At 71.7% G+C, this 57,671-nt stretch carries 47 protein-coding genes and 1 pseudogene (1 of these 48 running past the window's edge); 16 read left to right on the top strand and 32 right to left on the bottom strand.

Annotated elements, in window-relative coordinates; genetic code table 11:
* On the bottom strand, positions 1-188 hold the 5' portion of the coding sequence (locus tag ABZ854_RS21190; RefSeq protein WP_361213008.1) for a cytochrome C oxidase subunit I. The gene continues 157 nt to the left of window position 1, outside the view; the window shows 188 of its 345 coding nt (coding positions 1-188); its start codon is at positions 186-188; the stop codon falls past the left edge of the window.
* A gap of 25 nt (positions 189-213) precedes the next feature.
* Entirely contained in the window at positions 214-1,908 is a 1,695-nt protein-coding gene (gene ctaD / locus ABZ854_RS21185) for a cytochrome c oxidase subunit I (protein ID WP_361213005.1), read from the bottom strand.
* An 88-nt stretch (positions 1,909-1,996) separates the two neighbouring features.
* On the opposite strand from ctaD, the gene ABZ854_RS21180 reads away from it, so the two are divergent.
* From ABZ854_RS21180 to ABZ854_RS21155, 6 genes and pseudogenes are all read left to right on the top strand, one after another.
* Positions 1,997-2,320, top strand: a complete 324-nt coding sequence (locus ABZ854_RS21180; protein ID WP_361213002.1) for a SpoIIE family protein phosphatase — start codon at positions 1,997-1,999, stop codon at positions 2,318-2,320.
* 318 nt (positions 2,321-2,638) lie between these two features.
* Positions 2,639-6,331, top strand: a complete 3,693-nt coding sequence (locus ABZ854_RS21175) for a nitrate reductase subunit alpha (protein ID WP_361213191.1) — start codon at positions 2,639-2,641, stop codon at positions 6,329-6,331.
* A complete protein-coding gene (narH, locus tag ABZ854_RS21170) occupies positions 6,331-7,962 on the top strand; it encodes a nitrate reductase subunit beta (RefSeq protein ID WP_361212999.1) in 1,632 nt (543 codons plus the stop codon). The genes ABZ854_RS21175 and narH overlap by 1 nt, the downstream gene beginning before the upstream one ends.
* Positions 7,959-8,681: a nitrate reductase molybdenum cofactor assembly chaperone gene (gene narJ / locus ABZ854_RS21165; protein WP_361212996.1), complete on the top strand. Its 723-nt coding sequence runs from the start codon at positions 7,959-7,961 to the stop codon at positions 8,679-8,681. The genes narH and narJ overlap by 4 nt, the downstream gene beginning before the upstream one ends.
* The gene (gene narI / locus ABZ854_RS21160) at positions 8,678-9,421 is read left to right on the top strand and encodes a respiratory nitrate reductase subunit gamma (RefSeq protein WP_361212993.1); all 744 of its coding nucleotides are present in this window, start codon (positions 8,678-8,680) and stop codon (positions 9,419-9,421) included. The genes narJ and narI overlap by 4 nt, the downstream gene beginning before the upstream one ends.
* Before the next feature lie 170 nt (positions 9,422-9,591).
* Positions 9,592-9,684: pseudogene (locus ABZ854_RS21155) on the top strand (regulator); the annotation flags it as partial.
* A gap of 25 nt (positions 9,685-9,709) precedes the next feature.
* Here ABZ854_RS21155 and ABZ854_RS21150 read toward each other — a convergent pair.
* Positions 9,710-10,246, bottom strand: coding sequence for a DUF2231 domain-containing protein (locus tag ABZ854_RS21150; protein ID WP_361212990.1), 537 nt, complete (start codon positions 10,244-10,246; stop codon positions 9,710-9,712).
* Between the two features lie 236 nt (positions 10,247-10,482).
* On the opposite strand from ABZ854_RS21150, the gene ABZ854_RS21145 reads away from it, so the two are divergent.
* Positions 10,483-10,788 (top strand): hypothetical protein, encoded by a 306-nt coding sequence (locus ABZ854_RS21145; RefSeq protein WP_129305337.1) that lies wholly within the window; start codon positions 10,483-10,485, stop codon positions 10,786-10,788.
* Between the two features lie 37 nt (positions 10,789-10,825).
* Here the strand turns inward: ABZ854_RS21145 and ABZ854_RS21140 are convergent, their stop codons facing one another.
* On the bottom strand, positions 10,826-11,977 hold the full coding sequence (locus ABZ854_RS21140) for a hypothetical protein (protein ID WP_361212987.1): 1,152 nt from the start codon (positions 11,975-11,977) through the stop codon (positions 10,826-10,828).
* Positions 11,974-13,413, bottom strand: a complete 1,440-nt coding sequence (locus tag ABZ854_RS21135; RefSeq protein ID WP_361212985.1) for a hypothetical protein — start codon at positions 13,411-13,413, stop codon at positions 11,974-11,976. Before ABZ854_RS21135 ends, ABZ854_RS21140 begins: the two co-directional genes overlap by 4 nt.
* A 348-nt stretch (positions 13,414-13,761) precedes the next feature.
* Between ABZ854_RS21135 and ABZ854_RS21130 the strand changes: the two genes are divergently transcribed.
* Complete coding sequence (locus ABZ854_RS21130; RefSeq protein ID WP_361212982.1) at positions 13,762-14,754, top strand: L,D-transpeptidase; 993 nt, start codon at positions 13,762-13,764, stop codon at positions 14,752-14,754.
* A 29-nt stretch (positions 14,755-14,783) separates the two neighbouring features.
* Here the strand turns inward: ABZ854_RS21130 and ABZ854_RS21125 are convergent, their stop codons facing one another.
* Both ABZ854_RS21125 and ABZ854_RS21120 read right to left on the bottom strand, forming a co-directional pair.
* The gene (locus ABZ854_RS21125) at positions 14,784-15,386 is read right to left on the bottom strand and encodes a dihydrofolate reductase family protein (protein ID WP_361212979.1); all 603 of its coding nucleotides are present in this window, start codon (positions 15,384-15,386) and stop codon (positions 14,784-14,786) included.
* Between the two features lie 130 nt (positions 15,387-15,516).
* Positions 15,517-16,770, bottom strand: a complete 1,254-nt coding sequence (locus ABZ854_RS21120; protein WP_361212976.1) for a SpoIIE family protein phosphatase — start codon at positions 16,768-16,770, stop codon at positions 15,517-15,519.
* A gap of 195 nt (positions 16,771-16,965) precedes the next feature.
* On the opposite strand from ABZ854_RS21120, the gene ABZ854_RS21115 reads away from it, so the two are divergent.
* Entirely contained in the window at positions 16,966-19,470 is a 2,505-nt protein-coding gene (locus tag ABZ854_RS21115) for a SpoIIE family protein phosphatase (RefSeq protein ID WP_361212973.1), read from the top strand.
* A gap of 5 nt (positions 19,471-19,475) precedes the next feature.
* Here ABZ854_RS21115 and ABZ854_RS21110 read toward each other — a convergent pair whose 3' ends face one another.
* A complete protein-coding gene (locus ABZ854_RS21110) occupies positions 19,476-20,375 on the bottom strand; it encodes an amidohydrolase family protein (RefSeq protein ID WP_361212970.1) in 900 nt (299 codons plus the stop codon).
* A gap of 230 nt (positions 20,376-20,605) precedes the next feature.
* Here ABZ854_RS21110 and ABZ854_RS21105 point away from each other — a divergent pair, with 230 nt between their 5' ends.
* The gene (locus ABZ854_RS21105) at positions 20,606-21,694 is read left to right on the top strand and encodes an SGNH/GDSL hydrolase family protein (protein ID WP_361213188.1); all 1,089 of its coding nucleotides are present in this window, start codon (positions 20,606-20,608) and stop codon (positions 21,692-21,694) included.
* The gene (locus ABZ854_RS21100) at positions 21,687-22,895 is read left to right on the top strand and encodes a cytochrome P450 (protein WP_361212967.1); all 1,209 of its coding nucleotides are present in this window, start codon (positions 21,687-21,689) and stop codon (positions 22,893-22,895) included. The genes ABZ854_RS21105 and ABZ854_RS21100 overlap by 8 nt, the downstream gene beginning before the upstream one ends.
* An 87-nt stretch (positions 22,896-22,982) precedes the next feature.
* Here ABZ854_RS21100 and infA read toward each other — a convergent pair whose 3' ends face one another.
* From infA to ABZ854_RS21070, 6 genes are all read right to left on the bottom strand, one after another.
* A complete protein-coding gene (gene infA / locus ABZ854_RS21095; protein ID WP_152167066.1) occupies positions 22,983-23,207 on the bottom strand; it encodes a translation initiation factor IF-1 in 225 nt (74 codons plus the stop codon).
* Positions 23,204-23,995, bottom strand: coding sequence for a GNAT family N-acetyltransferase (locus ABZ854_RS21090; RefSeq protein ID WP_361212964.1), 792 nt, complete (start codon positions 23,993-23,995; stop codon positions 23,204-23,206). The genes infA and ABZ854_RS21090 overlap by 4 nt, the downstream gene beginning before the upstream one ends.
* 251 nt (positions 23,996-24,246) lie before the next feature.
* Positions 24,247-25,905, bottom strand: coding sequence for a penicillin-binding transpeptidase domain-containing protein (locus ABZ854_RS21085; RefSeq protein WP_361212961.1), 1,659 nt, complete (start codon positions 25,903-25,905; stop codon positions 24,247-24,249).
* 92 nt (positions 25,906-25,997) lie between these two features.
* Positions 25,998-28,112 carry an MMPL family transporter gene (locus ABZ854_RS21080; protein WP_361212958.1) on the bottom strand — a complete coding sequence of 705 codons (2,115 nt, stop codon included), beginning with the start codon at positions 28,110-28,112 and terminating at the stop codon, positions 25,998-26,000.
* A 69-nt stretch (positions 28,113-28,181) separates the two neighbouring features.
* Complete coding sequence (locus tag ABZ854_RS21075; RefSeq protein WP_361212955.1) at positions 28,182-29,069, bottom strand: oxygenase MpaB family protein; 888 nt, start codon at positions 29,067-29,069, stop codon at positions 28,182-28,184.
* Positions 29,070-29,111: 42 nt separating this feature from the next.
* A complete protein-coding gene (locus ABZ854_RS21070) occupies positions 29,112-30,677 on the bottom strand; it encodes an SDR family oxidoreductase (protein ID WP_361212952.1) in 1,566 nt (521 codons plus the stop codon).
* A gap of 163 nt (positions 30,678-30,840) precedes the next feature.
* On the opposite strand from ABZ854_RS21070, the gene ABZ854_RS21065 reads away from it, so the two are divergent.
* On the top strand, positions 30,841-31,284 hold the full coding sequence (locus ABZ854_RS21065; RefSeq protein ID WP_361212949.1) for a hypothetical protein: 444 nt from the start codon (positions 30,841-30,843) through the stop codon (positions 31,282-31,284).
* 107 nt (positions 31,285-31,391) lie between these two features.
* Here the strand turns inward: ABZ854_RS21065 and ABZ854_RS21060 are convergent, their stop codons facing one another.
* The 13 genes from ABZ854_RS21060 to ABZ854_RS21000 form a co-directional block, all read right to left on the bottom strand.
* Entirely contained in the window at positions 31,392-31,946 is a 555-nt protein-coding gene (locus ABZ854_RS21060; protein WP_361212946.1) for an ATP-binding protein, read from the bottom strand.
* A gap of 154 nt (positions 31,947-32,100) precedes the next feature.
* Positions 32,101-33,210 (bottom strand): o-succinylbenzoate synthase, encoded by a 1,110-nt coding sequence (gene menC, locus ABZ854_RS21055; protein WP_361212943.1) that lies wholly within the window; start codon positions 33,208-33,210, stop codon positions 32,101-32,103.
* A 21-nt stretch (positions 33,211-33,231) separates the two neighbouring features.
* Positions 33,232-33,999, bottom strand: a complete 768-nt coding sequence (locus tag ABZ854_RS21050; protein ID WP_361212941.1) for a GNAT family N-acetyltransferase — start codon at positions 33,997-33,999, stop codon at positions 33,232-33,234.
* Positions 33,996-35,078, bottom strand: coding sequence for a M20 family metallopeptidase (locus tag ABZ854_RS21045; protein WP_361213186.1), 1,083 nt, complete (start codon positions 35,076-35,078; stop codon positions 33,996-33,998). The genes ABZ854_RS21050 and ABZ854_RS21045 overlap by 4 nt, the downstream gene beginning before the upstream one ends.
* Before the next feature lie 234 nt (positions 35,079-35,312).
* Positions 35,313-36,335 (bottom strand): membrane dipeptidase, encoded by a 1,023-nt coding sequence (locus ABZ854_RS21040; RefSeq protein WP_361212938.1) that lies wholly within the window; start codon positions 36,333-36,335, stop codon positions 35,313-35,315.
* A 74-nt stretch (positions 36,336-36,409) separates the two neighbouring features.
* Positions 36,410-37,102, bottom strand: coding sequence for an ATP-binding cassette domain-containing protein (locus tag ABZ854_RS21035; RefSeq protein WP_361212935.1), 693 nt, complete (start codon positions 37,100-37,102; stop codon positions 36,410-36,412).
* Positions 37,102-38,919: a dipeptide/oligopeptide/nickel ABC transporter permease/ATP-binding protein gene (locus ABZ854_RS21030; protein ID WP_361212932.1), complete on the bottom strand. Its 1,818-nt coding sequence runs from the start codon at positions 38,917-38,919 to the stop codon at positions 37,102-37,104. The genes ABZ854_RS21035 and ABZ854_RS21030 overlap by 1 nt, the downstream gene beginning before the upstream one ends.
* Positions 38,919-39,935 (bottom strand): ABC transporter permease, encoded by a 1,017-nt coding sequence (locus tag ABZ854_RS21025; RefSeq protein ID WP_361212929.1) that lies wholly within the window; start codon positions 39,933-39,935, stop codon positions 38,919-38,921. The genes ABZ854_RS21030 and ABZ854_RS21025 overlap by 1 nt, the downstream gene beginning before the upstream one ends.
* Positions 39,932-41,509 (bottom strand): ABC transporter substrate-binding protein, encoded by a 1,578-nt coding sequence (locus ABZ854_RS21020; RefSeq protein WP_361212926.1) that lies wholly within the window; start codon positions 41,507-41,509, stop codon positions 39,932-39,934. Before ABZ854_RS21020 ends, ABZ854_RS21025 begins: the two co-directional genes overlap by 4 nt.
* Before the next feature lie 227 nt (positions 41,510-41,736).
* A complete protein-coding gene (locus tag ABZ854_RS21015; RefSeq protein ID WP_361212923.1) occupies positions 41,737-42,645 on the bottom strand; it encodes a serine hydrolase in 909 nt (302 codons plus the stop codon).
* 9 nt (positions 42,646-42,654) lie between these two features.
* Positions 42,655-43,575, bottom strand: a complete 921-nt coding sequence (locus ABZ854_RS21010; protein ID WP_361212920.1) for a serine hydrolase — start codon at positions 43,573-43,575, stop codon at positions 42,655-42,657.
* A 20-nt stretch (positions 43,576-43,595) separates the two neighbouring features.
* Positions 43,596-43,817 (bottom strand): hypothetical protein, encoded by a 222-nt coding sequence (locus ABZ854_RS21005; protein WP_361212917.1) that lies wholly within the window; start codon positions 43,815-43,817, stop codon positions 43,596-43,598.
* On the bottom strand, positions 43,814-44,920 hold the full coding sequence (locus ABZ854_RS21000) for a serine hydrolase domain-containing protein (RefSeq protein WP_361212914.1): 1,107 nt from the start codon (positions 44,918-44,920) through the stop codon (positions 43,814-43,816). Before ABZ854_RS21000 ends, ABZ854_RS21005 begins: the two co-directional genes overlap by 4 nt.
* Positions 44,921-45,090: 170 nt before the next feature.
* Here ABZ854_RS21000 and ABZ854_RS20995 point away from each other — a divergent pair, with 170 nt between their 5' ends.
* Positions 45,091-45,678, top strand: a complete 588-nt coding sequence (locus tag ABZ854_RS20995; protein ID WP_361212911.1) for an isochorismatase family protein — start codon at positions 45,091-45,093, stop codon at positions 45,676-45,678.
* Positions 45,679-45,729: 51 nt separating this feature from the next.
* Here the strand turns inward: ABZ854_RS20995 and ABZ854_RS20990 are convergent, their stop codons facing one another.
* The 5 genes from ABZ854_RS20990 to ABZ854_RS20970 form a co-directional block, all read right to left on the bottom strand.
* Positions 45,730-47,397, bottom strand: a complete 1,668-nt coding sequence (locus ABZ854_RS20990; RefSeq protein ID WP_361213183.1) for a helix-turn-helix domain-containing protein — start codon at positions 47,395-47,397, stop codon at positions 45,730-45,732.
* Between the two features lie 98 nt (positions 47,398-47,495).
* Positions 47,496-48,221 (bottom strand): amino acid racemase, encoded by a 726-nt coding sequence (locus ABZ854_RS20985; RefSeq protein WP_361212908.1) that lies wholly within the window; start codon positions 48,219-48,221, stop codon positions 47,496-47,498.
* A 244-nt stretch (positions 48,222-48,465) separates the two neighbouring features.
* Positions 48,466-50,079, bottom strand: coding sequence for a carboxylesterase family protein (locus ABZ854_RS20980; protein WP_361212905.1), 1,614 nt, complete (start codon positions 50,077-50,079; stop codon positions 48,466-48,468).
* A 108-nt stretch (positions 50,080-50,187) separates the two neighbouring features.
* Positions 50,188-51,081, bottom strand: coding sequence for a 5'/3'-nucleotidase SurE (surE, locus tag ABZ854_RS20975; protein ID WP_361212902.1), 894 nt, complete (start codon positions 51,079-51,081; stop codon positions 50,188-50,190).
* Positions 51,082-51,228: 147 nt separating this feature from the next.
* The gene (locus ABZ854_RS20970) at positions 51,229-52,473 is read right to left on the bottom strand and encodes an MFS transporter (protein ID WP_361212899.1); all 1,245 of its coding nucleotides are present in this window, start codon (positions 52,471-52,473) and stop codon (positions 51,229-51,231) included.
* A 574-nt stretch (positions 52,474-53,047) separates the two neighbouring features.
* Between ABZ854_RS20970 and ABZ854_RS20965 the strand changes: the two genes are divergently transcribed.
* The 3 genes from ABZ854_RS20965 to ABZ854_RS20955 all read left to right on the top strand — a co-directional run bounded on the left by ABZ854_RS20965 (position 53,048) and on the right by ABZ854_RS20955 (position 57,564).
* Positions 53,048-53,767 (top strand): phosphatase PAP2 family protein, encoded by a 720-nt coding sequence (locus ABZ854_RS20965; protein WP_361212896.1) that lies wholly within the window; start codon positions 53,048-53,050, stop codon positions 53,765-53,767.
* Positions 53,768-53,944: 177 nt separating this feature from the next.
* Positions 53,945-55,495: a carboxylesterase family protein gene (locus tag ABZ854_RS20960; protein ID WP_361212893.1), complete on the top strand. Its 1,551-nt coding sequence runs from the start codon at positions 53,945-53,947 to the stop codon at positions 55,493-55,495.
* Between the two features lie 194 nt (positions 55,496-55,689).
* Entirely contained in the window at positions 55,690-57,564 is a 1,875-nt protein-coding gene (locus tag ABZ854_RS20955) for a glycoside hydrolase family 3 N-terminal domain-containing protein (protein ID WP_361212890.1), read from the top strand.
* The last annotated feature ends 107 nt before the right edge of the window (positions 57,565-57,671 follow it).

Below are 57,671 nucleotides of genomic sequence, written 5' to 3'. Positions count from 1 at the left end.
TGGGCACGCCGGAGGCTGTCGGCGACGTACGCCTGCTCGACCTCGGTGCGCTGTGCCGTCGTCAGCCAGTCCAGGGGCGTCACGAACTCCCGCGCCCGCTGCTCGGCCACCGCGACCGTGGCCTGCCACAGCAGGTAGCCCTCCACCTCGTTGCCGAGACGGACTCCCTCGGCTCGCTGCCTCGACACATCGCTCCTCACCGCTGTCGGACCCTCATGCGCGGGTGCCGTGGGCCTCCGCCTCGGCCAGCGCGATCTGCGGGTGGTGCAGGTCGAATGCGGGACCCTCGCTCCGGATCCGCGGCAGCGTCACGAAGTTGTGCCGCGGCGGCGGGCAGGAGGTCGCCCACTCCAGCGAACGGCCGTAGCCCCACGGGTCGTCCACGCCGACCGGCTTGCCGTACTTGGCGGTCTTCCAGATGTTGTAGAAGAACGGCAGCATCGACATGCCCAGCAGGAACGAGCTGATCGACGAGATCGTGTTGAGCGTGGTGAATCCGTCGCCGGCGAGATAGTCGGCGTACCGGCGTGGCATCCCCTCGACTCCCAGCCAGTGCTGGATGAGGAACGTGCCGTGGAAGCCGCAGAACAGCATCCAGAACGTCATCTTGCCGAGGCGCTCGTCGAGCATCTTGCCGGTGAACTTGGGCCACCAGAAGTGGAAGCCGGCGAACATCGCGAAGACGACGGTGCCGAAGACGACGTAGTGGAAGTGCGCCACCACGAAGTACGAGTCGGAGACGTGGAAGTCCAGCGGCGGTTCCGCCAGGATGATGCCGGTCAGCCCGCCGAAGAGGAAGGTGACGAGAAAGCCCGCCGCCCACAGCATCGGTGTCTCGAAGGACAGTGAGCCCTTCCACATCGTGCCGATCCAGTTGAAGAACTTCACCCCGGTCGGGACCGCGATGAGGAACGTCATGAAGGAGAAGAACGGCAGCAGCACACCGCCGGTGACGTACATGTGGTGCGCCCACACCGCCAGGGACAGACCGGCGATCGAGATCGTCGCCGCGACCAGGCCCATGTAGCCGAAGATCGGTTTACGGCTGAAGACCGGGATGACCTCGGTGATGATGCCGAAGAACGGCAGCGCGATGATGTACACCTCGGGATGGCCGAAGAACCAGAAGAGGTGCTGCCAGAGCAGCGCCCCGCCGTTGGAGGCGTCGAAGACGTGGGCGCCGAACTTGCGGTCCGCCTCCAGGGCGAACAGCGAAGCGGCCAGGACCGGGAAGGCGAACAGGACCAGTACGGCGGTCAGCAGCACGTTCCACACGAAGATCGGCATCCGGAACATGGTCATGCCCGGGGCGCGCATGCAGATGATCGTCGTGATGAAGTTGACCGAGCCGAGGATCGTGCCGAAGCCGGAGAAGGCCAGGCCCACGATCCACAGATCGGCGCCGAGTCCCGGGCTGTGCACGGCGTTCGTCAGCGGGGAGTAGGCGAACCAGCCGAAGTCGGCCGCGCCGTCCGGGGTGAGGAAGCCGCCGACCGCGATGAGCGAGCCGAACAGGTAGAGCCAGTAGGCGAACATGTTCAGCCGCGGGAACGCCACGTCCGGCGCGCCGATCTGAAGCGGCATGATCCAGTTGGTGAAGCCGGCGAACAGCGGGGTGGCGAACATCAGCAGCATCACGGTGCCGTGCATCGTGAACGCCTGGTTGAACTGCTCGCTCGACATGATCTGCAGACCCGGACGGGCCAGCTCGGCGCGCATCAGCAGCGCCATCACGCCACCGATGATGAAGAACGCGAACGACGTCGTCAGATACATCGTGCCGATCGTCTTGTGGTCGGTGGTCGTCATCCACTTGACCACGACGCTGCCGGGCTGCCTGCGCCGGACCGGCACCTCACTGTCGTAGGTGGGCTCGGCCGAGGGCTCAGGGCTGTTGAGAATAGTCACAGGTCGCGTTTCTCCGATGCTCGCGGTTCGCCCGCGCCATGGCGTCAGTCGTGCGCCATACTCGCGGCTCGCGGCCCGGAGGGAAGCCGTGAGCGGCCGACACACCGCCGAACGGGCGGTTCTCACACACGAGTGGAGCAATCGGCCCGGCCCGGCCGGCGGTGCGCGCGGCCAACGGCACATCGCCACCTACCTCCAGCGCTCCCGGCTGCCGGACGCGCTGTCCGACGGTCTGATGGAGCGGCGCGGTGAGGATCTGTCCGCCGGTCTGGAGCGGCTCAGCCGTGCGGCGGTACGGCTGCGCGGGCGCACCCCGGAGACGCTGCTCGACGAGCTGGTGGAGCAGGTGGCCCCGGCCCCGGCCCCGGGCGACGACATCGCCGTACTGGCGCTGTGTCACGCACCGGAGTGAGCGCGGCGGCAAGCACGGCGGCCGAGGCCCGATCGACCGGTCGTCCGGCCGCCACGCGGCCGGGGCCTCGCGCCCGTTTCGCGCGCATGGCCGGTTGCAGGCCGGGTGGGGGCGGCTGAGACTGAGCTGGCCGCCCGGGCCCGGCCGGCGGCGGGTGCCGCGCCGCGCGCCGGTGGGCGGTCCGACCCGTCGTCCTCCGACTCCTGCCGCGACGGCGCCTGACCGGCCGTCAGCCGGCCCGAGTCCGACCGCACCACCACGCAGGAGGAGGCGACGCACGTGACCCAGGACCGCGCCGGTGAGGCGGCGGAACGGCTGATGCGCTCGGCGCAGTACTTCTTCCCGGGCGAGCAGTCACCCGACCGGCGGATCCTGTACCGCGAGGGCGGCCGCGCGGCCGAGGAGTTCTACCGCGAACGCTGGCGGCACGACCGCGAGGTCCGCTCCACGCACGGCGTCAACTGCACCGGTTCCTGCTCGTGGAAGGTGTACGTCAAGGACGGCATCATCACCTGGGAGACCCAGGCCACCGACTACCCTTCCGTCGGCCCCGACTCCCCGGAGTACGAGCCCCGCGGCTGCCCCCGCGGCGCCTCCTTCTCCTGGTACACGTACTCGCCCACCCGGATCCGCTACCCCTACGTCCGCGGCCCCCTGCTCCAGCTGTGGCGGCGGGCGAAGGCCGAGCACCCCGACCCGGTGGAGGCCTGGGCGTGGCTGACCGCAGACCCCGAGCGCACGTCCGCGTACAAACGGGCCCGCGGCAAGGGCGGCTTCGTGCGCGGCACCTGGGCGGAGGTGACCGAACTGATCGCGGCCGCGCAGGTGGACACCGTCAAACGGTACGGCCCGGACCGGATCGTCGGGTTCTCCCCGATCCCGGCGATGTCCATGGCGTCGTACGCCGCCGGCACCCGGTTCCTGTCGATGATCGGCGGCACCATCTCCTCCTTCTACGACTGGTACGCCGACCTGCCGATGGCCTCCCCGCAGGTCTTCGGCGACCAGACCGACGTACCGGAGTCCGGCGACTGGTGGAACGCCGGCTATCTGATCGTGTGGGGCACCAACCTGCCCGTCACCCGCACCCCGGACGCCCACTTCATGACCGAGGCCCGCTACAAGGGGCAGAAGGTCGTGGTGGTCTCGCCGGACTACGGCGACCACACCAAGTTCGCCGACGACTGGCTAGCCGCCGCGCCCGGCACCGACGGGGCGCTGGCCATGGCGATGGGCCATGTCATCCTCAGCGAGTTCTACCGCGACCGGCAGGTGCCGTACTTCACCGAGTACGCCAAGACCTACACCGACCTGCCGTTCCTGGTACGGCTGCGCGAGCGGACGGGGGAGAAGGGGACGGCGTACGTCCCGGACAAGTTCCTCACGGCCGCCGACCTGCCGGACCTGCCCGGCCTGTCCGACCCGCCCGGCCGCGATGACGAGGCGGCCGAGTTCAAGACCGTGCTGCTGGACGCGCACACCGGCGAACCGGTCGTCCCGAACGGCTCGCTGGGCTTCCGCTGGCCCGGTGAGACGGACTCCCCGGACCCGCGCTGGAACCTCCGCCTGGACGGCGTCGACCCGCTGCTGTCCCTGCACGGCCGCCCCGGCGCCGAGCCGCTGCCCGTGGACCTGCCGCGCTTCGACGCGGGCCCCGGCGAGTCCGGCGGCACGGTCCGGCGCGGTGTGCCGGCCGCGCGGATCGGGGGCCACCTGGTGACCACGGTCTTCGACCTGGTCCTCGCCCAGTACGGCGTCGGCCGCGAGGGACTGCCGGGCGAGTGGCCCATCGGGTACGACGACGTGGCCACGCCCTGCACCCCGGCCTGGCAGGAGACCCTGACCGGGGTGCCGGCCAAGGCCGCGGCCCGGGTCGCGCGGGAGTTCGCCCGCAACGCCGAGCGCACGCGGGGCCGCTCGATGATCGCGATGGGGGCCGGCACCAACCACTGGTTCCACTCCGACCAGATCTACCGGGCCTTCCTGTCGCTGGTGATGCTCACCGGCAGCCAGGGCGTCAACGGCGGCGGCTGGGCGCACTACGTGGGCCAGGAGAAGGTGCGGCCGCTGACCGGCTGGTTCCACCTCGCCTTCGGCCTGGACTGGCAGCGGCCCACCCGGCACATGGTCGGCACCCCGCTGTTCTGGCTCGCCACCGACCAGTGGCGCTACGAGGCGTTCCCCGCCGATGTCCTGACGAGCCCCCTCGGCCAGGGCACCCTCGCCGGCCGCACCCTGCCGGACTGCAACGCGCTCGCCGCCCGCCTCGGCTGGATGCCCTCCCACCCGGCGTTCGACCGCAACCCGCTCGACCTGTGCGACGAGGCCGAGCGGGCCGGCAAGGACGTCCAGGAGCACATCGTCGAGGAACTGAGGGCGGGCAGGCTGCGGTTCGCCGCCGAGGACCCCGACGACCCGGCCAACTTCCCCCGCGTCCTGCTCATCTGGCGCGCGAACCTGTTCGCGTCGTCGATGAAGGGCCATGAGTACATGCTGCGGCACCTCCTCGGCACCGACGACGCCGTCACCGCCGAGGAGACACCGCCGCACCTGCGCCCGAAGGACGTCACCTGGCGCGAGCGGGCGCCCGTCGGCAAACTCGACCTGTCGGTGGCCGTCGACTTCCGGATGACCAGCACCTGCCTGTTCTCCGACATCGTGCTGCCCGCCGCGACCTGGTACGAGAAGCACGACCTGTCCTCCACCGACATGCACCCCTTCGTGCACGCCTTCAACCCGGCCATCGCGCCGCCCTGGCAGACCCGCAGCGACTTCGACGCCTTCCACACCATCGCCGCCGAGTTCTCCCGGCTCGCCGCAGTCCACCTCGGCACCCGCCGGGACGTGATCGCCGCGCCGCTCGCCCACGACACCCCGGACGAACTGGCCCAGCCGCACGGCCGGGTGCGGGACTGGAAGGCGGGGGAGTGCGCGCCGGTGCCCGGCCGCACCATGCCCAAACTGATCGTGGTGGAACGCGACTACGCGGCCGTCGCCGAGAAGATGGCCGCCGTCGGACCCCTGCTCGACACGCTCGGCACCACCACCAAGGGCCTCACCTGGAAACCCGGCGAGGAGATCGCCTACCTGCGCTCCCGCAACGGCACCGTGCGCGGCGGCGCCGGCGACGGACGGCCCTCCATCGCCCGGGACGTCCAGTTCTGCGAGGCGATCCTCGCGCTGTCCGGCACCACCAACGGACGGCTCGCGGTCGAGTCGCTGCGCGCACTGGAACGCCGTACCGGAGTCGAACTGGCCGACCTCGCCGAGGAACGCTCCGGCGACCGGATCACCTTCGAGGACACCCGCACCCAGCCGCGCGCCGTGATCACCTCCGCGGAATGGTCCGGCACCGAGTCCGGGGGCCGGCGCTACTCGCCGTTCACCGTCAACGTCGAACGCCTCAAACCCTGGCACACCCTCACCGGCCGCCAGCACTTCTTCCTCGACCACGACTGGATGGCCGAGTTCGGCGAGCAACTCCCCGTATATCGGCCGCCGTTGAATGTGCTCGGCCACTTCGGCGACCCGAGCCGCTCGCCCGACGGCCGCCCCGAACTCGTGGTCCGCTACCTGACCCCGCACTCGAAGTGGTCCATCCACTCCGAGTACCAGGAGAACCTGCACATGCTCACCCTGTTCCGCGGCGGGCCGGTGATCTGGATGAGCCCGCTGGACGCGGAACGCATCGGCGTCGCGGACAACGACTGGATCGAGGCGTACAACCGCAACGGCGTCGTCGCCTGCCGGGCCGTCGTCACCCACCGCATGCCCGAGGGCACCGTGTTCATGTACCACACCATGGACCGGCATCTGAACGTGCCGCGCACCGAGACCTCCGGACTGCACGGCGGCGGCGACAACTCCCTCACCCGCCTGCTGGTGAAACCCACCCATCTCATCGGCGGCTACGCCCAGTTCTCGTACGGCTTCAACTACATCGGCCCCACCGGCAACCAGCGCGACGAGGTCACCGTCATCCGGCGGCGCGGACAGGAGGTGCAGTTCTGATGCGCGTCATGAGTCAGATCGCCATGGTGATGAACCTCGACAAGTGCATCGGCTGCCACACCTGCTCGGTGACCTGCAAACAGACCTGGACCAACCGCTCCGGCTCGGAGTACGTCTGGTTCAACAACGTGGAGACGAAGCCCGGTTCGGGCTATCCCCGCCGCTACGAGGACCAGGAGCAGTGGAAGGGCGGCTGGAAACTCGACCGGCACGGCAAGCTGAGGCTGAAGGCCGGCGGGCGGCTGCGCAAGCTCCTCACCCTCTTCTACAACCCCGACCTGCCCTCCCTCGACGACTTCTACGAGCCGTGGACGTACGACTACCAGAGCCTGACCACGGCCCCGCTGTCGGACGCCTTCCCCAGCGCCCGCCCCAAGTCGCAGCTCACCGGCCGGGACATGCGGCCCGTACGCGGCCCCAACTGGGACGACGACCTCGCCGGCTCCGGCACCCACGCCGCCGCCGACCCCAACCTGGAGGGCATGGCGGAGCAGGTGCGCATGGAGTTCGAGCAGGCGTTCATGTTCTACCTGCCGCGGATCTGCGAGCACTGCCTCAACCCGTCCTGCGTCGCCTCCTGTCCGTCCGGCGCCATGTACAAGCGGGCGGAGGACGGCATCGTCCTGGTCGACCAGGACCGCTGCCGGGGCTGGCGGATGTGCGTGAGCGGCTGCCCGTACAAGAAGGTGTACTTCAACCACCGCACCGGCAAGGCCGAGAAGTGCACCTTCTGCTACCCGCGCATCGAGGCGGGGCAGCCCACCGTCTGTTCCGAGACCTGCGTCGGCCGGCTCCGCCACCTCGGCGTGATGCTCTACGACGCCGACGCCGTCCTCCAGGCCGCGTCCGTCACCGACGAGAAGGACCTGTACGAGGCCCAGCTGTCGGTGTTCCTCGACCCCCACGACCCCGAGGTGCAGGCGGCCGCCGCCCGCGACGGCATCGCCCACGACTGGATCGAGGCCGCGAAGCGCTCCCCGGTGAACGCCCTCATCACGAAGCACAGGGTGGCGCTGCCGCTCCACCCGGAGTACCGCACCATGCCGATGGTCTGGTACGTGCCCCCGCTCTCCCCGGTCGCCGACGCCGTGCACGCCACCGGCTACCACGACGACGACCCCGACCGGATCTTCGCCGCCATCGACTCGCTGCGCATCCCCATGGAGTACCTGGCGAACCTGTTCACCGCCGGCGACACCACCGTCGTCGAGGGCGTGCTGCGCCGGCTCACCGCGATGCGCGCCCACATGCGCGCCCAGCAGCTCGGCGACCCCGTCGACCACGACCTGCTGGCCTCCGTCGGCACCGACGCCGAGGGGATCGAGGACCTGTACCGGCTGCTCGCCATCGCCAAGTACGACGACCGCTACGTCATCCCACGCGTCCACGCGGAGGGCACCGGCGCCCTGATGGCGCAGCACTGCTCGCTGGACTACCCGGGCGGCGGCGCCGACTACGCCGACCACGACCAGGACCAGCTCGGCACCGCACCCCCCACGCTGCCCGGCCTCTCCGCGCCGCACGGCGGCAGCCACTTCCGCGACGACGAGGGTCAGGTCCGCTTCAACCTGCTCGGCTGGGACGGCAGCGGCCGGGCGCCCGGCCTGTTCGGCGAGGAGGGCGCGAAGTGATCCGCCGCCGCATCCGCCCCGCGCGCCACGCGCCCGGCGACAGCCCGCTGCTGCACCGCATCGCGTCGATCCTGCTGCGCTACCCGGACGAGACGGTGCTCGGCCGGCTCGACGAGGTGACCGCCGCGCTCCCTGCCCTCGCCGACGCTGCCGACCGGGACCGGCTGGCCCACGTCACCGGCGCACTCCGCGCGCTGACCCCGACGGCGGCGGCCCAGGGTTACGTGGAGACCTTCGACCACACCCGGCGCCGCAGCCTGCACCTCACCTACTACCGGCACGGCGACACCCGGGCCCGCGGCATGGCCCTGCTCGCCCTCAAGCACGTCTACCGCCAGGCCGGCCACGAGCCGCCCGGCGCCGAACTGCCCGACTTCCTGCCACTGGTGCTGGAGTTCGCCTCGCTCGCCCCCGAACCCGGCCGCCGGGTCCTGCTGCAGTGCCAGTCCGGCCTGGAACTGCTGCGCGGAGCCCTGCGCGACCGCGACGACCTCTACGCCCCGGTCCTCGACGCGGTCTGCGGCCGGCTGCCCGCACCGCGCGGACGCGACCGGGACACCCTGCGCCGGCTCGCCACCGAGGGGCCGCCCCGCGAGGAGGTGGGCCTGGAGCCCTTCGCCCCGCCCGAGTACATGGGCGCGGCCCCCACCGAGCGTCCGGGGGCACCCTCCGCGTCCACCTCACCCCTCCTGCCGACGAACGGAGACGGCGTCCGATGAGTTCCTGGGACCTGTGGTGGTGGGTCATCCTGCCCTACCTCGCCCTCGCCACGTTCGTCGTCGGCCACGTCTGGCGGTGGCGCTACGACCAGTTCGGCTGGACCAGCCGCTCGACCCAGCTCCAGGAGGGGCGGCTGCTGAAGTGGGGCGGCCCGCTGTTCCACTACGGCACCTTCGCCGCCATCGCCGGGCACGTGCTCGGCATCCTGGTCCCCGAGTCCTTCACCCGCTGGCTGGGCATCCCCGAGGACACCTACCGCTGGTTCTCCTCGATCGGCGGCACCGTCGCCGCGCTCGGCGTGATCCTCGGCGTCGCCGTCCTCGCCTTCCGCCGCACCACCGTGCCCCGGGTGCGCGCCACCACCAGCCCCGTCGACTGGCTCGCGCTGATCCTGCTCGCGATCGTCATCGTGCTCGGCATCATCCCGACGATGGGCATCAACCTGTTCGGCGCGGGCTACGACTACCGGCAGAGCGTCGCCCTGTGGTTCCGGGGGCTGTTCGCCGGCAACCCCGACGTGCACGCCATCTCGCACGCCCCGCTGATCTACCAGGTCCACGCCACCGCCGCCTGGGCGATCCTCGCCGTGTGGCCGTTCACCCGGCTCGTGCACGCCTGGAGCGTCCCGGTGTGGTACCTGTGGCGGCCCTTCGTCCTCTACCGCACCCGCGTCCCCGCCCACCCCACCGAGCCCGGCACCAGCGGCCGCCGCTGGCGGCGCATCGGCGTGCGCTACTGAGCCGCGCTGCGTGGTGGCCGTGAGCCGTACCGCCGGGCCGCCACGGCCTCCTGGCGGGCGATCAGGATGGAGCCGCACCATTCCATGCCGAGCCAGAGGAAGGTGAGGGCGCCCGCCACGGCCGCCGACGTCGCCGGGCCGAGCCGGCGCTGGGGGCGCTGATCACCTACTGGGCGGGGCAGGTCGTCGCCCACCGGTTGCAGGCCACCCGGGTCCGCCTGCTGGACCTCTTCGCGCCGTACGGCAGCGGTCACGCGGCATGACGGCGCCCGGCGCTACCCGCCGGGCTCAGCCGTTGCCGGTCCGGTCGACCACGGCGGTCTTGGAGTACCCGTGCTGCCAGGCGGCCTTCGCCCCGGAGTCGCCGATCCGGTACACGTCCACGACCGCGCCCGCGGCCACCCCGACGCAGAGCACCGTCGTCACGACGCGGAGCGGCAGCGAACGCCGCGACGGCACGGAGGCTGTCCCCACACCGGCGGTCCCGGTGCCGATGGCCGGCCGGCGGGTCGTCCACCAGAGCACCGCCGCCAGCACGAACAGGCCCCCCGCCCACGGGAGGAGCCCGTCGCCCAGCTCGGCGTGCCTGCGGACCAGGGCGTCGCTGCCGACGTGCGCCTCCAGCCACTCCCCGGCATGCGTGGCGAGGGGAACGCTCGCCAGCGTCACCAGGGCCAGCAGCGGCAGCACGATCCCCATGCGGCGGGCCGCGCCCGGCCATATCGCGCCGGCCACGAGCGCCAGCGCGGTCAGCGGCACGAGGACGACCACGAAGTGCACGAACAGGACATGGGCCGGCAGACCGCCGACCACGGTGAGGCTCATCGGGCGTTCCTCCAGAAGGCGACCACGGAAGCCGGCCGGGCACGGCGTGGCGTCCCGGCCGGTGGGGCGCGTCAGCCTCGCACAGCAATCTCTGAGGATCTTCTGAACCGGGTCCGCGACCGCGGATCGCCGCCCGGCCGCTCCGGGCCGCGAGGGCTCCGGCCAGGCGGAACCGGCGGCCCGGTGCGCACCATGGGAGAAGCGATCGGTGCAGTCAGCGAAGGGAGACCGGCATCATGGTCTGGGCATCATGGACGACCCGCGGCGTCTTCACCGGGCACGGAGGGGCCCGTACCGACGAAGCGGGGATCGTGGCGGGCGACCTGACCGTCCACACCACCTGGGACGGCCGTGAGGCCGACGTGACGGTCCAGTACACCGGCACCTCCGAGTGGTTCACCCTCACGGGAAGCCCCGTGCCATGCCACTCCGAGCGGCGCAGCCGCGATCTGCACCAGTCGGCGGTGGCCGCCGTCAGGGCGGGCGGCGGAGCCGTCCTGGCCGCCGTACCGTCCCGGCAGACCGCCCACGAGACGGGCTGACCGCCCGCGTGGCCGGAAGACCGGTGCGTCCGCGCGCTCAGCCGGTCCCGCGCCGTTGGCGAGCCCGGTACCCGTCCAGGACGTCCTGGCGCAGCAGGAGGCCGAAGCCGGCCGACTCCAGCCGCAGCCCCAGCTGCGCCTCCTCGATGCCGAGGCCGGCCGCCGTGTCCGCCAGGTGCCAGTCGTGCGCGGCGAGCCTGCTGAGGAGGTGCCCGCGGCGGACCTGGCCCTCCGAGAGGCGGAACGTCTTGAGGTAGGCGATCCTGCCCGTCTCGTCGCTGACGGCCTCCCCGATGTGGTTCTCCCGCCCGGGCCGGAACCCCGGCAGGAAACGCGACAGCGTGAAGCGTCCCATCCGGTACACCCGCTGCCAGGTGTACGCCTCCTCCAGCAGCCCGGCCGCCATGGTCGTGTCGTGGAACCGCGTCCAGGCGTCCTCCTGCTCGCGGACCGCCTCGCGCAGGTCGGCCAGCGAGCGGACGCGGGCGTCCGGGACGCGGGCCCGGAAGTCCGGTACCGGTGGCATCAGCGTGGCGTAATGGTGGACGAGTTCGCCGTACAGGTCCCGCAGGAGCGTCGCGTGCAGGGCGCGGTAATCGTCGGGGTGCGGCACCGCGAACGCGGCGGCGAGCGCGTCGGCGACGTACACCAGGACACCGCACTGACCGGGGTGGATCTCGAAGACGCGCAGGGCGTCGGCGAGTCCGCGCACGTCGGCACCCGTGTACGCCTCCTCGACGCGCGGGGAGAGCCCCCGGCGGACCGCCCGCTGCGACCACTCGTCCCAGACGACCGACGGGCCGCCGAAGTGCAGCGCCAGATAGCCCTCCAGCGCCAGGTGCAGGGGCAGGAACCGCAGCCGGCCCCGGGCCTCGCGGCGGGCCGCCCGCCCGTGGAAGCGCAGGCCCATGGTGGCGGCGGGGGCCGCGTCGCCGTCGGCGGACAGCTGGGTGCCGTAGGCGGCGGCGGGCGTGCCGTCGCGGGTCCATGTCGCGACGAACCCGTGCGGGACGTACGAGATACAGGCGTGCCGCCGGCCGACGTCGACCAGTCCGGCCGCGTCGCCGTAGAGCCGCGCGCCCAGGCGGAGGTCCTCGACGGGTTCGTCCCGCACGAGCGGCACCAGCCGTACGGCACCCCACACCTGAGAGGGGCGGGCGGCGAGGCCCGTCAGGTCCAGGGTGGTCATCGTGCCCGCTCCTGACGTCGTACGCCCGGCATCCGCTCCGCACGGGAGTCCAGGTAGGCCATCAGCTCGGGCAGGCCGGTCCGGCCCTCCGCGAACCGGGCGAGTTCCACCAGGGCGGGCAGGTCCTCGGCGTCCCGGACGCCGGCGGTGGGCACCGTCGGGGACAGCCGGCGCACGTCGAAGCCGTCCGCGTCGTACACCGGGTTGAGATGCACGACGGCGGTACGGCGGCCGGGATCGAGCCGGGTCCGCCAGACGCGCAGCACCTCGCCGGCCAGCCCGGGAGGCGCGTTGTCCCACCCGTCGGAGACGATCACCAGCCCGGACGGGGCGGTGTCCAGTGCGTCCAGGATCCGCCGGCCCAGCGGCGTCGGCCCGTACGGACGGGCCGTCAGCGCGTCGGTCCGGCCGGACGTCCACAGCCCCGTGTAGTGGCCGGCCAGCGCCGCGAGCAGGTAGTGGCAGGCCAGGGCGACGGCCAGCGGCCGACGGCGCTTGTGCGCCGAACCCGACGTGGACCAGCTGTCGTCCAGTACGGCGGCGACCCGGCCCCAGCCGCCCCGGTGGGCCCCGGCCACCCGGTCGGCGGCCGCGCGCAGCGCCCGGGTCAACTCGGCGCGCCTGTCCCGGCGTTCGTCGACCGGCAGCGACAGCACGTAGGCCGCCAGCCGGGTCAGCGGCATCCCGGTCAGGTCCGTGGGGAGGCCGGTGGCCCCGCGGGCTCGCGCGGACTCCTGAAGCCGCAGGGTCTCCAGGCGGGTCAGCCGCGGCGCCATGCGCTCCAGGAAGGCGTTCCGGGGGACGCCGTGCCGGGCGGCGAAGCCCTCGGCCACCGTGTACGGCAGCTCGTACAGGGCGCCCTGCTCGTGGTGCGCCCGCCGCCACGCCTCCAGCAGGGGTGCCGCATACCGCGGGCGGGACCGGGGCGCGAACAGGAACGCGCCCAGCTCCTCCGTGGCCGGGGGCAGGTGCGTGTGGCGCAGGGCCTGCTTGAGACCGCTGCGGTACTTCACCGCGTCGAACGCGGGGTCGGGGCGGGCGGCCAGCCAGTCCCGCATGATCGCGCGGCTGCGGCGGTTGTTCACCCCCGCCTGGCGCAGGGCACCGAACAGCGCGTACACACGCTGGGGCGGCAGCGCCGCGAGCCGGGCCGCGATCAGACGGCCCTCGCGGCGCCGCTGCCCGGCCGTGGCCTCACCGGCGGTCTCCAGGAGCCGCCGGACGATCAGGGCCGCGTTGTGGTCGTTGATGTCGAGCGCGAGGGTCCCGGCGTACAGGTCACGGTAGTTGCCGAGCAGGTACGTGTGGAGGAAGTCCAGGGACAGCCGCTGTTCGTCCGCGTCGCTGTGGAACTCGCGCTGCCCGGTCGAGGTGATCGCCGCGTTCACGAACAGCAGCACGTCCTCCGCCGCGATCAGGTCCCCGTACGTTTCCATCCCGCTCTCCACCCCCAAGACATGGACGCCGGCCGGGGAATGGGGGCACGAGCTGCGAATCATCGCTTCATAGGCACGTTCCGGAAGTCGCACCGGAGTCCCGCGGCCGGCCCGAGGACCGTAACAGTGCAGGCCACGACCCCTCCACGGAATATCCTTGAACGAAGCCGGGCTTGTCCGGTCGCATCCGGGTACGCACCCTGCACGGGGGGACGGCACCGGACCGGCGGGGCGCACATATTTTTGAAGCATGCTTTACACAACGTGCGCAACTACGGCGCACACCGGTGTTGTCTGACAGGAAGCCGGGCCCGTCGGGGGCCGAGGAACGAGAGAGCGGGGCAGGGCGTGGGACGGCGCAAGGGCGGCATACGGATCGCACTCGTCACATGTGCGGTGCTGGTGGGGGCGACCGCCTGCGGCGGAGGCGGCAGTGACAAGGCGAGCGGGAGCGGGAGCGACGCGAAGCCGTCGGGCAAGCCGAGCGTGAGTGCCTCTCCGTCACCGAAGAAGCCGGCGGGTCCGCCGATGCTGCTGGAGACGATCACCCCGCAGACGGGGACCACCGTCGGCGTGGCCATGCCGATCTCGGTGGTCTTCTCCAACCCGGTGGCGGCCAAGGCACGGGCCACGGTGGAGAAGCACATGAAGGTGAGCGCCTCGCAGCCGGTGGCGGGCGCATGGCACTGGTTCGGCGACAAGCGCGCCGACTGGCGGCCGAAGAACTACTGGCCCTCCGGTACGAAGGTCAAGCTCGACGCCGACCTGACCGGTGTCGGCAACGGCAACGGACGCTACGGCGTGCACGGCTACACCCACACCTTCACCGTCGGCGACGACGTCCGCGCGGACGTCTCGGTGACCGGCCACACCATGAAGGTGACCCGCAACGGCAAGGCGGTGCGCACCCTCTCCATCAACGCGGGCAGCCCCCAGTACCCGACGTGGAACGGCACCATGGCCGTCATCGACAAGCAGGAGAAGGTCCACATGACCTCCTGCAGCGTCGGCATCAGCTGCGACAAGGGCAGCCCCAACTACTACGACCTGACGCTGCCCTGGGACGTCCACCTCACCCAGTCCGGCACCTACGTCCACTACTCGACCGGCGACCCCAACCCGGGCAGCGGCAGCGCCCGCGGCTCGCACGGCTGCGTCCACCTGTCCCTGTCGGACGCCAAGTGGTTCTACGGCCAGGTCAAGCAGGGCGACCCGGTCACCATCACCGGCTCCAGCCGCGCCAAGGCCTCGGCCGACAACGGCTACGCCGACTTCAACCTCGGCTGGGACCAGTGGCTCGCCGGCAGCGGCTCCGGGGAGGGGACGACCGGCACGCTGTGACCGGCGCGGGCCGGGGAGGCGCGGGTCGGTCACACCCGCGCCTCCCCGGCCGGCCGGAACACGTTGATCTGCACCCCGGTCTTCCCGACGGCCGAGGACACCAGTTCCCAGGTCCGCTTCTCCCCGTCCTCGGGGAAGACCGACTTGCCGCCGCCGAGCAGCACCGGCATGACGACGAGCTGCAACTCGTCCACGAGCCCCGCAGTCAGCAAGGCGCGCACCAGGGTGGGGCTCCCCATCACCGCCAGGTCCCCGCCGTCGGCCGCACGCAGCTCGCGCACCGTGTCCAGAGCCTCGGCCACCGGGACGCGCACGGAGTTGTCCCACGTCAGGTCAGAGTCGCCGAGCGTGTCGGAGACGACGTACTTCCGCAGGGAGCCCAGCCGGTCGGCGAAGGGGTCCCCGGCCCGCTCCGGCCAGGCCGCGGCCATGGTCTGGTACGTACGGCGGCCGTAGAGCAGCGCCGAGGCCTGCTCCAGTCCGGCGGCGAAGGCCCCGCCCACCACCTCCGGGTCGAAGAACGGATGCGACCAGCCGCCGTGCGCGAACCCGCCGTCGGTGTCCTCCTCGGGCCCGCCGGGCGCCTGCACGACTCCGTCGAGGCTGATGAACTCGGTGACGACAAGACGCATCTGATGCTCCCTGGATACGGCCGGGCCCGTCGTGGGCCGGCCACTCGCTGCGTGTACGGGACTGTAGACGGACCGGACGCCGGAAACTCATCGCAGCACAGTCATGGCCCGTGGCTCCCCGTCGCCGCGCTCAGAGCCGGACGACGACCAGGGCGACGTCGTCCCTGCCCCCGCCGGCCACCCCGAGACGGGCCAGCACCGTGTCGGCGAGCTGTTCCGCCCCCATACCGGCGCCCTCGGCGAGCACGCCGGTCAGGCGCTCCAGGCCCACGTCGATGTCCTCGTCACGGCGCTCGACGAGCCCGTCGGTGTACAGCACGAGGGTGCCGCCGGGCTCGTAGTGCACGCTGGCCTGCGGCCGCGGCACGTGCTGCGGCCGCGCGCCCAGCGGCGGGTCGGTCGCCTGGTCCAGGAGCTCCGTACGCCCGTCGGGGTGGACCAGGACCGGCGGCGGGTGTCCGGCACTGCTGTAGATGATCATCCGGCTGCGCCGGTCGACGATCGCCTTGACCGCCGTCGTACCCAGCGCGCCCTCGATCGAGCGGGCGTACAGCCCCAGGACCTCCAGCGCCTGAGCCGGGCGTTCCAGGGCGCGGATGGCCGCCGACAGGGCACTGCGCAGCATGCCCATGACGGCGGCGGCCTCCAGGCCGTGGCCGATGACGTCCCCGACGGCCAGCCCCAGCCGGTCCGGGGGGATGTCGACCACGTCGTACCAGTCGCCGCACACGTTCAGCGAACCCACCGCCGGCAGGTAGCGCACCACCACGTCATGCGGGTGGTGTGCCAGGTCCGGGGCGTGCAGCATGGCCTCCTGGAGGGTGACGGCGATCTCGCGCTCCCGGGTGTGGGCCCTGCGCAGTTCGTCGTTCAGCAGCTGCAGTTCCCGCGCCCGCGCGTACAGCTCCGCCTCCAGCGACTCGGTCACCTCCAGCTTCTTGCCGACGAGCGCGCCGGTGGGGTTCGCGGCCCGGTGGGCCTTGACGAACGCCGTCACGTCCTCCACCCGGTGGATGATCCACGCCACTTCGCCGGCCACTCCCGGCACGGGGGTGTTCACCGGGGACCACCAGCGTTCCTCGAAGGTTCCGGGCCGGCTCATGACGGGGATGTCGTACTTCTGCAACGCCATGGTGTCCGGCCTGCCGGTGGTCAGGACCCGGTGCAGGGACGCGCTCAGATTGCGCACCCCGTCGGCGTCCGGATCCCCGGGGTTGTCGGGGAACGCCTGGAAGACGTGCCGGCCCACCAGGTCCTCGCGCGTCCGGGCGGTCGCCTCCAGGTAGGCGCGGTTGACGTCCACGATCACGAGATCCGGGCCCAGCACCAGATAGGGGCTCGGCGTGGCGGCGAACAGGGCCGCGTGATCCACATGTGGTGCCATCTCGCCACTCCTCCCGCCCGTAGCGGCTGGTCACTGCCTTCAACCTAGGCTCCACGGGCCGGACCCGCCTGGTCGGGCGGCCGACCGGCCACTCCCCGCGCCCCGGCGTTTGTGCCGGGGCTGCCGCTGGCTGATCCTTGAAGGGAGTGGGCGGCCCCGCCCAGCGGCCGGGCGTTCGGCGAGGACGGACGTGTGATGACCACACAAGCGAGCGGTTCCGGGTCGGATGACATCGGGGACGGACCGCTGATCGCGCGGGCGGCCGCGGTCCTGGTGGACGACCGGGGGACGGTGACCGGCTGGAGCCCGGAGGCCGAACGGCTGCTCGGCCACTGCGCACAGGAGGTGCTCGGGCGGCCGATCACCGCGCTGACGGAGCGGCCCGGCGAGGAAGCCGACGCGGAGTGGTTCCTGCGGGCCCCCGACCCCGCGCGCTGCCTCACCGTCGTCTTCCGGACGCGGGCCGGCCGTCCGCTGCGGGTGGCGATGTCGTGCCGCGCACTGCACACCACGCCGGGCGGCTCCCTGCGGCTGCTGCTCCTGACCGACGCGGGGGAACTGGCGGAACGGCGGCTGCGGCAGGCCATGCTGCACGGCCTCGGCACACAGTCCACCGTCGCGCTCACGATCTACGGCCCCGACCTGCGCGTGACCTGGGCGAACGCGGCGGCCCGCAAGGAGGTGCCGGGGGAGGCGGCCACCCCGCGTCCGGGCCGCGGCGACGGCGAACCGCGGCCGGGGCGGAGCGAGGGGCGACCGTATCCCGCGAGCCGGGTGCCGTCCGGACAGCACCCGGACTCGGCCAGGCAACTCCTCAGGAGGGTTCTCGACACGGGGGAGACGGTCACCGGCCTGCAGTACCGGGGCCGCATCCCGGCCGACACCGGGCACGAGCACGTCTGGTCGCTCTCCTACTACCGCCTCCAGGACGCGGACGGCCGGCCACTGGGCGTGTGCGAGGAGTCGGTGGACGTCACCGACCTGCACCGTGCGCAGCAGCGGCTGGCCCTGCTGAACGAGGCCAGTGACCTGATCGGCAGCACGCTCGACCTGGAACGCACCGCGCAGGAGCTGGCCGAGATCCTCGTGCCGAGGGTCGCCGACTTCACCGCCGTCGACCTGCTCGGCGCCGTACTGGACGGCCGGGAGCCCGACGCCCGTGCCGCCTACCGGACGGGGGACATGCGCAGGGTCGTGCACCACTCCCTGCGGGAGGACCTGCCCGAAGTGGTCGTCACGGCCGGCGGGACGGTGGGCTACCCGCGCGGCTCGCCGCAGTGGGAGTCCCTGGCCTCCGGACGGCCGGTGCTGAACGCCGTACTCGACGTGGGGAGCCCGTGGCTCGTCCACGACGCCGTGCGCCGCGCACGCATGCGCGAGCTGGGCATCCACACCCACCTCGTCGTCCCGCTCCGGGCGCGGGGCGTGACGATGGGCGTGGCCACGCTGATGCGCTGGCACGACCCCGACCCGTTCTCCGCCGAGGACGTGCTGCTCGTCGAGGAGCTCGCCGCCCGCGCGGCCGTGTGCATCGACAACGCGCGCCGGTTCGGCCGGGAGCACCGGTCCGCGCTCACCCTGCAGGAGAGCCTCCTCCCGCACGAACTGCCGAGCCACGCGGCCGTGGCCGCCGCCTACCGGTACCTGCCGGCCGACACCGTGGCCGGAGTGGGCGGCGACTGGTTCGACGTACTGCCCCTGGCCTGTGCCCGCGTGGGACTGGTCGTCGGCGACGTCGTCGGCCACGGCATCCGTGCCGCGGCGACCATGGGCCGCCTGCGCACGGCCGTGCACACGCTGGCCGACCTCGACCTGCCGCCGGAGGAACTGCTCACCCACCTCGACGACCTGGTCACCCGCCTGTCCGAGGAAGCCGAGACGGCCTACCCCACGGGAACCGAGGGCATCGTCGGCGCGACCTGCCTGTACGGCGTCTACGATCCCGTCAACCGCCGCGCCACCTTCGCGCGGGCCGGCCATCCACCGCCCGCCCTCGCCCACCCGGACAAACCGGTGGAGTTCCTGGACATCCCCGCGGGCCCGCCGCTCGGCGTCGGCGGGATGCCGTTCGAACCGGCCGAGGTCGAAATCCCGGAAGGCTGCCTCCTGGCCCTCTACACCGACGGTCTGATCACCGCCTCCGGCTACGACCCGGACATCGGACTGGAACGGCTGCGGTTCGCGCTCGCCCACCCTGACCGCCCCCTGGAGGAGATCTGCGACACCATGGAGCGGACCCTGCTCCCGGACCGCCCCCGGGACGACGTCGCCTTCCTCGTGGCCCGGCCCTCCCCGCTCTCCGCCGCGGACGTCGCCTCCTGGGACCTCGCCTTCGAACCCGCGGCCGCCGGCCGGGCACGGGCGCTGACGATCGACCGCCTCACGCGGTGGCGGCTGGATGACCTCTCCTTCACCGCGGAACTCATCGTCAGCGAGCTGGTCACCAACGCCGTCCGGCACGCCCGCGGCCCGGTCGCGCTCCGCCTGATCCGCACCGAGAACCGGATCATCCTGGCCGTCCTGGACCACAGCAACACCTCCCCGCACCTGCGACGGGCGAGGCTCGGCGAGGAGGGCGGCCGCGGGCTGTTCCTCGTCGCCCAGTTCGCCCTGCGATGGGGCACGCGCTACACCACGGACGGCAAGGTCATCTGGGCGGAACTCCCCGTCCCGTCCGCATCACCGTCCCCGTCGACCTGACGGCGTCAGAGGGAGAACAACGCCGCCGCGTTGTCGTGGCACACGGCCCGCAGCCAGTCGCGGCCGAGTCCCAGCCGTTCCAGGGCCTGGAGCTGATGCACGTACGGGTAGGGGATGTTGGGGAAGTCGGTCCCGAGCAGGACGCGGTCGCCGAGGTCGGTGAGACGGGACAGGGCGCGGCGGGGGAACGGCATGAGCCCCTCGCTGAAGTCGGTGAACGCCATCGTCGTGTCCAGCCGCACCTCGCCGTACCGTTCGGCGAGGCCGAGGAACTCCTCGTACTCGGGCATCCCCATGTGCGCGACGACGAGGCGCAGTCGAGGGTGGCGTGCGAGCAGGCGGGCGACGGGCTCGGGGCCGGTGTGCTTGCCGGGTGCGGGCCCGGAGCCGCAGTGCATCACGACCGGCGTCCCGGCCTCGGCCAGCAGCCCCCACGCCTCCTGGAGGCGTTCGTCGGCCGGGTCGTACGCCCCCACCTGCACATGCGCCTTGAACACCCGGGCACCGGAGTCGAGGGCCTCGCGGACGTAGTGCTCGACGCCGGGTTCGGGGTAGAGGGTCGCGGTGTGCAGGCAGTCGCGGGTGCGCCGGGCGAAGTCCGCGGCCCAGCCGTTCAGCCAGCGCGCCATGCCGGGCTTGTGGGGGTAGAGCATGGAGGTGAAGGCCCGCACGCCGAACTCCCGCAGCAGGGCCGTGCGCTCCGCCTCCTCCTTCCGGTAGGTGATCGGCCACTCCAGCCCGCCGATCAGGGGGCCGTTGGCGTCGAAGTACTCCCAGACCTTGTGCAGGACCCGCTCGGGCATGAAATGGGTGTGGACGTCGATCAGTCCGGGCAGACCCAGACCGGTCCAGAAACGGCGGACCTCTACGGCCTCCTCGTTCACGGCGTCGCGCGGGGAACTCACCTGGGTGCTGCCTCTCTCTCGAACGGTCTGCGGCCATTGCCGGGCCGCGTTCCGGCTCGGCCCGAGCCTGTCACCCCTCGCCCACACCGGTGACTCCGGGTACCCGGAAGAGTGACATGCGGCGTGCCGCACGCGTGGCCGGGGATGCCTCTGGTACACGGCCTCGGCGGACGGGGCCCCGTCCCAGGAGTGGAGTGGTCGCCCTGCGTTCCAGGATGATGGCGTTGGCAGTGGGTTCGGCGGCCGTGGCGCTCCTCGGCGCGGCCGGGACGAGTACCGGCGCGCCACCTGCCGGCGCGGACCCCGCCCGGATACGCCCCTCGACACTGCACATGGTCAGCCTCGGCGATTCGTACGCGGCGGGCTACACCCGCCTCGCCGGCGGCCCCGCCGAACCCGACGAGCCCGGCAAGTCGGGCTGCGAGCAGACGCTGGAGTCGTACCCGTACGTGCTCGGCAAGGCATCGGCCGGCCTGCTCCGGCAGAGCCGCGACGTCACCTGCGGAGGGGCCACGACGGACAACGTCCTCGACACCCCCCAGCAGCCGGTGGGGCACGCGTCGCTCGACCGGTTCGGGATACCCCGGGCCGATCCGCTGGCGCCCTTTCCGAAGCGGCCGCCGCAGATCGGGGCCGTACGTCCGGACACCGACATCGTCACCCTCGGCATCGGCGGCAACGACTACTTCAGCCCCCTGGCATCCGAGTGCCTGCGAGCGGACGCGTCCAGCGACGCCCCGGACCACTGCCGGGACAACCTCGAGAACGGCGCGTACGCCGGTCTGGGCCTGCCCGCGGACGACCCGGACCTCGACGGGCCCAGGCGAGCACTCGCCGACAGGTACCGGACCCTGCTCGACGCGGTACACGCCAGAGCGCCGCACGCCCGCATCTACGTGATCGGCTACCCCTCAGTGATCCCGGCGGACCCCCGCACCTGCGCCCGCAACTCCCAGGAACTGTTCACCCTCGGCCGAGGGGACATCGGCTGGCTCGGCCGGCTCCTCGACGGAGTCGACGACGCCGTGGCCTCCGCGACGGCCGACGCGCACCGGCACGGCGTTCCGGCGGAGTTCGTCGACACCCGCCGTGCCACCCTCGGCAAGGACGCCTGCGCCCCCCGCGAGGTCAAGTGGGTGGAGGGCTACACCGAGAAGATCGGCACGATCGGCGTCGGCGGATGGGGAGACCCGGCGCTGATCCACCCCAACCGCCGCTACCACCAGTACGTCGCCGCACAACTCGCCCACCGCATCGGAGAAGACTTCGCGGTGCGGCTGCCCACGATCAGCCCGGCACCCGGTGGACCCGATGTCTGAGGAAACCGGGAGGACCGGCACGGTTCACTGTCCCTTCGACTTCAGCGAGGGCCTCGCCTTCGACCCGCTGTTCACGGAGCTGATGGCGAGGGGACCGGTGACCCGCATCCGTCTCCCGTACGGCGACTGCGACGCCTGGCTGGTCACGAGTTACGCCGGTGTCCAGCAGGTGACGACCGACCAGCGGTTCAGCCGGTCGGCCATCGTCGGCCGCGACTACCCCCGGCTGACACCGGAGCCCATCGTCTCGCCCGAATCGGTCAACATCGTCGATCCGCCCCGCAGCCGCCGGCTGCGCCACGCCGCCGCGCGGGCCTTCACCAAGAACCGGGTGGCCCGCATGAGGCCCGCCATCGAGCGGGTGACGGGCGAACTCCTGGACGGGATGGCCGCGCTCGGACCACCCGCCGACCTCGTCCAGCACCTCTCCGTGCGACTGCCGCACCACACCATCTGCGAACTGCTCGGCGTCGTACCCGCCGACCGGCCCGAACTGATGCGCCACACGCAGCAGTTGCTGGCCACGGCGCCGGCCGACCGGCGGGCGGCGACGGACGCCAAGCACCGGCTGCGGGCCTACTTCACCCACCTGGTCCGGCAGCGGCGCGCCGATCCCGCCGACGACATCGTCAGCGCCATGGCCGCGGACCCGCAGGAGCCGCTGGACGAGGAGGAACTGGCCGTCCTGGCGCTGACGCTGCTGCTCAGCGGCAACGACACCGCGACCTGCCAGATCAGCAACATCACGTACACCCTGCTCACCCACCCGCTTCGGTGGGCCGAACTGGCCTCTCATCCGGACCGGTTGCCCCGGGTGCTCGACGAACTCCTGCGCCTCATCCCGTTCCGCAAGGGCGTCGGCATCCCCCGTGTCGCCCTGGAGGACGTCGAGATCGCCGGAACCCGCATCCGCGCGGGGGACTACGTCCACGTCTCCTACCTCACCGCCAACCGTGATCCCGCGGTGTTCGACGACCCGCACGCCTTCGACCCGGCGCGTCCGCTGCGGCCCCACATGACCTTCGGCTGGGGCGCCCACCACTGCCTCGCCGAGCCCCTCGCCCAGGAGGAGCTGCGCACGGCCGTCACCTCCCTGCTCACCCGCTTCCCCCACCTGCGCCTCGCCGTCCCCGAGAGCGACATCCGATGGGACACGTCCACCATCCGACGCTTCCCCGTGGAGCTGCCGGTGACCTGGTGACGCGGGCCGCGGCAGCCAAAGCCCCGGTCACGCGAACGCCATGACCGGGGCCCCGGGCTCAGCTGCGTCGGACGGCGCCGGGCGGCACTAGTTCCGGTACCGGAACACGATCCGGCCGCGCGTCAGGTCGTACGGCGGGAGCTCCACCAGCACGCGGTCCTCCAGCATGATCTTGATGTAGTTCTTGCGGATCTTGCCGCTGATGTGCGCGAGGACCTGGTGGCCGTTCTCCAGCTCCACGGTGAACATGGCGCTGCGCAGACACTCGACGACCCTGCCCTCGACCTCGATGACGTTCCTGTTCCTGGTCATCGCACCAACTCCAGGTTGCTGCTCACCGGACGGGCGCCGATGCTCGCGAAGAGCGCCGAGGCCGCCTGGTTCGACTCCTGGACCTCGGCCCAGGCCGTGGCGGACCCGGCGCGGTGCAGCGTGCCCAGGGCGTGCGCCAGCAGCGCCCGCGCGATGCCGCGGCGCCGCTCGCCGGCCCTGACCGCGACCAGCCCGATGCGCGGCCGCTTCACCTTCACCACTCTGATCAGGCCCAGGTAGCGGTCCGGCCCCGCGGCCACCGCGTACTTGGACGGGTCGACGACGGTGTCCCCTGCGGGGTGGGGGATCACCTCCGCGGGCATCGAATGCCACCCGACGGTCGCCCCGACCTCGTCCCGGATCGCGCGGTCCACGGCCCGCAGCAGAGCCTCGTCCGCCCGGCCGACGGGCACGATCGCCACCCCGGGGGGCGGCACGACCGCTTCGAGCCCGGTGAGCCGCGGGTCGGTCGGGACGTCGTACTCCCACTCGCGGCGCCGGATCCTGAACCCGGCCCGCCGCCAGCCGGCCGTCTGCTCGACGTCGGCTTCGTCGACCACCGTGTACAGCGGTGCCGGCAGTTCCGCGGCCATCGCCTCGGCGAGCCGGTCGAAGGCGGCGTGGTGCCAGGCGTCGACGCTCACGAACAAGCGCCCGTCGCCCCGGTGTCCCGCATAACCGCGGCCGACGACCAAGTCGTCTTCCAGAGCGTGCCATTGCCCGTCCGCGACACGCGTGATCCGCACCGCGTTCTCGCTCGGGCCGGATGTGCAAGGTTGTGAATGCATCGGAGTCTCCCTCCAGGAGTGCCTCGATCTCAGGCGCTCCCGGCGACACCGAACGTCAGCCGCCGGACCGTGACGGGATGAGGGAGCACCCATGGGTGACTGTGTTCACGGAGCTCACCTCCCTACGACGACTTCACGATCCACCGGCAAGGTAGCAGAGGGGCATCACCGCGCTCACCTCGATTTCCGGCCGGGCGCGCAGATCCCGGCGGACCCGGCCGGCGTGGTGTGCGCCGGCCGGGCCCGCGAGGTCAGCTGTGGGTCAGGAGCTGACGGACGACGTATCCGGCGGAGTCGACGCCGGTGCTGCCGCCTTCGACCAGGGCGGCGACGGCGATGTGGGAGTTGTAGGCGGTCAGCCAGCCGTTGGTGTGGTCGCCCTCCTCCGCGGTTCCGGTCTTGCCGCCGACCCCCGTCAGCCCGCCCAGGCGCGGCGCGGCGGTTCCGCCGGTGGCCACGGTACGCATCATGGACTGCAGGTATCCGGCCGTGCGGGCGGTGATGGGGCGTGGCGCGGTGTCCTGGTGCTGTCCCGGCAGGATGACCGGCTGCTTGAAGCCGGCGCCGCGCACGGTGGCGGCCACGGACGCCATGAACAGCGGTGTGGCCGTGACCTTTCCCTGGCCGATGAACTGGGCGGCCTGGTCGCCTCCCTGTGCGTCCGTCGGGATGCTCGGGTCGGTGGTGGCCACTCCGCCGCCGATCGACCAGCTGCCCATCCCGAACACGTTCACGGCCTCGTCGTGCAGTGCGGAGGCGTCCCCGCCGTGCACCAGGTAGTGGAACCCGTCCTTGATGAAGGAGGTGTTGCAGGAGACGGTGAACGCCTGCGCGATCGTGGAGCCGGGATTGGCCCGCACACCCGAGTCGTTGTGGAAGGACTGGCTGTTGGCGACTATGGAGTCCGTGCACGGCGCGGGACTGCTCGGTGTGAGGCCCGCCTGGTCGAACAGGGCGGCGGAGGTGATGATCTTCATCGTGGAACCGGGGGACTTGATGCCCCTGATGGCGATGTCGCCGTCCGAACCCGTGTGGGCGATCGCGAGGATGTGCCCGTTCCTCCAGTCGAGCGCCACCGTGCCGGCCGCCTTCTGACCCAGGTGACCGTCCTTCACGGCGTCCTCGGCCACGGTCTGGAGGTGCGCGTCGATGGTCGTTCTGATCACCGGCGTCTTCCCCTGGGAGAAGACCCGGAGCGTCTTCACGCCGCTGCCGTCGGCGTCGACCACGGCCACACCGGTGCCCGTGGTGCCACCGGTGGGCTTGGCGTGCTTTCGGATGGTCGCCGCGATGTCCCGCAGTGAGGCGAACGTGGACAGATCCGTCCTGCCGTCGCTCGCGACGACCTTGGCGTCGTCGGCACCGGCGGGAATAGTGCCCGCGGTCAGGGACTGGCCCTCGCCGAGGCCGGGATGGAGCACCGAGCTGTTCCAGTGCACGGCCAACTGGCCGTCCGTGTTCTGCAGTACCGCCACCGCGCCCGGGTAGGTCCAGGTGCCGCCCGCCACCTGTGCAGACACCTTGAAGGTGATCCTGGTGGCGCCCGGCGTCGCCGTCGACCGTCCCGCCGACGCGACCTGTGCGAAGGTCAGCTTCTTCAGGTGCAGCCCGCCGGCGTACTTCTGGAGTCCCTGGGACGCTGGGCCGGGTGCGTCCGTGTTGTGCGCCGCGTCGTCGAGGTGATGTCCGGACCAGTTGTCCAGGAACGTCCGGGCCATCTTGACGGCCTTGGCACCCGTCGGCGGCACGGTCGACGTGGCCGCCGGGTCGAAGGTGTGTTCCGCATCCGTCCAGTCGCTACCCGTGTCTCCGGAGGTCAGCCCGTGGACGACGTTGTAGGCGCCGATTCCCCCCGTGACGAGCAACGCTGTGCACGCGCCGGCGAGGCCGATCTTCACAGCTTTGTTCATACGGTGGATCGTATGTTTGTTTGCACTGTGCACGTGTTGACTGCCGATAGATCGTTACCGGACCGTCCGGTCGCGGTTTCACGGACGTGACCTCACCGTTCGCCGGACGCCGAGGAACTGGGCGAGCGGGACCCCCGGTCGCCGAGGCGGCCGGGCCACCAGGCGACCGCACCGATGTCACGGGCCAGGGCCGGGACCAGCAGTGAGCGGACGACGAGGGTGTCCAACAGGACGCCGAAGGCGACGATGAAGGCGATCTGCACGAGGAACGACAAGGGAATCACGCCCAGTGCGGCGAAGGTCGCGGCCAGGACGACACCGGCCGAGGTGATCACGCCGCCGGTGGCGGTCAGGCCGCGCAGGATGCCCGTTCTCAGGTCGTGGCGCAGCGCTTCCTGCCGGACGCGGGACATCAGGAAGATGTTGTAGTCCACGCCCAGCGCCACCAGGAAGACGAACCCGTACAGCGGAACGGAGGCGTCGGTGCCGCCGAACCCGAAGACATGGTGGAAGACGAGGGCGGAGATGCCGAGGGTGGCCACGTAGTTGAGTGCGACGGTCACCACCAGCAGCACGGGCATCAGGAGCGCGCGCAGGAGAGCGCAAAGGATGACGAGGATGATCGCGAGGACCACGGGCACGATGACCGCGCGGTCGTGTTCGGCCGTGGCCTGGGTGTCGTACTGCTGGGCGGTGTAGCCGCCGACGAGGGCATGCGCCCCCGGTACGGCGTGGACGGCGGATCGTAGCCCCGCCACGGTGCTTTTGGCCGCGTCGCTGTCCGCTGTCGCCTTCAGCGTCACGTCGATCTGCGCGCGCCCGCCGACGACCTGCGGCGCGCCGGCGCCGGGTCGGCCGGAGGCGGTCACAGCGGCGGCGGAGGCCACGTCGCGCGTGTCACGCACGGCCGCCAGAACGGGCTCCAGCCGGTCGGCGTTCGCGATGATCACGGTCGGATTGCCGGAGCCGCCGGGGAAGTGACGCGCCAGAGTCTGCTGGGCGGCGACGGACGGCGCGTCGTTGACGAAGATCTCGTCGAGGGGTACGCCCTTGGAGGTGAGGGTGGGGAAGAACGCGGCGCAGCAGAGCAGGGCGAGCAGGGTCACGGACCAGATCCGGCGCGGAGCCCGGTCCACCAGACCGGCGATCCGGTGCCAGAGGGGGTGTCCGGCTGCTGTGTCGGCCGTCGCCCTAAGCGGGGCCGGCCAGTAGGCGGCCCGGCCGAGCAGCGCCAGGACGGCGGGCAGGAAGGTCAGCGCGCTCAGTACGGCGCAGCCGATGCCGATGGCTCCGACCGGTCCCAGCGCGCGGTTGTTGGTGAGGTCGCTCAGCAACAGCGCCAGCAGGCCCAGGGCGACGGTCGCTCCGCTGGCGGTGATGGAGCTCCAGGAGGAGCGCAGTGCGGCACGGACGGCGGCCGGAGGATCGTCGTGGCGGGCCAGTTCCTCGCGGTTCCGGGCGGCGAGCAGGAGCGCGTAGTCGGTCGCCGCGCCGATGACGAGGATGGACAGAATGCCCTGCACCTGGCCGTCGACACGGACGACTCCGTGGTCGGCCAGGACATAGACGATCGCACAGGCCAGCCCGAGGGCGAACACGGCACCGAGGATGATCACCAGGGGCAGCAGCACACTCCGGTAGACGAGCAGCAGGATCACCAGCACCGTGACCAGGGCCACGGTGAGCAGCAACCCGTCGATGCCCGAGAAGGCGTCGGACAGATCGGCCTGTGTCGCGGCCGGCCCGGCGATCTCCGCTTTGGTGTCCGGCACCCGCCCGGCGGCGTCACGGACCTGGTCGACGACGTCCGGCAGCTTCTTGCCGAGGTCGGGCTCCAGTTGGACGATCGCCTCCAGGGCCTTTCCGTCCCGCGAAGGGAGGGCGGGCGTCGGGCGCCCCACGATCCCCGGCCGGCCCGCGACGGCACCGATCGACCGCGTGGCCGCCGCGCGGTGCCCGGTGACGGATGAACCGTCGGCCATGGTCCACACGACGATCGCCGGAAGTGTCTCCTTTCGCCGGAAGTCCTTCTGCGCGGCCAGGACCTGTGTGGACTCCGCGCTGCGGGGAAGGAAGGCGGCCCGGTCGTTGGTGGCGACCTCGCTCAGCTTCCCCGCGTACGGCCCCAGGGAACCGCCGATGCCGAACCAGAGGAGGACCAGGGCGACGGGGATCAGCCGGCGGGCTCGTCGGAGGGTGGGTGACATCGTTCTCCAGCGGTGTGGCGTGTCAGCGGTTCGCCGTGCGAGCGAGGCGCGGCGGGTGGTTCACCGCGGTCAGGAAGCGGGCGACGACTGCGCGTCGCGGGACGGGGACATCGCCCAGCGGATTCCCGCGGTCACGGCCGTGCCGAGAGGGCGCACGCACAGGTCTTCGGCGAGGGGAAGGCGGGGCAGCCGCAGCGCACTCGACGCCCAGTCCGGCAGCAAGGAGACGGCGGCCGCGGCGACGGCGCCGTACGGCGGGCGGGCGAGAAGCGGGAGGGGCGGGTGGAACAGCAGGAACCGGGCGGTGCTGCGGGATTCGTCCGTCGCACGCAACTCGGCGCGGAAATCCGCCATGCGGTCCGCGAGCTGCGCACGGGCCAGGGGCGGATCGGTGACACCGAGCGCCGTGGCGACACGCGCCATGTCGGCCACGTAGCCGTCACAGCCCTCCGCGTCCAAGGGGTCGGCACCGTAGCGCTGGTGGGCGCGCAGGAAACTGTCGACCTCGGCGACGTGCACCCAGCACAGCAGGTGCGGGTCCGAGGCGGCGTACGCCTGCCCGTCGGCGGTGGTGCCCCGCACGCCCTCGTGCACGGCGCGTACCCGCTCGCAGGCTTTCCGCGCGCTGTCAGCCGTCCCGTAGGTGGTGACGGCGAGGAACGTACTGGTGCGCTGCAACCGCCCCCAGGGGTCGCCACGGAAGCCGGAGTGGGCCTCGACCGCGGCCATGGCGAGCGGGTGCAGGGACTGCAGAAGCAGGGCGGACAGACCGCCGATGAACATGGCGGCGTCCCCGTGCACGCGCCGTACGGGACGCTCGGGTGCGAACCAACGCGGGCCCGGGGCACCGTGGATCCGGGCACGATTACCGGGGCCCTCGGGCCCCGCCACCCGCGAGAAGATCATCTGACCGAGCCACGCGCGAGGCGTGAGACCGCGGCCGGCACCAGCATCCATGGGCACCTCCTTCCGCGTCGTGCGGCCGGCTGAAGGACCACATCAGTCCTCCTGCCCCGGACCGCCTCGTCCGAGACCTTCGGCCGCCGCCCCGGGCTCGGCCGCCGCCCCGGGCTCGGCGGCCGCCCGGGTGATGTTGCGGGCCATGCCGCCGAACACGAGGGCGTGAAACGGGGAGACGGACCACCAGTAGGCGTGGCCCAGGAGGCCGCGAGGGTGGAACAGGGCGCGCTGCCGGTACCGTGTGCCGCCCTCGTCGTCCGTCTCGGCGTACATCTCCAGCCAGGCGAGGCCGGGCAGCCGCATTTCGGCCCGCAGTCGCAGCAGGTGACCGGGCTCGACCTCCTCGACACGCCAGAAGTCCACGGAGTCGCCCACCCGCAGGCGCTCCGCGTCGCGCCGCCCCCTGCGCAGACCGACACCGCCCACGAACCGGTCCAGCAGGCCGCGGACCGCCCAGGCCGGCGGAAAGGAGTACCAGCCGTGATCGCCGCCGATTCCCTCGATCACTTTCCACAGCGACGCGCTCGACGCGTCGACCGGCACCTGCCGGTCGTCCGTGTAGAGGCTGCCACCGGCCCAGTCCGGGTCCGTGGGCAAGGGATCGCTCGGGGCTCCGGGAACGGCGGCGGACGACCACCGCGTGGCGACCTGCGCCTCGCGCACCCTTCGCAGCGCCAGACCGAGGGCCTCGTCGAACGGCAGCGGCAGTCCGGGCCGGTCGGGGACGTACCGGGCGATGTCGTGCTCACGTGTGACGACCTCATGGCGCAGCGACTCCGTCAGCGGCCGGGCGATCGACGCGGGCACCGGGGTGACCAGACCGACCCAGTGGCTGGACAGCCCGGGCGTGAGCAGCGGCACCGGCACGATGAGCCGCCGCCGGAGCCCGGCGATCTCCGCGTACCGGCACATCATCTCGCGGTAGGTGAGGATGTCCGGCCCGCCGATGTCGAAGGCGCGGTCGACGTCGTCCGGCATCGTGGCCGAGCCGACCAGGTAGCGCAGCACGTCGCGGACCGCGATGGGCTGGATGCGGGTGCGCACCCAGCTGGGGGTCACCATGACCGGGAGCCGCTCGGTGAGATAGCGGAGCATCTCGAACGAGGCCGACCCCGAGCCGATCACGACGGCTGCCCTCAGCACGGTGGCCGGTACGGGAGCCTCGAGGAAGACGCGTCCCACCTCGGCGCGTGACCTCAGGTGCGGGGACAGCTCCCGCTCCGGCACGCCGTACGGTGTCAGCCCACCCAGATAGACGATGCGCCGCACACCTGAGGCATGCGCCTGCGCGGCGAAGATCCGGGCCGCGCGGCGATCGGTCTCCTCGAAGCCTGAACCGGACCCCAAGGCGTGCACCAGGTAGTACGCGACGTCGATCCCGCGCATGGCCGAGGCGACGGAGCCGGCATCGGTGACATCACCGCGGACCGTCTCCGTGTCCCGGGCCCAGGGGTGGTCCCGCAGTTTGCCGGGGGAGCGGGCCAGACACCGGACCCGATGGCCCGCCCGCAGCAGCTCCGGCACCAGCCGGCCCCCGATGTACCCCGACGCGCCCGTGACCAGGCAGTGCAGGGGCGTTCCGGTCCGCTGTCCGTCCGTGCCCACGAGGCTCCCTCCAGCGAAGCGGTCCGTATCTCCGATCATCGTCGCCATCGCCCGGCCCCGCCCGGCGCGCGCCGCCGTGACCGCGAATCCTGCGTACTTCTTCCGGACGAAAGTGGCCGCCGGGGCGCGTGCCCGCCCCGGCGGCCGGGACACCCGTGGACATGTGAACGATCAACACCACGGACCCGACCGGGCTCACCGACGCCCCCAGGACGTCTCGGGCACCACGGTCGAAGCACTCGGCGCGCTGTCCAAGGCTCTGGAGACCACGGAGCGGGCGCGCGGGCACCTGTACGCCTTCCACCAGCTGACCGGCACCGCCGACTTCGAGCTCGACCGCGCCGTACACCTGCTGCGCGAGGCCGGACACCACGACTGGGCCGACCGCGTCCACAACGAGATCCTGGGCCGCAACGTCATCCCCGGCCACTGGACCTTTCAGATCATCGAGGCCTACAACTCCACGTACTACAGACCCTTCACGAGGCTGGAGAGCGCGGCGCGCGACCAGCTGGCCGATGGCAGGGACCACCTGTACGAAGCCGAACTCAAGGAGAGACGCCGCACGAACGGGCACCCCGACCACACGGCACGGCCAGGGACGTGACCGGCCGCGGGGGGAGGGGGGCGGCCTCGGCTCTCATCATGCCGTCGCGGCCGGGGCCGAGAGCGCCCGGACCGGGTGCCCCTGCCCGCACAGCGTCCGAGGAGCCGTCACGCCGATCTGCGTGACGGCTCGGCCTCGACCGCCGCTCCGGCATCGGGGCGGGGGTGTGTCGACAGCACGAACCAGACGGACTTGCCCCGGCTGTGGCGGCGGACGCCCCACGCGTCGGCGAGCGCCTCCAGCAGGGGTATCCCTCGGCCGGATTCCGCTGGTTCGCCGATGCCGGTGTCCGGCGTCCAGCCGTGCCGCGGACCCCGATTCGGGTCCTGGTCCTCGACCTCGCATTCCAGCAGGCCCCACCGCAGCCGGGCGGTGACCAGGATGCGGCAGGTGTTCCGGGCGTGCAGAACGGCGTTGCCGACCAGTTCGCTGAGCAACAGGACCGCCGACTCCGCGCTGTCCTCCGACACGGCCCACTCCGCCATGACGGCCCGCAGCCAGCGGCGGGTGTCACGGACGTTCTCCGGGCGGCCGGCCAGCAGCATGCGCGCCTGCTCGGAGCTCCAGGGGCGGGAGCCGTCGGCGGCCCGGCGTGGCGCGGGCCCGGACGAACTGGGGGCGGAGCGGGCTGTGAAGGGCGAGGCGGTGCTGGAAGTGAACATCAGGTGAAACCTTCTGCGAGGCCGCGGTCGCGGATGACTGTGGGGGGTGTGCCCGTCCGACGCGTTGCGTGGTCGGCCTGTGCTGGGGCGGTGTCTTCATCTCCTCCAGGCCCCCGAGCTCATGCGAGCCCGGGGTCTCCCGGTCATCGGAGTCCTACAGCGCGATCCACTCGCTGGACGTCGTGACCTCGTCCAGGAAGTCCGCCAGTGGCTCGGTGCCGAGACCGGGGCCGGTGGGGACTTCGAGGTGGCCGTCGGAGAGGACGAACGACTCGGTGATGTCGGTGGCGAAGTAGCGGCTGGAGCCGGAGGTGTCGCCGGGGAGGGTGAAGCCGGGCAGCGCGGCCAGGGCGACGTTGGCGGCGCGGCCGATGCCGGTCTCCAGCATGCCGCCGCACCAGACGGGAATGCCGTGGGCGCGGGCGAGGTCGTGGATGCGGCGGGCTTCGAGGTAGCCGCCGACCCGGGCCGGCTTGATGTTGATGACCGAGCAGGCGCCGAGGGAAATGGCCGCCGCGGCGTGGGCCGCGGATTCGATGGACTCGTCCAGGCAGATCGGCGTGCGCAGCAGCTTGGCCAGCTGGGCGTGTTGGACCAGGTCGTCGTTGGCGAGGGGCTGTTCGATCAGCAGGAGGCCGAAGTCGTCGAGCCTGGCGAGCTGTTGCGCGTCCACCAGGGTGTACGCGGCGTTGGCGTCGACCTGGAGGAGCAGGTCGTCGCCGAAGCGCTCGCGTACGGCGCGTACGGGCTCGACGTCCCAGCCGGGCTCGATCTTCAGCTTGATCCGGACGTAGCCCTCGGCGATGTAGCCCTCCACCGCGTCGAGGAGCTCGGGGATCGAGTCCATGATGCCGACGGAGACGCCGCACGGAACCCGGTCCCGCGCCGCACCGAGGTAGGAGCCGAAGGACTCGCCGGCGATGCGGAGTTGGGCGTCGAGCACGGCTGTCTCCAGGGCGGACTTCGCCATGTGGTGGCCCGTGAAGGGTTCCAGGATCCGTCCCACCGCGTTCGCGTCCACGCCGTCCTTCGGCAGGGCGGGGACGAGGAACCTGCGCAGGACGTCCTGGGCGCCGTCCACGTACTCCGAGCAGTAACGGGGCTCGGACATGGCCGCGCACTCGGCCCAGCCCTCGCCGTCGGAGGTGGCGACGCGGACCAGCAGCACGTCGCGGCTCGTCTCCACGCCGAAGGAGGTACGGAACGGGGCGACGAGCGGCATCGCGATACGGCGCAGTTCGACGCCGGAGATCTTCGTCTTCATGAGGGGGCTCCTTCGTGGGGTTCAGGAAAGGGGTGTGGTGCGCCGTACCACGTAGCTGCGGCGTTCGTGGAGACCGACGACGCGGGCGCCTTCGGCGAGCAGACCGCCCAGGGTCTGTCGCAGAGCCAGCCGCCAGGCACGCGCGGCGCCTGGATCGGTGCGGCGCAGGGCCTCGATGTCGTCGGGGATGTCGATGAGCACGGTCTCGGCGTCGGTCGTCCCCGTCACCGGCCGGCCTGCGTGATCGCGCAGCCCGCGGACCGCTCCGGCGGGCAGCTCGAACGACTCGGGCGGGGGAGGGGCCGTGAGGTCCCAGGCGGTGAGGACGCGGTCGGACTCGTCGCCGCCGTTGATGGCGTCGTCCATCGCGCCGTAGAACGACACGAGGTAGTCCTCGGGACGGGCACCGAGTTTCACCAGGTTGAAGTAGGCGTTACGGCGGATGAGGGGGTCGTACGTCCAGGTGATGCGCTTGAGTTCGCGGGCGAGCGCCCACTGGCGCTGGTGCAGCTTGAGGGCCAGGCCCACGCCTCGTCCCATGACCGCGCCGGTGATGTGCGAGTGGAGGCTGGTGCCGACGGGTTCACCGAAGAAGGCGACGGACGCCCCGACCAGCCGGTCGTCCTCGTATGCTCCGGCCACGTAGTTGCCGGCCTGGGCTAGTGCCCGCATGATCTCGGCGGTGATGGGCCCGTTGCCGGGTTCGGTCCCCCAGATGCCGGCGTAGAGGAGGCTGACGGTGTCGAAGTCCTCCATGGTGTGGAGTTCACGGACGACGGGTGCGTTCATCGCAGCGCTCCGACGAGATCGGCCAGGAGCCGGGCGCGGGCCGGCATGGCGGCGGTGACGACGTGTTCGTGGTCGGCGTGGGCGCCGTCGCCCACCGCTCCCAGGCCGTCGAGGGTGGGGCATCCGGCGCCGGCCGTGTAGTTGCCGTCGGAGGCTCCGCCGACAGCCGCCTGCCGCAGCGGGCCGAGACCCAGCCGTTCGGCCCGTTCGGCGGCCAGGGCGAACAGCTTCCGCGAAACGTCCGGGGCGAGGGGCGGCCGGTTGGGGCCGCCGTCGACCCGCAGGCGCGCGCCGGGAATCCGGGGCACCAGTTCCCTGATGAGCTGGTCCACCGCATCCTGCGCCGCGGCGGTGGGCACGCGGACGTCCACGTTCAACTCGGCCTGTGCGGGCACGGTGTTGTTCGATGTGCCGGCCGACATCAGGGTGGGCGTGACCGTCGTTCCCGGGCCGGTGGACGCGGTGACGGCGTCGGCGATGGCCTGCAGGGCGAGGAGCTGGTGGGCCAGTTCGGTGGCCGCGTTGACGCCCTTCTCCGGTTCCAGACCGGAGTGGGCGGCCCGTCCCTGCACGGTGACGTCGTAGAGGGACACGCCCTTGCGGCTGGTCTTGAGGGCTCCGCCGGGCGCCGAGGGCTCCGGCACGAGAGTGGCCGAGCAGCCGCGGGCGATGTCCTCGATGAGCGCACGGGACGTGGCCGAGCCCGTCTCCTCGTCACCGGTGACGAGAACGCACACACCGTCGAGAGAGGACAGCGAGGTGAGGGCGTGGAACATCTGGACCAGCCCGGCCTTCATGTCGAAGACACCCGGACCGCGGGCGATGCCGTCCTTGACCGACCAGGGGTGGGTGGCGAGGGAGCCGACCGGCCACACGGTGTCGTGATGGCCCAGCAGCAGGACGCGGGGCGTGCCGAACGTCCACTGGACGTGGGTGACGCCATCGATGTCCAGCAGGCGGGGCCGGGCGCCGAGCAGCCGGCTGCCCTGCCCGGCGACCACCTGGGCGCTGCGGGCCACGGCCGCGTGGTCGGCGGAGAAGGATTCGCAGCTCACGAGTTCTTCGAGGTCTGCGAGCATGGGATCAAGGACCGCCTGGTCCGCCGGCGCGGAGAGGTGTTCGTGGTCGTGCTGCACGAGTGTGTCCTCCAGGGTGGGATGACCGCCACGCTAGGCACGCCGTCGCCCGGCGAGTTGGTGGCCTGGTGACAACATGAGCGGCTGGTTCGTGCGAGGAACCCAATACGCGGGTACGACGGTGCCCGGCGGGTCTTCCGACCCGCCGGGCACGCGCCCGGTGCTGACGGGCGCCCGTCAGCCCATGTGCTCGCTCATGAGGCGTCGCGTGTTCCCGCCCAGGATCTTCAGGATGTCCTCCTCCGGCAGGCCCCGGCCGGCCAGCGCCTCGGTGACCAGCGGCAGGCCGGCCGGGCCCTCCAGGGCGGGAAACTCGAACATGGGGTCCTCGTCGTCGAGGTTCTCGCAGCAGGGCGGGGTCACGTCCACCATGACCTCGCGGACGAAGTCCGACCCGAGGCCGACGTGGTCGACCCCGGCCACGGAGACGATGTGCTCGATGTGGTCGACGACGCGGTCGACGCTCACCTTCGCCTGGTCGTCGGTGAGGAAGTCGGGTACGAAGTTCACGCAGACCACGCCACCTGTGCCGGCGACCCCGCGGATCTGGTCGTCGGTGAGGTTGCGGTGGTGGTCGCGCAGGGCGCGGGCGCAGGAGTGGGTGGCGATGAGCGGCCGGGTGGCGAGTTCCAGGACGTGCGCGACGCCGCTCGCTCCCAGGTGGGAGACGTCGAAGAGGATGCCCAGGCGTTCCATCTCGCGCAGCGCCTCGACACCGGGAGCGGTCAGCCGACTGCCGGTGGCGTCCTCCCGGCTGCCGTCGGCGAGCGGGGTGCGGCCCCAGTGGGCGATGGACGCGATCCGCACCCCGAGCCGGAACAGCGTGGAGAACAGTTCGACGGAGGCGTCGACGCCGGGCGCGCTCTCCAGGGCGAGGACGAGAGCGATCCTGTCCTCGGCGAGCGCGGCGTCGATCTCGCCGCCGTCGCGGCACAGGGCGACCTGGTCGGCGTTGGCCTCGGCGAGGACGTGCGCGCACTCGATCATGCGGAGGGTCTGCCGGAGCGCGCCTTCCGGCCGGTACTGGTCGTCGATGAAGACGGGGAGGACCTGGATGTCGATGCCGCCCTCGCGCAGTTGCGGCAGCCAGCGTTCCCGGAAGAAGCCGCCCCACCGCTTCGGGGGGCGGGCGGCGACGGCCATGAGGAGGTCGTTGTGTGCGTCGGCGACGACGGCACGGCGATGCAGGTCCAAGGACACGACAGAGGCCTTTCGCGGGGAAGGGGGTGGGTGTGGCGGCGGCCCGGCGGCCGTCTGGCCATTGGGCCGGACGGTCAGGCGTGGGTGAGACGCGGCACCGCGTCCAGCAGGGTGCGCGTGTACTCGTGCCGGGGCGTGCTGATCACGTATTCGACCGGGCCGAACTCCACCAGCCGTCCGTGGCGCATGACGGCGACGGTGTCGCACACGTAGCGCACGACGGCGAGGTTGTGCGAGATGAACAGCATGGTCAGGCCGAGTTCGGTGCGCAGCTCGCGGATGAGGTTGAGCACGGAGCCCTGCACGGAGACGTCCAGCGCGGAGGTGATCTCGTCGGCGATGAGCACGTCGGGGCGCGCGGCGAGCGCGCGGGCGATGGCGACGCGCTGACGCTGGCCGCCGGAGAGCTCGCGGGGGTACTTGGACGCGTACGTCGCCGGCAGCGACACCAGGTCCAGGAGCCGGTCGACCTCGGCCGGCCGCTGGGCGCGCGGTACCCGGGTGCCCTCGGCGACGGCGTCACCGATGCTCATGCGCGGGTTGAGCGAGGAGTACGGATCCTGGAACACCATCTGGACGCGGCCGCGTTCGACGCCGGAGACCGTGCCCTCGTAGGGCGTCAGCCCGGCCACGGCGCGGGCGACGGTGGACTTGCCCGAGCCGGATTCCCCGACGAGCCCGCAGACCGACCCCTCGGGCACCTGAAGGCTGACGCCGTCCACAGCGGTGAAGGAACCGAAGCGGACGGTGAGATCGCTGATGTTCATCATGCCTCCCAGCACGCCACCGCGTGCCCGTGGACGGTGGTGGCGAGTTCGGGGCGGGTCGCCCGGCAGCGGATGGTGGCGAGCGGGCAGCGGTCGGCGAACGCGCATCCGGCGCCCACGTCCGCCGGTGAGGGCTGCCGGCCGGGGATGGTGGTCAGTGGCCGGGACCGGTCGGTGTCCATGTCCGGCAGCGAGCCGATCAGCGCCCGCGTGTAGGGATGCCGTGCGGTGTGCAGGGCGCCGGCGTCGAGTTCCTCGACGATGCGGCCGGCGTACATCACGGCGATCCGGTCGCACAGTTCGCTGACGACGGCGATGTCGTGGGAGATGAACAGGGCGCCGGCCTGTGTGTCGTCGACGACCTCGCGCAGCACCTTGATGACTTCGCGCTGGACGGTGACGTCCAGGGCGGTGGTCGGTTCGTCGGCGATGATCAGCCGGGGCGTGCCCATGAGGCCCATGGCGATGACGGCGCGCTGACGCATGCCGCCGGACAGCTCGTGCGGATACTGGCGGACGACCTGAGCGGGCTCCTTGATGCGGACGCGGTCCAGTCGTTCCACCGCGCGGGCCCGGGCCTCGGTACGGGTGGCCCCGTCGTGCAGCGTGGCCACCTCGGCGAGCTGACCCCCCACCCGCAAGGCGGGGTTGAGGGAGGAGGTGGGGTCCTGGAAGACCATCGCCAGCGACGAGCCGAGCATCTTGCGGCGCTCGGCGTCGGTGAGGCCGTCCAGGTCCACCCCGCACAGCAGGGTCCGGGCGCTGCCGGCCAGGCCCGGATAGGGCACGATCCGGCCGATGGCGGCAGCCGTCATGCTTTTGCCGCTGCCCGATTCGCCGACCAGGCCGACGATCTCGCCCGGGTGCACGGTCAGTGAGACCTGGCGGACGGGGGTGACGCCGCCGGGGAAGGAGACGGTCAGGTCGCGGACTTCGAGGACCGTGTCCCGCTCGGGGATGCCCTGGACCCGGGTCACAGCGGGATCGACGGGTTCGCCGACCGGGTCGCCGCCGGTGGCGGCGGCCTTGGCGAAGGTGTCGCCCAGCAGCATGAACCCGAGACCGGCGAGGGCGACCGCCGAGGCCGGCGCGACGACGACGGACGGGGTGACGTAGACGTGTCCGAAGGCTTCGTTCAGCAGCCGTCCCCAGTCGTAGGACGGTGCCTGCACGCCCATGCCGAGGAAGGACATCGCCGACAGGCCCAGCAGGGCGGCGCCCATGGACTGCGCGGTGTTGAGGATGAGCGGTTCGGCGATGTTGGGCAGCAGGTGCCGGGTCAGGATCCGCCGGCGGGGGACCTGCAGCATGCGGGCGGCCGCGATGTAGTCGGAGCCCGCGATGGACGCGGTCAGGGTGTGTGTCAGGCGGGCGAAGGTGGGTGCGAGCGCCACCCCGATGCCGAGGACGGCACCTTGCGCGCCGAGCCCCGCGACGACCGCGGTGAACATCGCCAGCAGCAGGGCGGGGAAGGCGACGAGGATGTCGACGGCCGCGACGACCAACTGCCCGGCCCTGCGCGGCAGCAGGGAGGGCAGGGCCCCGAGCAGGACTCCGCAGACGGTGCCGATCAGGGTCGCGAGGAAGGCGAGGCCGAGGGTGAGCCGGGTGGCGACCAGGGTGCGGGCGAGCAGGTCGCGGCCGAGGGCGTCGGTGCCGAGCAGATGGGCTCCGGACGCTCCCTGGTTGATCTGCGCGGGGTCGATGCGGGCGGCGGCTTCGCCCCAGATCGGCGGGCCGACGAGCGCGAGCAGCACCATGAGGGCGACCAGGCCGGTGCCGATCAGGCCGGTGGGGTTTCTGAGCAGGCGGCGCATCAGCCCTCCTGGCGGGTCGGGGCGGTCAGGGAGGACTTGGGGTCGAGGAGTGCGAGCAGGACGTCGATGAGGAAGTTGATGAAGAGGACGAGCGCGCCGTAGACCAGGATCATGGCCTGGGCGACGGGGTAGTCCTTCTGCGTGATGGCCTCGACCGTTCGCTGCCCCAGTCCCGGCCAGGCGAAGACGTTCTCCACGAGCACACTGCCGGTGATCAGGCCGCCGAGCAGCAGACCGCCCATGGTGAGGGTCGCGGTGAGGGTGTTGGGCAGCAGGTGCACCGCGTACAGACGCCGGGCGGGCAGCCGTTTGGCGTGGGCCAGGCGCATGTAGTCGGTGTCCAGTTCGCGCAGGGTCTCGACCCGGGCCAGCCGGGCGATCATGGCGGCGGGGGCGATCGCCAGGGCCGTGGCGGGCAGGACGTAGGAGGCCGGGCCGGTCAGACCGGCCGGCGGGAGCAGACCCAGGCCCAGCGCGAACACGAGGAGCAGGGCGAGACCGTAGAGGTATTCGGGGATGGCGACGGCGGTCCCGGTGAGCATCGTGAAAGCCGTCTCGGTCCTGCGCCGGCGCCCCTGGTGGGTGCGGACGGCCGACCACATGCCCAGGGGGATCGCCGCGGCGAGCGCGACGAGGGTGGCGAGCACCGCGAGCGCCAGGGTGTTCGGCAGGCCCTGGGCGATGATGTCGCTCACCGGCTGGGAGGAGAAGAAGGAGGTGCCCAGATCGCCGCTGAACACATGCTGGACGTAGTGACCGAACTGGACCGGCAGCGAGTCGTTCAGGCCGAGTTCCGCGCGGCGGGCGTCGACCAGCGCCTTCGGCGCGGTGGGGCCGAGCATCTGCCGCAGCGGGTCGCCGGGGATCAGGTGGATCATCGCGAACGACGCCACCATCAGGACGGCGAGTGAGACGGCCAGCCGCAGCAGATGACGGGCGAGGAACGAGGGGGTCAGCCGGCGGGCCCGCCGTCGCGGAGGGGTGGCCTGCGTGGCCGGTTCGTGCAGGGTGGTCATGACTCGGCTCCCGTCATCCGGATCGACGTCGGGTCGAACAGCCCCGCCGTGATGCGGAAGGTGGCGTCGTGAGCGGCGGTGGTGAGGGTCTTGTCGACGACGGGGACGAGATCGCCGCTGTCGAACAGGGCGCTCTCCGAGCGCGCCCACTTCGCGCAGCCCTCGGCGCCCGGGAGTCTGCTCGCCGCGGCGGTGAGCTTGTCGTACCTCTTGTTGGTGAGGTGGGCGAAGTTGCCGCCGTCGGGGGTGAACGGACCGGAGAGCGCACCGAGCAACTGGGTGGGAAGGGTGACGCCGAGCGGCGCCCAGTCGACGTCCCAGTCCTGGGTGACCGCCTCGACCTCGCCGTAGGCGGCGTCCGAGAGAGCGCGAAGCCGGACGTCGACGCCGACCTTCTTCCATGTGTCGGCCAGGTACTCGGCCGCGGCCGCCATGGTCTCCCCGGCAGAGGTGCCGTAGATCATCCGGATGGTGAGTTTCCGGCCGTCCTTGCGGCGGGGGCCGTTGCCGGAGCGGTGCCACCCGGCCGCGTCGAGTGCCGTCTCGGCCGCGTGCGGATCGAAGGCCGGCAGGTGCCCGGAGACGGTGTCACCGGGACACGGGCGGGGCTGCATGACCAGTCCGGTGGGCCGCCGGCCGGTTCCGGCGGTGGCGATCTCGCCCAGGTCGTGCAGGTCGACCGCCTGGAGCAGGGCCTTGCGTACGGCGGGGTCGTGACCGGGGTGTCCCTGGCCCTGGTGGAAGAAGAACTCCTGCGTGCCGTTGGGCTCGTCGGTGGTGGTGATGCCGGGGACGTCGGTCACCCGGGCGCGGTCCGGGCCGGCGAACTGGGCGGCGTTGAGCTGGTGGGAGAGCATCAGGTTGGCCGCGGTCGACTCGCTGCCGACGACCTTCAGGACGACCGAACCGGGCATGTCAGGGTCGGATCCGGTGGCTCCTCCGGGGCCCCAGGTGTATCCCTCTCGCCGGGTGAAGGTGTAGCTCTGGTTCGGTCGGGCCGAGGTCAGCCGGAAGGGGCCCGATCCGGACGTCCCGCTCTTGAGCAGGGAGCGGTCCTTCAGTCCGGCGCCGCAGACCATGAACAGGTAGCGGGTGCTCTGCAGGATGAACGCGAACGGCTTGGGCGTCGACAGGGTCACGGTGCCGGCGGTGTCGTCCGCCTTCGCGGTCAGGCCCTCGGGGACCACGACGCCGTACGCCGGTGACTTGGTCGCGGGATCGGTGATGTGGGCGACGTTGGCGGCGATCGTGTCGGCGGTGACGGGGCTGCCGTCCGCGCAGGTGACGCCCCGGCGCAGGGTGAAGGTGACCGAGGAGGGCCTGACCACCCACTTGTCGGCCAGACCGGAGACGACACGGCCGTCGGGGCCGACGTTCACCAGGGTGTCGTACGCCAGCGACAGCGCGGTGTAGGTGGTGGTGTTCTGCACCAGGGCAGGGTCGAGCAGTCCGGGATCGCTCTTGATCGCGAAGCTGAAGGCGTCACCACCGGCCGAGCCGGCCTGGCCGCCGCCGCATCCGGCGGCCAGCAGCGACGCCGCGAGACAGGCGGCAACCGCTCGGGCTTTCTTCATAGAGGGCTCCTTGGGGCGAAAAGGTTGCCCCACATTCGCGACTGCCGGCCGAAAATGGTTGAGCCGGGGCGACAAAGCCCGGAGGGGCGTTTCGGTCCTTCGTCCCAACCCAGGGCGCTGGGCGGATGCCGCCGGACGGATCGGCGCGGTGGTCGGGGACGCCGACACCCCGGACCGCGGTCGCGGTCCGGGGCAGGCAGGGTTGCGGCTCATGACGCGCTCGACGGTCAGGACCGCAGGTGGTCGACGACGGCGCGGGCGGCCTGACCGATGGCGCGGTCGGCGCGGGGCTGCCGCTCGGCGGGGGAGGAGGTCCGCAGGAACACGGCCACCGCGTACCGCTTGCCATCCGGGTACTCGATGACGCCCGCCTCGTTGCGGACGCCGAAGTCCGTGCCCGTCTTGCCGGCGAGTTGCACGCCGTTCTCGGGGAAACCGGAGACGAGGCGGTGCTGCCACACCTGCCGGCTCATGATGTCCCTCACCTCGGCGCACGCCGGCGCCGGGCCGGCCTCGTCACGCCAGATGGCCGCCAGCAGCGCGGTCACCTGCCGTGGAGTGCTGGACGGACTGCGCTCGGGGTCGCCGGCTCCCAGGGCCATCAGACGCTCCGCGGGTACGTCACCCAGCTGGTCGTCGATGGAACGGCCGGGGTCGAGCCCCAGTTCACGGCGGATGTCGTCGTCCAGGGCACGGCAGGAGGACACACCGAAACCGTCGAACCCCAGCCCGTCCAGGGTCTTGCGCACTTGGTCGAGACCGACGACGTCCAGGAGCAGGTCGGTCGCGGCGTTGTCGCTGATCGTCATCATCATGAACGCCAGGTCCCGGGCGCTCATCCCGACGTCGTGGGTGCATCCGTCGGTGCCGCTGCCACCGGCCCGGTAGGCGGCCGTCACCCTGTGCCGTGCGGCGCGGTCGAGGTGTCCGTCGGCCGCCTGGCGGGCGTACTCCAGGCAGATGGGAATCTTGAACACCGAGGCGAGGACGACCCGGGAGTCGGCGCGATGACCGAACTCCTCACCGGTGTCGAGGTCGCGGGCGTGCACGAAGCCGTCGACCCCGGCTTGCCCGAAGAGGGACGTGAGCAGGGTGCGGACCTCTTCCTCGGCGGTCTGACGGGCGGCCGTGGGCATGTCGTCTCCTCACAAGGTGGTGTCGGGGCGGTCACTGCGCAGATGGTCGACAGCGGTCCGGGCCGCGCGCCCGATCGCGGCGTCGGCGGCGGGGTTACGGCCGGTCAGCTCGGGGAGGCGCAGGAAGACCGCGACGGCGTAGCGGCCCCCGTCGGGGTACTCGGCGACGCCGGCCTCGTTGAGGACTCCCCACAGCGCGCCGTTCTTCGCCGCGACCTTCACGTCGGCGTCGAAGCCCGCGACGAGGCGGTGCGTGGACAACTGCCGGCCCATCAGTTCGCGGACCTCCGCACAGGCCTCCGCCGGTCCGGCCCGGTCACACCAGGTCGCGGCGAGCAGGGAGGTGATCTCGCGCGGCGTGCTGGAGGGGGAGCGGGCGGGGTCGAGCATCGCGAGGCCGCGGATCTGTTCCTCGCCGGCCTTCTCCAGCTGGGCGTCGATGTCGCCCTCCGGGTCGATGCCCAGCTCCTCCCAGACCGGATCCCACAGGTCGCGGTAGCGACCCACCGGAAGGCGCGGGCAGCCGAGTTCGGTGGCGACGGCGCGGACGCGGTCGGCGCCGAGAAGCTCCATGAGTTTGTCGGTGGCGGCGTTGTCGCTCATGGACAGCATGAAGAAGGCGAGGTCGCGGGTGCTCATCGTGACGTCGTGCAGACAGCTGTCCGTGCCGATGCCGCCGCCTTCGCGGTTGGCGGCGGTGATGGTGTGCCGGGCCGCCCGGTCGAGCTGACCTGCCGCCGCCTGGCGGGCGTAGGCGAGCGCGATCGGGATCTTGCGGATCGACGCCACGATGACGGGATCGTCGGCCCGGAAGGCCACCTCGCGGCCGGTGTCGATGTCACGTGCGTGGAGGAAGCCCTCGACGCCCGCTTCATCGAAGGTCGCCTGGAGGGCGGCTGTCGGCTCGTCGTGGGCGGGGAGTGGTTCCATGGAACTCCGATCGTGGGTCCTCAACGGACTCTGGGGGTGGCACGGCCGCTGTAGTGCAGGTAGGAACGGCCGTCGGCACGGTTTTCGAACACCACGGCGTCCCACATCGCCGCACTGTCGGAACGGCCGACGAACGTGGTGGCGTCCACGGGGGTCAGCTCCAGCGTTCGCGACTGTGCCAGTCCGACGAGGATGCCGGTGGGTTCCGTGCGCAGCGTCAGCCGGCCCTCGTGCGAGGTCACGTGGATGCGGCTGCCCGCACGCTCGTATACGCCGGTGAAGGACTCGACGTCCGTCTCGACCGGCGCGGTGGGCGGCGCGAGCGGCTCCGGCACCCGCACGCCGTGCAGTTCGCGCAGCAGTTCGCCGACCACGCGGTGCTGGAACCCGACGCTGTCACCGCCGTTGACCAGCACGGTGATGACGGTCTCCAGGCCGGGCAGCACCACAGGGCGGCGTGCTGGCCGATGGTGTCCCCGGTGTGGGAGACGACCTCGTGCCCGTCCCAGTCGTCCAGGCTCCAGCCGATGCCCCACTGCCGCCCACCGGCGTAGGGGTTGGGCAGGTCGACCTGCGGCTTCCGCATCGCCGAGGGGTCGGCGAGAAGGACACCGGGCGTGAGGTGGGCGCGGCCGAACGCGACCACGTCGGCGGCCCGGGCGCAGATCAGTCCGGCGGGGCCGATGGACCGGGGGAGCCCCCATGACGGCACCACGGCACCCTGCTCGTCGTGGCCGACGGCGGCACTGAAGCGGAGCACGTCCTCGGGCAGTGTCCAGGTGTGTGTCAGCCCCAGGCGTGCGCAGACCTGCTCGCGCACGGACCGGTCCCACGTCCCGCCGGTGAGCTCTTCGACCATCCGGCCCGCGATGACGAAGCCCGAGTTGCAGTAGGAGTGCGAGTCTCCGACCGGGAATGTCTGTTCGAGGCCCGCGCACGCTTCGACGTACCGCTGAAGGCACTCGTCGCCGCGGCCGGTGTCCAGGAACAGGTCGCCGTCGATGCCCGACGTGTGGGTGAGCAGATGGCGCGGCGTGATGGCGGCGGTCGCCTCGGCCTCCCGCACCCGGAACCCGGGCAGTACCTCGACGACGGGGGTGTCGAGGGTGAGGCGCCCCTGTTCGGCCAGCAGCATCATCTGGGTCGCGGTCCACACCTTGGTGATCGACCCGATCTGGAACAGCGAGTCGGTGAGCACGGGGGCACCCGTCGCGTTGTTCAGGACACCGGTGGCGCAGGCGTGTGTCTCACCGCCGTACGAGAACGCCAGGCTCGCGCCCGGGACCTTCGACTCGGCGGCCAGCGCCGCGAGGCGGTTCGCCCAGTGCTCGGTTTCGGCCTTCACACACGCCTCCGGATGGCTCGGTCCACTTGCCCGCAGCGTAGGCACGCAGGACCCCCGAATGCTTGGTTCCAGGATACGAACGCGCAGGTGACGGCTTGGACGCTCGGACGACTCGAACGTGCGGCGCGGTTTCTAGGGTGACGTGACCCCGCAGCGAAATGGAGACCGAAATGCCGCTGATCGACCGTGACGACTCCGCACTCGTGATCATCGATGTACAGAGCGACTTCTACCCGCCACGTCGGCTCGACGTGGACCGGCAGCGGTTCGACGACATGGTGCGGCGCATCGTCTGGATCACCTCGGTGGCCGACCGCCTGGACATTCCCGTCGTGGTGACCGAGGAGGCTCCCGAGGACAGCGGCCACACCGTGCCGCAGATCCGCGAGGCGCTGCCGGCCAAGGCGGTCACCTTGCCCAAGAACGCCTTCTCCGTGTGGGACAACCCCGGCATCGCCGCCGCCGTCGAGGCCACCGGCCGCACCACCATGGTCCTGGTCGGCATCGAGACCGACATCTGCGTCGCCCACTCGGCGATCCAGCTGCACCACGCCGGCAAGCGGGTGGTGGTGGTGGACGACGCCGCGTACTCGCCGGGCCGGGCACACGAGCGGGGCCTGCGGCGCCTGGCCGGCCGGGGCATCGAGACGCTGTCCACCAAGGAGCTGTTCTACGACTGGGTGCGCACCGTCGAGGCCGCGGACGCCTTCCACGACACGCACCGCGACCTGCCGCTCCCGCCGGGCGTACGGCTGTGAACGTGTCCGCCGGCTGAAACCCACGGGCCGGTCCGCGCCGGCCGACCGGTCTCAGCCCGCCGTGGGGTCCGTGCCCCTGGGACGGACCCCGCTGCCGTCGGCCATGCCCATCAGGCGCAGCTGCACCATCGTGGCGAACCTGGCGGACGGGTCCTGCAAATCGATCTGCCCCACCTCGGAGACCCGGCGGATCCGGTAGCGGAAGGTGTTGGGGTGGACGAACACGCTCGCCGAGGCGGCGATCACATCGCCGAAGGCGTCCAGCCAGGCCCGAAGCGTCTCCATGAGGTGCGCGTTGTGCTGGGCGTCGTAGGCCGCCAGCCGCGCGAGCGGGCCGGAGAGTTCGTCGCGGTTGGCGATCGCCAGGTCACGCATCTCCAGCAGCAGGGCGTCGACGTACACGTCGGAGATCGAGGCGACGCGCTGAGAGCTCTGCCCGCTGAACAGCACCCTGAGCGCGCGGTCCGCGTTGGCGCGTGAACGCGGCAGCGCGGCCGGTTCCTGAGCGATCGACCCGATCCCGATGAGGGCGCTCGTCCGCTCACCGGTGCGTTGGAGGAAGTTCGACGCCACCTGAGCCGCGCGTTCGCGGGCGTGGACCGTGTCGTCCGCCACGGGGAACAGCGCGTAGGCCACGTCGCCCAGCAGGGCCACGGCGGAACGTGGCTGCACAGCGGTGAGATGGACGGCGAGTGCGCCGGCCAGGCGCTGCCGCTCAGCGGTGACGTGGGCGTGGTCCTCGTCCTGGTCCGGCGCCAGGCCCATGGCCATGACCAGAGTGGGTTCGTCGACGAGTCCCAGGCGGCCGAGTGCCTCCACGGCCCCCGCGCCTCCTTCCAGCACGGTCGTCACGAGATCGGCCCGCAGCCGGTTCTCCGCATCGGTACCCGCCCGGAAGCGCAGCATGTGCAGGGCGACGAGCTTGGCCGCCTCCAGGAACGCCTGTTCCCGCTCCGGGGTGAGCGGCCTGCGGAGCGCGGCCCAGACGGAACCGAGGAACTCGTCCCCGGCACGCACGGCGACGGCGACCCTCGGCAGCGCCACCGCGTCGCCGACCGTCGGCGCCGGTACGTGCACCAGACCGTCACTGCGGTACAGCTCCCGGAAGACGCCGTGTTCCTCATGGATGCGCAGGTAGCGGTCCGGCACCTGCCGGGCCAGGATGCTCTCCACGCGCGCGGAATCGGCTTCGTCCTGGCGGCCGGAGAAGGCGAGGACCTTGGAACGACGGTCCTCGATGGTGACGGGCGCGTCCAGCAGGGTGGCGATCGCGTTCGCCAGGGCGAACAGATCACCGGACGGCACCCCGCCGAGGGTGTGGGCTTCGGCTTCGCCGATATCCCCTTCGGAGAGCAGCGTGCGCAGCATCGCAGCCAGTTGGGCCCACGACGCGCCGCGGGTCAGCGCCAGCAGCGCCACGCCGGTCTCGGCGACCGCGTCCCCGAGCCCGTCCGCGTCCTCCACGGGGCCCCGCACCACCAGCGCGGCGGCATCGTGCCCTTGGAGTCCGTGCAGCACGTCGGCGATGTCCTTCTCGCCGTGGACGCCGACGCCGAGCACGATCGCGTGCTGCGGGTAGTGCTGGTCATCATGCGGATCATGGATGCCGACGCCGCCGATCTCCCCCGCCCGCTCCACATCACCGTGCAGCAGGTCCAGGAGGGTGGAGCCGAGGTCGTCCAGCACCCGGCTGAGGCTCCTGGCGGGGTACGTCGACATGTGCCTGATCATCTCCGCAGGGTAGGACGGCCGAGGTCCCTGCGACTTCGTTCCTGAATACGAGCATAGGCCCGGGGGTCCGTAGGAGGGAACGAATGCTACGAGGCGGGTCCGCAGAGCCGGGACAGAGCGGCGTCCACCAGGGCATCGGTGGAATCCACCAGGGGCAGCAACGCCCCGGCCGCGCCGCTGATCAGCGGAATCTCCGTACAGGCGGCGATCACCACCCGAGCGCCCCGCTCCTTGAGGATCTCCGTGGCGGCGGCTATCCGTTCCCCGGCGTCGATCAGATCGGCGCCCGCCTTCACCGCGTGGATGGCTGGGTCGACGTACTCGTGCTGGACCCGGTCCGGGACCTGGATCACCTCGACCCCCAGGGCGTCCCTCGCCCGCTCGTAGAGACGAGCCAGACGCGTCCCCCGCGTCGCCAGGACGCCGACTCCCTCCCCACCCGGCGCCCTCCTCGCCGCGGCCTTGAGTGCGGCCCCGACCATGTCCAGCACCTCGATGCCCGTGGCCCTCGCCACCTGTTCGACGTAGGCGTGCGCGGTGTTGCACGGGACGGCGACGCAGCCGGCCCCGGCCTGCCGCAGCCAGCGGGCTCCCGCGACCAGCGCCGGAACGGGCGAGGGGCCCTGTCCCAGGAGCGCCGCGGTCCGGTCCGGAACCGCCGGATCGGCCCACATGACGACGGGCAGGTGCCCCTGATCGGAGTCCGCCGGCGTGCGCGTGACGAGTCGGCGGTAGAAGTCGGCCGTCGCCAGGGGCCCCATGCCTCCGAGGATGCCCAGCGTGGGACGAACTCGGTTGTTGTACCCGCTCACGTGCGCCTCTCACCTTCGAAAACGACGCCCCCGATCCTGGTCGTCAGACGCCCGGGCAGGGTTGTCGGGCGGTCCAAAAGCTCCGGCCTGAACTGGGGCGCCGGTCCAGACGCGCGCCGCCCACGGCACGGGGCGGCCCGACGCGTGGACAGAGGCGACTACGAGGCACGGTCCCAGCGGTTCCTCGCCGGCCGGACCGGCTGCGTCGTCCTCACCAGGTGGGAAGGCCGGACCGAAGCCCCCCTTACCCGACCGATCGACGACCGTCGCCGGGCGATCCCAGGCCGGCCCAGAAGTCGCACTGGTGGTCGGCCGCGAACGCCGTCGACGTGCGTACGTGGTCAGGGGTGAGGGTCAGAACCGTGTGTCGCTCGGCGTGGGTGGGCGGCCATCGGGTCTCGCCGGGGAGACTGGGATCCGCCCTGCGCGCGAACGCCGCCCACCGGCGTTTCATGTCGTCGGCCAGCGCCACCTGATCCGCGGTGAGCGGGCGGTCGGCCATCGTGAAGTCGTGCAGATAGGCGAGTTCGGCGCTGTGGGCGTCGGCCATGTCTAGGCCGGGAACTTGCGCACCGTAGAGGGTGGGGGAGTTCGGGTCGTCGAACTCGTAGACATATGTGGGGACTTGACTTGCGAAGGTGCGGGCGGTGCTGAGTGTGTGGCAGGCGAACGTGGAGTCGGTGAGGAGCGCCGACAGCGCGTCGTACGGAGTGGCGTAGCCGGTCACCGGGTAGTGGTTCAGCACCTCCTGGGCCGCCTGCCCGTATGTGGTGTCGATCTGGTCGGTGTACTCCTGTGCCGTGAGGTGCGGTTGGCTGAGGGCCACGAAGAACCTGCTTTCGGCGCGGGTGCTGCCGATGAGGATCGGGACCCTGTTCCACGCGCCCGAGGCGATGGCCTGGGACGGTTGCCGGGGCACGAGGCCGTCTCCGAAGGCGGGGCCCGCCGTGGGATGTGTGCCGGCGGCCGCGATGAGGTCGGCGGCGGGCGCCGTGCGCAGACAGGCGGCGCGTGTGCCGGGGTCGGGGCAGCCCGCCGCAGCGGAGAAGGTGCTCGCCTCGTCGGCGGCCTGGGCGGCGCTGGGGGCTTGCAGCAGGTCGCACGGTCCGCTCTCCAGAATGGCGCGGGAGTACAGTCCGGCGGTGCGTGGGGAGGCGAGCATGGCGCAGATCGAGGCACTGCCGGCGGACTGGCCCCAGATGGTGATGTCGGCCGGATCGCCGCCGAAGGAGGCGATGTTGGCGCGCGTCCAGCGCAGGGCCGCGATCTGGTCCATCAGCCCGTACGACCCGGAAAGCAGCGCGTTGTCGGAGGTGAGCTCGGGGACGGCGAGGTACCCGAGTTGCCCGAGCCGGTAGTTGATGCTCACCACCACGCTGTCGGTGAGGTCGGCCATCGTACGGCCGCCGAACTGCGTGCCCGTGCCCTGGCTGTAGCCGCCGCCGTGGATCCAGAACAGGACGGGCAGCCGGTCACCCGGTGCGGCATGACGGGGGCGGTACACGTCCAGGTAGAGGCAGTCCTCGCTGACGTCGCCCGGATCCCGTAGCCCGAAGGGGGAGAACTGGAGGCAGGCCGGCGCCTGCCGGGTGGCATCCCGTGTTCCGCTCCACCGCGCGGGCCGCCGCGGGGGACGGAACCGCAGGCTGCCCACCGGGGCGGCGGCGTAGGGGACGCCCAGGAACTCCTCGGCCCGACCGTCGACCTGTCCGGCGAGCCGGCCCTGGCCGACGCTGACGACGGGCCGCGCGGACGGGGGCGACTGTGCCGGGACGGCGGCGGCCGGCCGCGAGACGAGCGTGGCCAGGACGAGTGACAGAGCCAGAACCGCCGGGGCGAGCGAACGGAATCTCTTCATTTCTCCTCCGGAAGCAGCGGAAGCGTGGCGAGGGAGGAACGGACGTGCTGGTGGGCCGCCTCTCCCCGGCGTTCCGAACCACCCGGGAGGAGACGGCGATCACGTGCGCTACGGACGCAGGCCGGCGAGGACGCTCGCGGTCCTGGCGAAGCCGACCACGCCCGTGTTCCAGTTCGGCGAGATGGGCGTGATGGACACCTTGTCGGCGCCGATCGCCTCCACGTCACCGCCCTTCTGCGGGGGGGCGGTGACCAGGTCGACGTTCACCTTCCAGGTGCCGTCACCGGCGTCGGTGTAGCCGGCCTTGAGGATCAGTTGCGGGTCCTGGGTGGTGAGGGAGGCGCCGACCGCGGTTCCCGTGCCGTCGGCGCCGACCACGGGGTAGTTGACGTTCAGGCCCACGTCCTCAGGCAGCAGCCGCCCGTTCGCCGCGTGCGCCCGCAGCCGTTCGACGAGCTTGACGGCGAAGTCGTCGGTGGGACGCATGGCGTTGAAAATCGGCCCCGGCACGGGAGCGGTGAGTCCGCCGGTGCTCAGGGCGATCGCGGGCACCCCCTGTTCCAGCGCGGCCACGGCGCCGCCGACGGTTCCCGAGTGGGTGGCGAGGGCGGCGACGTTGGGGCCGAAGTTGGTGCCGGAGATCACGAGGTCGGGCGCGCGTTCGGCGAACACCACCGCCAGGCCGAAGGAGACCGAGTCGCCGGGCGTGCCGTCCACGGCCCACACCTTGGGCTCGGGGTGCTTGACCGTGACCGTGGTGCCGCTCATCATCTTCGTCCCGGCGCCGCTCTGGTTGGTCAGCGGGGCGACGATGGTGACGTCGTAGCCCGCGTCGGTGAGCCGCTGGTAGAGCATGCGGATGCCGGGGGCGTCGTATCCGTCGTCGTCGGTGAGCATGATGTGCAGCGGGCCGGCCGGCGCCGCGCTCGCCGGCGCGGTGCCGGCCAGGACCGGTGTGCACAGCAGCAGAGCGGCGAGGGACAGGATGCGCGTGCGTCTCACAGAGGGCTCCTTCGGAGGCAGGGAACGAGGGGGAGGACGGGGACCGGCGGCCGCACGACCCCCAACATGCGCCCGCCGGAGTTCCACCGCGGGGCGCCGCGGGCCGCTGCGGGTTGCGTTGCTGCGGCTTCAGCGGGTTCAGCGGGTTCAGCGCACGCCGCGGATCGGCAGGATGGCCAGCGCGCCGAGCAGGGACAGCGCTCCGCCGACGAGGAACAGCGGCGTGTAACCGCCCAGCGCGGTCACCACGGCGGAGGCGACGAACGGGGCGATGATCTGGGGCCCGGCATTGGCGATGTTCAGCACGCCCATGTCGCGGGCGGCGTCCTCCGCCCGGGGCAGGACGAGGGTGACCACGGCGGTGTCCACCGCCATGAAGCATCCGAACGCGAGTCCGTTGAGGGCGCTGAAACAGAGCATGCCGGTCCAGGTCGGGCTGATGACGGGGATCGTCGTCACCAGGCCGGCGAGTGCGGCGGACAGGCCCACGAAGATCTTGCGCCGGTTCCAGCGGTCCGAGAGCAGCCCTCCGACGACCGTGGACAGTGCCATCGTGCCCATCGACACCGGGGTGAGGATCGCCATGGCGTCCGTCGGGGCCAGGCCGGCCGGCAGCGTGATGTGGTCCTCGAGGATATAGAGCTGGTACCCGACGACCGAGAAGTAGCCGAGCACCATCAGCGCCCGCCCGATGAAGGCCCACCGGAAGTCGTGGTGGGACAGCGCGGACAGGAAGGCGGCCAGGCGTTCGCGCCGCGGGACGTGGGGCAGCGGCGCGCTCCGGGGCACGTCCCGGCAGAAGCCGGTGAGGAGCAGGGCCGCAGCAGCCACCACCGCACCGAAGACCAGGTAACCGGCCTGGAGCCGCCCGGCGGTCTGCGAAGCGATCAGCACACCGACGGTGCCGCCGATCGGCAGCCCCAGCCCGACGAGAGCGGACGCGGTGCCCCGCCGGGCGGGCGGTATCCGATCCGGTACGACGGCGGTCACCGCGGCCTGGTAGACGTTCATCGTCGCCTGGACCAGGCACCAGCCCGTGCCGAGCAACAGGACGGTTTGCACGCTGCCGACGAACGCCAGTCCGGCGAGCGAAGCGAGCGCCCCGCCGAGAATCCACGGATTACGGCGGCCGGTGCGGTCCGACAGAGCGCCGGCGATCGGGTTGAACGCGGTGGCGAAGACGGCACTCACGCCGCCGATGACGCCCAGGACCGTGACCTTGTGCGACGGGTCGAGCTGGGCGATCTGGGTCGGCAGCAGGACCGAACCCACGCCCATGTACACGGCGAGCATCGAGGAGTTGGCGATGAGCAGGAGCAGCATCAGGCCCCGCTGACGGGGGGCTCGCGGCTGCTCGGTCGCCTTCGGCTGGATCAGTTCGTCAGTGGTCACGGTGATCACCGGACCGTGCGGGTACCGCGTGGTGCGTGCGGCTGGGGAGGGGGCAGGACATGTCGACTCCTCGAGCGCGGAGCTGAGAGATGAACCGGGTGGGAGAGCGGCGAACACCGAAGGCCGTGAGCATGCGCGAGCAGTCATCGAACGGGCGTTAGTTACACGTGTTGCTTCGCCGTACGACTTGTGTAGCACTTGTGGCGCGTTTTGAGTAGTGCCTGGGCCAGCGCCGCAACGAATCGTGACCCGCCTGCCGCGCTTGCGGGGGCCCGTTCCGGTTGCACGTGTAGCTACTCGTGGGTCGCTCTTGTGCCCGCCGTGACGGCTGTACGAGGGTTGGCCTGAAAGCGTCCCTGTGGTTCCCGTCGGCGTGGGCGCGGCGGCCCTGAGCGGTGCGCCCGGTCGACCGCAACCAGGATTTCGCGCCGGCCGCCAGGCGCCGATGCTCCCGCCCGAGTGCGCCCGCATCCACCACCTGAATGCCCCCGCATCCGCCTGGGTGCTCCCGCATCCACAGGCATGCCGTCGGCCGCCGCCCCGTAGCCGCTCCCCGCCCTTCGAAAGGTCTGCCATGTTCCCTTCGCGAGCCCCTGATCGCCCGGCGTCGCCCCCCGCTGCCACCCGCCGTAGCCCGGTACCGGCCGCCCCGCCCCGCTGGGGGCTCCTCGTCGGCTCTCTGCTGCTGACGGCGGTCGCGATGACCGGCCTCGCCCTCCTCGGTGACCGGCGGCCGGTCTTCCAAGGTGTCGACGACAGCTGGACGGCCGCCATGCACGGCTCGCCGGACGGCGCGGCGGCAGCTCTCGCCCGCGGCCTCGACGCGCTCGGCGGGCCGATGGGGGTGATCCTGCCCATCGTGGTGACCGGATGTCTCGGCATCTACGGCCGCTGGAGATCCGCCCTGTTCGTACTGACGGCCGCGCTGGGGACGAACATCGTCGTGGTCCTGCCGTTGAAGGAACTCGTCGACCGGCCCCGCCCGCCCCAGCCCTGGGTCCTGGTGACCGACGGCTCCTTCCCGTCCGGTCAGGTCTTCACCGTCACGACCCTCGTCCTGTCCTGCGGTGTGGTGCTCTTCCCGCCGCTCGCGCGGCGGTGTTGGTGGCTCTTCAGCGCCGTCCTGATCGTCGCGATGATGTGGAGCCGCACATGGCTGCACGCCCAGTGGCTCAGCGACACGCTCGCCGGTGCAGCGGCGGGAGTGGGGGTGGTCCTGGTGCAGTGGAGGGCGTTCGCCCGCCTACTGGAGGAGGAGGCCGTACGCACGGCTTCCGGTCGGCTGTGGGACTGAGACCGCCGACGCGATGTGTGGCGAAAAATTGACGATCGTTACTGAAGCGGAATACCGTGGTGGATCGGGTGCCGGTGCCGATGCCCACTGCCCCGTACCCACGCCCGACCTGGTCGCCGGCCCCCGCTGGGGCAGCGGTGCGATGCGCCGGCGAACCGATGAGCAAGGAGGACATACATGGCTGACATGCAGGACCGGACCTCCCCGGTGGTCCGGTTGCCGGGCGGCCGGCTGCGCGGGACGGCCGAGGGCGGCCTCGCGGTGTTCAAAGGTGTGCCGTACGCCGCGCCCCCTGTCGGGGAGCTGCGATGGCGCCCCGCACAGCCGAACCCCGGCTGGAGCGGTACGCGGGACGCCCTCGCGTACGGTCCGAGCGCACCCCAGATGTTCCTCGAAGGCGGCGACCCGGTCCTCGGTGGTCACGGCTCCCCGCCGTTCGACGACGACTGCCTGACGCTCAACGTGTGGACACCCGCACCCGACGACGCGCGGCGCCCGGTGCTCGTCTGGATCCACGGCGGGGGATTCGTCTCCGGCTCCGGGTCCCTGCCCATCTATGCGGGCGACACGTTCGCACGGGACGGCGATCTGGTGGTCGTCACCCTCAACTACCGTATCGGCCCCCTGGGTTACCTGTCCTTCGACGACGCGGCCGCGACCGGCGAACAGCCTGCGAACCTGTGGTTCACCGACCAACTGGCCGCGCTGCGCTGGGTGCGCGACAACATCGCCCTCTTCGGCGGTGACCCGGACAACGTCACGGTCGCCGGGCAGTCGGGCGGTGCCGTGTCGACGGCCGCCCTGGCCGGTCACCCCGAGGCGCGGAAGCTGTTCCGGCGCGTCATCCTTCAGAGTCCGCCTCTCGGGCTGCACATCCCCACGCCCGACGAGTACGGGCAACGCGTCGACGCCTTCCTGGAGTGCGCCGGTGTGAAGAGCGCCGACGAACTGCGGTGCGTGCCCTGGCCGCAGCTCGTCCAGGCCGGCGGAGGGCTCTTCGCGCGCACCACGCGCTGGGGCTACTGGCCCACGCCCTTCCTTCCTGTCCGCGACGACGTCACCCTCCTCCGGCATCCCGTGGAGACGCTCCTGCACGGGGCGGCGGCGGAGATGGACGTACTCCTCGGCTGGACCCGGGAAGAGGCCAACTTCGGCTTCGCCCTGGACCCGGGATACGCGAAGTCCACCCGGGAGCAGGTGCTGAGCCGCATCGGGGAGGCCTTCGGGGAGGACGCGGCCGGCGAGGTGTACGCCGAGTACGCGCGCACTCGGCCCGGTGCCGGGCCTGCCGACGTCCTCATGGACCTGATCACCGACGAGCTGTTCCGGGGGCCCTGTCTGGAGCTGGCGGAGGCGCGGGCCGCGCTGGGGCGCCCGGTGTGGGCGTTCCAGTTCGACTTCCCGGCGCCGGTGTACGACGGCCGGCTCGGAGCGGCCCATTGCCTGGAACTGCCCTTCGTCTTCGACAACTTCGACCGCTGGTCGCACGCCCCTCTCACCGACGGCGTCGACCCGGTGGTGGGGAAGGGGCTGGCGCAGGCCATGCACCAGGCGTGGATCGCCTTCGCCCGGACCGGTGACCCGAACCACGCCGGCCTGCCGACGTGGCAGCCGTACGGTGAGGCCGACCGCACCACCATGCGCTTCGACTCGGTCACCGTCCCGGTCCAGGACCTCGCCGGGCACGCCCGTCGCCTGCACGGCCGACGGCTTCCCGTCCCGCGGTGACCTCCGCTTCCCATGCCGGGGTGATCTCGGACGTCAACAAGTCTGCCGCACCTCTCGCATTTAGCGCGTTACACGTGTAACTTAGATGGTGTGCCGCGCGGAGGGGAGCTGCGGCAAACCGGTCCCGAGCCTCCTGACCGGCTCGGGACCGGTGTCATGCCCGCATCCACCCGCACGAACGGAACAGAGCCTCCATGACGCATGACCAGGCGGCCCGGCCGCGCACCCTTTCCGCTCCCGACGGCACCCGCTTCCGTGACCTCAACGGCAACGGGACGATGGAGCCGTACGAGGATCCGCGGCTGCCGGTGGGCGAGCGGGTCGCCGACCTGCTCGGCCGCATGACGCTGGAGGAGAAGGCCGGGCTCCTGTTCCAGACCATGATCGCGATCAACCCGGACGGGACACTCGTGGATCCCGAGCCGGGCGCGCCGGACGACGATCCGATGCGTGCCTCCACCTCCGCCATGGTGACCGGCAAGCTCATGAACCACTTCAACCTCTTCGGCGCGGCGGCCCCGCGCAGGATGGCCGAGTGGAACAACCGCCTGCAGGACCTGGCCGCGACGACGCGGCTGGGCATCCCGGTGACCGTCTCCACCGACCCGCGTCACGGCTTCGTCGACAACCCCGCGGCGAGCGCGCACACCGAGGGCTTCTCCCTGTGGCCGGAGCCGCCCGGGCTGGCCGCGATCGGGGACGAGGAACTCGTCCGCCGGCACGCCGACATCGTCCGCCGCGAGTACCTCGCCGTGGGAATCCGGCTGGCCCTGCACCCCATGGCCGATCTCGCGACCGAACCCCGGTGGGCCCGCATCCTCGGCACCTTCGGCTCGGACGCCCACGTCGCCGCCCGTATGGTCGCCGCCTACGTCCGCGGCCTCCAGGGGGAGAGCCTCGGCGCGAGCAGTGTGGCCGCCATGACCAAGCACTTCCCGGGCGCGGGCCCGCAGCTGGACGGCGAGGACGCCCACTTCCCCTACGGCCGCGAACAGGTCTACCCGGGCGGCAACTTCGACTACCACCTCATTCCCTTCGAGGCGGCGTTCGCGGCGGGGACGTCGCAGATCATGCCCTACTACGCCATGCCGGTGGGGACCGAGTACGAAGAGGTGGGCTTCGGCTTCAACAAGGCCGTCGTCACCGGCCTGTTGCGCGAGAAGTACGGCTTCGACGGCATCGTCTGCACCGACTGGGGCCTGGTCACCGACAGCCACATCCTCGGCGCCTCCTTCCCCGCCCGGGCCTGGGGCGTGGAGGAGCTGGACCGGCTCACCCGCGTGGAGAAGATCCTTGACGCCGGTGCCGATCAGCTCGGCGGTGAGGCCGCGCCCGGACTCGTCGTGGAACTGGTCCGCACCGGCCGGGTCGGCGTCGAACGGATCGACGTCTCGGTGGCCCGCCTGCTGCGTGAGAAGTTCGTCCTCGGCCTCTTCGACGACCCGTACGCCGACCCGGACGCCGCTGAACAGATCTGTGGAAGTGCCGAGTTCACCGCGGAGGGACTGAACGCCCAGAGCCGCTCGATCACGATCCTCAAGGACCGACCGGATGACGCGGCCGAGCCGCTGCTTCCTCTGAAGCCCGGCCTGCGGATCCACGTCCAGGGCGTCGACCCGGAGATCGCGGGTCGGTACGCCACCGTGGTGGACCGCCTGGAAGAGGCCGACGTCGCCCTGATCCGGATCGCCGCCCCGTACGACAGACGCACCGAGGGCTTCGAGAGCTTCTTCCGCGCCGGCCGGCTCGACTTCACCGAGGACGAGCTGCGGCCACTGCTGGCGACCGCCGCCACCGTGCCGACCGTCTTCGACATCTTCCTCGACCGGCCCGCGGTGGTCCCGGAGATCGCGCAGAACTCGGCCGCTCTCGTGGCGAACTACGGTGCGTCCGACGCCGCCCTGCTGGATGTCCTCTTCGGCCGGACGAAGGCCGAGGGACGGCTTCCCTTCGAGCTCGCCCGCACCATGGACGCCGTCACCTCCGGACACGAGGACGTGCCCAACGACTCCGGTGATCCGCTCTTCCCCTACGGCCACGGTCTGGACGTGGAGCCGCTCGGACGGTGAGCCATCGCGGTGAGGGGGCGGCCGGGACCGCGCCGGTGAGGGCGGCGCCGCCGTAGCCGAGCACGGCGAGGAGGAGGCCGAGGCGGGCGAGCCGGCGGCCGCCGAGC

Origin of the sequence: Streptomyces sp. NPDC047028, assembly GCF_040644095.1 — a bacterium.
In the GTDB taxonomy this organism is placed as follows: domain Bacteria; phylum Actinomycetota; class Actinomycetes; order Streptomycetales; family Streptomycetaceae; genus Streptomyces.
The sequence above is the reverse complement of the archived record's forward strand: the minus strand, read 5'-3'. Positions and strand labels throughout refer to the sequence as shown.

Coding starts and splice junctions, on each gene's coding strand:
- ABZ854_RS21085 (WP_361212961.1), bottom strand. CDS start 25,905: ATGAACAAAGCTGTGAAGATCGGCCTCGCCGGCGCGTGCACAGCGTTG.
- ABZ854_RS21060 (WP_361212946.1), bottom strand. CDS start 31,946: ATGTTCACTTCCAGCACCGCCTCGCCCTTCACAGCCCGCTCCGCCCCC.
- narI (WP_361212993.1), top strand. CDS start 8,678: ATGAGTTCCTGGGACCTGTGGTGGTGGGTCATCCTGCCCTACCTCGCC.
- ABZ854_RS21025 (WP_361212929.1), bottom strand. CDS start 39,935: ATGACCACCCTGCACGAACCGGCCACGCAGGCCACCCCTCCGCGACGG.
- narH (WP_361212999.1), top strand. CDS start 6,331: ATGCGCGTCATGAGTCAGATCGCCATGGTGATGAACCTCGACAAGTGC.
- menC (WP_361212943.1), bottom strand. CDS start 33,210: ATGAAGACGAAGATCTCCGGCGTCGAACTGCGCCGTATCGCGATGCCG.
- ABZ854_RS21140 (WP_361212987.1), bottom strand. CDS start 11,977: ATGACCACCCTGGACCTGACGGGCCTCGCCGCCCGCCCCTCTCAGGTG.
- ABZ854_RS20960 (WP_361212893.1), top strand. CDS start 53,945: ATGGCTGACATGCAGGACCGGACCTCCCCGGTGGTCCGGTTGCCGGGC.
- ABZ854_RS20965 (WP_361212896.1), top strand. CDS start 53,048: ATGTTCCCTTCGCGAGCCCCTGATCGCCCGGCGTCGCCCCCCGCTGCC.
- ABZ854_RS21075 (WP_361212955.1), bottom strand. CDS start 29,069: ATGGATGCTGGTGCCGGCCGCGGTCTCACGCCTCGCGCGTGGCTCGGT.
- ABZ854_RS21150 (WP_361212990.1), bottom strand. CDS start 10,246: ATGAGCCTCACCGTGGTCGGCGGTCTGCCGGCCCATGTCCTGTTCGTG.
- ABZ854_RS21145 (WP_129305337.1), top strand. CDS start 10,483: ATGGTCTGGGCATCATGGACGACCCGCGGCGTCTTCACCGGGCACGGA.
- ABZ854_RS20990 (WP_361213183.1), bottom strand. CDS start 47,397: ATGTCGACGTACCCCGCCAGGAGCCTCAGCCGGGTGCTGGACGACCTC.
- ABZ854_RS21030 (WP_361212932.1), bottom strand. CDS start 38,919: ATGCGCCGCCTGCTCAGAAACCCCACCGGCCTGATCGGCACCGGCCTG.
- ABZ854_RS21135 (WP_361212985.1), bottom strand. CDS start 13,413: ATGGAAACGTACGGGGACCTGATCGCGGCGGAGGACGTGCTGCTGTTC.
- ABZ854_RS21010 (WP_361212920.1), bottom strand. CDS start 43,575: ATGGAACCACTCCCCGCCCACGACGAGCCGACAGCCGCCCTCCAGGCG.
- ABZ854_RS20980 (WP_361212905.1), bottom strand. CDS start 50,079: ATGAAGAGATTCCGTTCGCTCGCCCCGGCGGTTCTGGCTCTGTCACTC.
- ABZ854_RS21015 (WP_361212923.1), bottom strand. CDS start 42,645: ATGCCCACGGCCGCCCGTCAGACCGCCGAGGAAGAGGTCCGCACCCTG.
- ABZ854_RS21100 (WP_361212967.1), top strand. CDS start 21,687: ATGTCTGAGGAAACCGGGAGGACCGGCACGGTTCACTGTCCCTTCGAC.
- infA (WP_152167066.1), bottom strand. CDS start 23,207: ATGACCAGGAACAGGAACGTCATCGAGGTCGAGGGCAGGGTCGTCGAG.
- ABZ854_RS21120 (WP_361212976.1), bottom strand. CDS start 16,770: ATGGCACCACATGTGGATCACGCGGCCCTGTTCGCCGCCACGCCGAGC.
- ABZ854_RS21090 (WP_361212964.1), bottom strand. CDS start 23,995: ATGCATTCACAACCTTGCACATCCGGCCCGAGCGAGAACGCGGTGCGG.
- ABZ854_RS21020 (WP_361212926.1), bottom strand. CDS start 41,509: ATGAAGAAAGCCCGAGCGGTTGCCGCCTGTCTCGCGGCGTCGCTGCTG.
- ABZ854_RS21115 (WP_361212973.1), top strand. CDS start 16,966: ATGACCACACAAGCGAGCGGTTCCGGGTCGGATGACATCGGGGACGGA.
- ABZ854_RS21045 (WP_361213186.1), bottom strand. CDS start 35,078: ATGCTCGCAGACCTCGAAGAACTCGTGAGCTGCGAATCCTTCTCCGCC.
- ABZ854_RS21080 (WP_361212958.1), bottom strand. CDS start 28,112: ATGTCACCCACCCTCCGACGAGCCCGCCGGCTGATCCCCGTCGCCCTG.
- ABZ854_RS20955 (WP_361212890.1), top strand. CDS start 55,690: ATGACGCATGACCAGGCGGCCCGGCCGCGCACCCTTTCCGCTCCCGAC.
- ABZ854_RS21175 (WP_361213191.1), top strand. CDS start 2,639: ATGCGCTCGGCGCAGTACTTCTTCCCGGGCGAGCAGTCACCCGACCGG.
- ABZ854_RS20995 (WP_361212911.1), top strand. CDS start 45,091: ATGCCGCTGATCGACCGTGACGACTCCGCACTCGTGATCATCGATGTA.
- ABZ854_RS21125 (WP_361212979.1), bottom strand. CDS start 15,386: ATGCGTCTTGTCGTCACCGAGTTCATCAGCCTCGACGGAGTCGTGCAG.
- ABZ854_RS21035 (WP_361212935.1), bottom strand. CDS start 37,102: ATGAACATCAGCGATCTCACCGTCCGCTTCGGTTCCTTCACCGCTGTG.
- ABZ854_RS21050 (WP_361212941.1), bottom strand. CDS start 33,999: ATGAACGCACCCGTCGTCCGTGAACTCCACACCATGGAGGACTTCGAC.